Here is a 42,993-nt window from a genome sequence, read left to right as displayed (position 1 = left end):
ATTGAAGATTTAAATCAAGCTCTGCGCCTTAATCCTAACCTCGCAGAAGCCTACAAAAACCGAGGTAATGCCCGCGTGCTATTGGGAGATACCAAGGGGGCGATTGAAGATTTAAACCAATCCCTGCGCCTTAATCCTAACGATGCAAATGCCTATCATACCCGAGGTCTTGTCCGCGTGCAATCAGGAGATATCAAGGGGGCGATTGAAGATTTAAACCAAGCCCTGCGCCTTAATCCTAACCTTGCAGAAGCCTACGTCCACCGAGGTTTTGCCCACGGGCTATCAGGAGATATCAAGGGGGCAATTAAAGATTCCAACCAGGCCCTGCGCCTTAATCCTAACCTTGCAGAAGCTTACCTCTACCGAGGTAGTGCCCGCGTGCAATCAGGAGATGTGAAAGAGGGAATTGAAGATTTGCAGAAAGCATCTGATCTATTTCAACAACAAGGGAAAATAGCCGAATATCAATATACTCTCAATTTAATTAACAAGATAGACAATAGATAAATTTTCAGGAGATATATCTACTGTGCAACTTTGCAGGAGTGAACAATTCAACATCTAAAATCCAAAATGGTATTACTTAGAACTTTCTAATACCTTCAACAAACTCTTCAACATCAAATAAGCAGAAGTTCCTCCTGGATCTTGATGTCCGATACTCCGTTCTCCCAGGTAGCTAGCCCGTCCCTTTTTTGCCTGCATCGGTATGGTTTCTTGCAACCCCCTTTGGGCTGCTACTACAGCTTGTTGCATAGCTTCCAGCGTTCCCTTACTTTCTCCTACAGTTTGTCCACAAGCAGCTACAGCCGGAGATAGCACATCCACCATTGTTTTATCTCCTAGTTGCGCTTTTCCACGTTGCACCACGCCGTCTAAGCCTGCTTGGAGTATCCCTAAAACATCTTGTTCTGTTAATTCTTGCTTACCAACTACTGCTGTACTTGCTCGTAAAAACCAGGTGCCATAAAGAGGACCACTGGCACCACCAATAGAAGAAATCAAGGTCATACTCACGGCTTTGAAAATGCTGCTGATGTCTTTGTCTGTAAGAGTTGGTAACTGAGCGCTTACCTTTTTGAAGCCTCGATCCATATTGATTCCGTGGTCAGCATCTCCGATCGCAGCATCTAATTCTGTCAAATAGGCTTTATTCTGCTCTATCTCTGTTGCAAATGCCTGCAACCATTGTAATATCTGCGCTTGACTCACCATATTAAAATAATTCGTAATTTAAAGACGGTTTCAGACTGTTATTTAAGGAAAAATCACCTATCGATAAGAATCTGCTAAACTTCACGATTCTTAACCATGCTAGCTTCCTTGTGTAGCTGACAGAAGTCCCACAATCCAATAGGCTGATCTTAAAGTGGTAATTTTTTACCAAGCTCATCTGCACAAAAAAGTAGATGACTATGTGCAACATGTTGCCTATTTTCTCTCATCACTTAGTGGTTAATAACTACATATACAGAAGATGCCCCTGAAAATCGTCCAAAACTTTGATGGCAGTTTCACTCTTGAAGCACAAGCTCAAGAAATTCTATTCAATTTATTGACAAGCGTTGCTTTCTTAAACCAAATTTCTCAACAGTTGGGGTGTGAGCAAGTTAAATTTACAGAACTACTTTTCCAACCAGTTCCTTACAGCTTAACTACGACCAAAGGAATGCCAGCAGAATTTGAAAAGTATCATGAATCTGATGAATATGCCATCATCAACGTACCACCAAATTTCATGTTTAATGCTAAGATTTTTAAACCCAGTCGTCTTTGTGCAATTTACCAGAAATTGGGTAATGGTTAATTTTCAAAATAGATTTAATTCAAGAATTCAGCACCCAGAAGTCAGAAGTCAGAATTTAAAATAATGCAGCATGTACAGCACATTTATGGATCAAATTTTATCCTAATTATTTAACTATTCTGAATCCTGACTCCTGAATTCTTACAATTTAAGCAATTTTCACCTTTGAAAGCAAATAGCAAGTTTGATATTTGATCTATGGCTACTGAAACAAATCTTTCTTCTTTGGCAACCCTAGAATATATTTCTTATATTGACGCTCAGGGTCAATTGCCCGAACAATTTCAGGGTAAAATCGGGATATATGCGATTTTTGACCAAGAAAAAGTACTCCAATTTGTAGGATACTCTCGTGATGTTTACCTTAGCCTCAAGCAACATTTAGTCCGTCAGCCACAGCAATGCTATTGGGTCAAAGTTCAAACTATTGAACGCCCTAGTCGCACAATTTTAGAAAATACTGAAAATGCTTGGATTGCTGAAAATGGTAGTGTGCCTTGGGGAAATGGGGATAACAAGGAAAAATGGACTGATCCCATTGATGTCAAAGTGGTAATGACACCTGAAGAACAGGCAAATTATCAAAATCCAGCTAATGATGAATTAGCAACAAGGAAAATTATTAAAAATGTGGCGCGGAGAGTAGAAGCAGAAATTTCAAAGCAATTACTAGAAATGCGAGGTTTGCAAATGGAAATTCGCTTCAATCCTAAATTGAAAGAAGAAGGTTTACTAGATTTGAAATGAAGGTAGTTTTGGGGAAAACTATCTTATGAATATCACTTGTAATCTCCCATGACAATACAGCTGCTAAACGATCGCTATCAAGTTATCCGCACACTGGGTGCTGGTGGGTTTGGTGAAACCTATCTCGCAGAAGATACGTATATGCCTTCAAAGCGTCCTTGTGTGGTTAAACAGTTAAGACCGATTCACAACAATCCCCAAATTTATCAGTTAGTGCAAGAGAGGTTTCAACGCGAAGCAGCGATTCTTGAAGAACTTGGTGGTGCAAATGACCAAATCCCGGCATTGTATGCCTACTTCTCCTCTGGTGGACAATTTTACTTAGTTCAGGAGTGGGTTGAGGGTGATACCTTAACTGGAAAAGTCCAAAAGCAGGGGCTATTTAGTGAAGGCGCTGTCCAGGAATTATTCATGAATTTATTACCTGTTCTGGATTACGTCCACTCTCGGCATATCGTTCACCGCGATATTAAACCGGATAACATCATTGTGCGTAATCAAGATGGTAAATCGGTGCTAATTGATTTTGGTGCTGTGCGGGAATCAATGGGAACAGTAGTAAATTCTCAAGGCAATCCTACCAGTTCGATTGTGATTGGTACACCTGGCTATATGCCGAGTGAACAAGCCGCAGGTAGACCAGTTTTTTCTAGTGATTTATACAGTTTAGGAATGACGGTAATTTATTTGCTGACTGGTAAACAGGCGCAGCAACTAGAAACCGATTCCCAGACGGGTGAAATTGTTTGGCGACAGTATGCTGGTCATATTAGCCCAATTATGGCAGGAGTGATTGATAAAGCGATCGCTTATCATCCGCGCGATCGCTACCCTACAGCCAGAGCAATGCTGGATGCTTTGCAGAGCATAGCAAATCCAATTCCACCGACGCAACCCCTCTTGACTCAACCAACTGTAGTCTCTGCACCGCCACCTCAGACAGTACCAGTCAAGCAACAGCCTAGCCCTCAAAGTGGTAATAGTCAGAATAATATCCTCATGGGCAGTTTGATTGCAGGTGGGTTAATTGGTGCATCTGTGATTATTAGTCAAGTATTACCAAAATCTTCTCAACCCATAACAGACAAAACGGTATTACCTTCAGAAACACCGTCAAATGTCACCACCCCAGTGATAGAAACTCCCAAAATTACACCAACCCCCCCATCTGTTCCAATTCAATCTATACCTTCCTCAACGACATCAGTACCACCAGTAGATACTACCGCCGCCAACAATTTTTTATGGCTTTCCCAAAGACGGGTAACTGATGCAGATTTGGATGGTAAAGACGGTTTGGAACTTGATATAATGCGAAATTCGGTTTTTGCCAGTCATGGACGCCGCTTTGATACTCCGGAATTACAAGATTACTTTAATAACCAATCTTGGTATCGTCCTATATATTTACCAAAAGCATTTCCACTTAGATTACTGTCAAAACTAGAGCAACAGAATGTAGACTATATCAGCAAATATCAAGACCGTTATGGCTTGAGACATTTTAAAAAATAAGTTTTTCACAGTGGGGCAGTGGGGGATTTCAGCACTGGGAACTCAAAACTTATAACTATTTTGCCCCATGCCCTTGCGTAAGTCCTAATTTTAGTTTGGACTTATCAAAAAAATTTTTGCTACTTATTTAGATAATATCTAGGTTAGGTTATGTAGTATATCAGACAATTTTATGGAAATTAAATACCCTAAAATCGAAAGACATTAGGGGCTAATTCTAGCGAAATGTATATGGGGTGAGAAAAAAACTATATTTGTCTGCCATAAACTACATCTCCAGATACTAGGCAGTTTCAGAACCAAGAATTTATATTCGATATATAAGATAGCTATCTTTGAGATTAGCAATCCATAAGTTAAAGAAATGCCATTTTTATATTTTCTTTGTTATTTTGTATTTAACGGGACAGTTCTTGATGATTTGGTGGGTTTAAATAACAATTAGTTAAACCATTTCTCTCCAGAGATGCATGTAAAATCTTTGCATTGTGCTTGTCTTCGTTATCTTCACAATGCAAAATGACCAGACACATTACATGGCAATATTCCCAATCGGCAAATAGTTCATCTACACAAGGAAAACCTTGCCTAAAACTATGCTTAAAACAAATAATCAGCGTATTTTTCTGCCTGCTTTTATTAAACCTTTAGAAGAAAAGAATCAAATAGGTAGTAAAAAGCAATTTGCTCAACCTAAATTAGATTTACTGCAACCATTACGTCAATGGCTGGACAAAATTGAGATTCAGAATCGGAAATTCGCCAAATTTATTGCTAAACTGATCCCCGCCCAGTGTCCGTTCGAGCGTGATATTATGCTTTTTGGTCGCATAGTAGGGCACATTCCGCCAATGTGCAAACTCAATCCGCTTTATAACGAACTTGTCTACTTGCGTTTTCGCGCTTTGTGTTATCTAGTAGATCAGTGTGGAGAGGATATTCAATCCTACTGCTGAACATCACTAGAGAAAACACTATCTATATGGAAATTAAAATTGAGCGTCAACCCAGACAAGAACATCTCAATGAATTAGGTGTATTTAAATGGGAAGTTTGGAAAAAGGAAGTCTCAAAATTTCCTTGGACTTATGATTCTCAAGAAACTTGTTACTTTTTGGAAGGAGACGTAATTGTTACTCCTGATGGTGGACAGCCAGTGCAAATGGGTAAAGGCGATTTAGTGATTTTTCCCGCTGGTATGTCCTGCACATGGGAAATTACCAAGGACGTAAAGAAGCATTATTACTTTGATTAGTCAAGATTCAAAATTGATCCCCTTTGTTTTCTTGATGATCCCGAAAACCAACATCTCATCACTCAATTTTGATTTGTATTATAGGGAAGTTCGCGGCGAGTATCGTAGGATAAAGTTGCAGAGTCCGTAAATTGCTTATATCCATATCTGTCGAAACTCGTTGCGATTCCATTCCCTAAACAATATTCATAGAAATAGATAGTCTGATTTTCTCAAAATTTGGCAGTGGACAATGATCCCCGACTTCTCAAAGAAGTTGGGGATATTGGATATTGTGCGATCGCTACCACAGGGAATCTTGGGAGTTCATAATCGTATTAGTGGGAGTTTATATGCTCTTTAGCAGAAAAATGTTTGATCCCACGGCAATTTTATTGAGGAAAATCATTAACAATGTTACTACATTTAAGTACTTGGCAAGAAGTTGAAGCTTATTTACAGCAGTCCAAGGGGATTATTTTCCCTATTGGTTCCACAGAACAACATGGGCCAACGGGGTTAATTGGCACTGATGCGATTTGTGCAGAAGCGATCGCAGCTGGTGTTGGTGATGCAACTCAAGCGATCGTTGGCCCTACAATCAATGTGGGGATGGCACTGCACCATACTGCTTTTCCAGGCACAATCAGTCTGCGTCCCAGTACTTTGATTCAAGTAGTGCGAGATTATGTAACTTGTTTAGCCAAAGCTGGTTTTAGCAAGTTCTACTTTATTAACGGACACGGCGGGAACATCGCTACCCTCAAAGCGGCTTTTTCAGAAACTTACGCTCATTTAGAAGATTTGCAGATTCCCAATGCTCAACAGGTGCAATGTCAAGTTGCAAACTGGTTTATGTGCGGTTCTGTATATAAGCTAGCTAAAGAATTATATGGGGATCAAGAAGGTTCTCATGCAACGCCAAGTGAAGTAGCTCTCACCCAGTACGTTTATCCAGATGCGATTAAGCAAGCACCCCTTTCACCAGAAGTTGCAAGTGGACATAGGATTTATAGCGCAGCTGACTTTCGAGTGCATTATCCAGATGGACGCATGGGATCAAATCCGGATTTAGCAACGCCAGAACACGGTAAGCAATTTTATGATTTGGCGGTAAAAGAACTTAGCAAGGGGTATTTGGAATTTGTGAATGCAGAGTAAAAACTTATAGGCGATATGACGAAAGTTTTAGCAGTGCTGCAACAAGGTTTAAATTCCCAAGAACACACGGAGTTTGTTGAGCATTTAGCTTAGTAAAACTTAATACAAATGTATTGAAAAATACAAATTGTTAATGTAAAACGTGATATATGAGCCGGTAAAAGTTTCCTCTTTTTCACACAATCTCCCTGGGGAAGTTAGTTAATAGCATTTTTGGTGTGAGGTAATTCTAGAGAGTTCCGGCGAATAGGGAGAAAGTATTTGGCGAAAGACATTGAAAACAGTACAAGTCTCAATACTGCTTGGGTTTTGCATTTTTAACTCGGAATTGGATTTGGGGAAAAGGTTAAAGGTTAAAGGGTAAAGGTTTTTTCTTCCCCTTTTCCCCAAATCCCAACAAGTATTGATACAAGTCTCAATTTCTAAGAATTGGGAAAGTTTGTTGTCAGCGATTTATAAACAACACAGTTATGTCCACCACTCTCGGAAGAAGCGAAAGCGGCAACCTGTGGGATCGTTTCTGTCAATGGATTACTAGCACCGACAATCGGCTTTATATTGGTTGGTTCGGCGTTTTAATGATTCCTACCCTATTGACCGCTACCATCTGTTTCATTATTGCCTTTATTGCTGCACCCCCCGTCGATATTGACGGCATTCGGGAGCCAGTTTTTGGTTCTTTATTATACGGCAATAACATTATCACTGGTGCTGTTGTACCCACATCAAATGCCATTGGTTTGCACTTCTACCCAATTTGGGAAGCTGCTTCAATGGATGAATGGCTCTACAACGGCGGCCCTTATCAGCTCATTGTCTTGCATTTCCTGATTGGGATCTTCTGCTGGCTCGGTCGGCAATGGGAGTTAAGCTATCGTCTGGGGATGCGTCCTTGGATTTGCCTTGCTTACTCTGCTCCTGTAGCTGCTGCAACTTCAGTTTTCTTAATTTACCCAATTGGTCAAGGTAGCTTTTCTGACGGGATGCCTCTTGGCATTAGCGGCACTTTTAATTTCATGTTGGTATTCCAAGCCGAGCATAATATCCTGATGCATCCATTCCATGAATTCGGTGTAGCTGCGGTGTTCGGTGGTGCTTTTTTTGCAGCAATGCACGGTTCTTTGGTGTCTTCGTCTCTAGTCAGAGAGACAACTGAAGCTGAATCCATAAACTATGGGTACAAGTTTGGTCAAGAACAAGAAACCTATAGCATCGTAGCGGCTCACGGTTACTTTGGGCGGTTAATCTGGCAATATGCCAGCTTTAACAACTCGCGTTCCTTGCACTTTTTCTTAGCCGCTTGGCCTGTAGTTGGTATCTGGTTGACGGCATTAGGTATCAGCACGATGGCATTTAATCTCAACGGGTTCAACTTTAACCAATCAATTCTGGACTCCAAAGGTCATGTAATTAATACATGGGCAGATGTGCTAAACCGCGCCAATTTAGGTATAGAAGTAATGCACGAGCGCAATGCTCACAACTTCCCCTTGGATTTGGCGGCTGGTGAGGCATTGCCAGTGGCAACGATGTCTACGATGGGCTACGCCTACGCACCTGCAATACATGGTTAATTGTAATTTGAAATTCACCGCGCTCTCTGTTTAGAGGGCGCTTTTTTTATGAAGCTCTAGTTATACAAAGATTTACACAGCTAAAATATTAAAAAAATATCTGGTGTATTTGGGTACAATTACTAAATTGTTACTCATTTACATTAGTAAATGCATTGGTATAAATAAAAATAATTATCAAAACTGTGAGCAGTGAGTAAACTAACTACTGGTGGTTATTCCAAGAGTTTAAATTTATTGTGTTTCCACTGACTAACTAAAAAAACTCGAATTTTAGTTTTTGTCTCAATTCAATATAAAATCTAAAACTTAAAATCCAAAATCAACATGGCAGACCTAACTCCTAATTCTAGTTTTAGTTTGACACTGCGCTTGCAGATTCCTAATCGTGTAGGGATGCTGGCGTCAGTAACCCAGGCGATCGCAACCACTGGCGGTAATCTCGGTCAAATTGATTTAATTGAGCAAACCCGCAAAGAGTCCACCCGCGATTTGACTGTGGATGCTGCTAGTACCGAACATGCTGAAACCATTGTGCAAGCAGTGAAAGCATTGCCAGATATCAAGTTACTCAGTGTCTACGATCGCACCTTTAATTTGCATCGTGGTGGCAAAATCAGCATTACCAGCAGAATTCCTCTGAAGAGTGTTTCCGATCTAGCAATGGCTTACACACCCGGAGTTGGTCGAATTTGTACAGCGATCGCTCAAGACCCAGAGGAAGTTTACAATTTAACCATCAAACAAAACACTGTTGCTATTGTTACCGATGGTAGTGCCGTTTTGGGTTTAGGAAATCTCGGCCCAGCAGCGGCTCTCCCAGTTATGGAAGGCAAAGCAATGCTGTTCAAAGAATTTGCCGGGCTGGATGCTTTTCCCATCTGCCTTGCTACCCAAGACACAGAAGAAATTATCCAGGCAGTTAAGAATATCGCTCCGGTATTTGGGGGTGTGAATTTAGAAGATATCGCTGCACCTCGCTGCTTTGAAATTGAAAAAAGATTGCGCCAAGAGTTAGATATCCCCGTTTTTCATGATGACCAGCATGGTACAGCGATTGTTACCTTGGCAGCGTTGTTCAATTCTCTAAAGCTGGTAAATAAGGCAATGGCCGAAATCCGCATCGTGATTAACGGTGCTGGAGCGGCTGGAGTGGCGATCGCTCGGTTACTGAGGAAAGCTGGAGCAGAAAAAATCTGGATGTGCGATTCTAAAGGGATTATCTCTACTAGTCGCACCGATTTGACAGAAGAAAAACTCGAATTTGCTGTGAAAGCTCAGGGTACATTAGCAGGTGCGATGCAAGGCGCAGATGTATTTATTGGTGTCAGTGTACCGGGAGTTTTGACACCAGAAATGGTGCATTCGATGGCGAAAGACGCAATTGTGTTTGCAATGGCAAATCCCATTCCAGAAATTCAGCCAGAATTAATCAGTCAAGATGTTGCGGTCATCGCGACAGGTCGCAGTGACTACCCGAATCAAATCAATAACGTGTTAGCTTTTCCTGGAGTATTCCGTGGTGCTTTAGATTGTCGGGCACAGACAATTACCACCACAATGTACTTAGAAGCTGCAAGTGCGATCGCCTCCTTAGTCAAGCCTTCAGATTTGAATCGAGAACATATTATTCCGTCAGTCTTTGATGAGCGTGTCGTCACTGCTGTTGCTGCTGCTGTGCAACGTGCAGCGCGTGAAGAAGGTATCGCTCGGAATTAATTAAAATAACGACTCTTATGGGATGGGTATTTTAGTACTGGTGTCAAGTTAAAAAAAGTAGAATCTTGTCAACAGGGTAAAACTCAATGGTTAAATTCAACACCCTTGTATTGAGTTTAACCATGAGTAAGCTAGTAATTCAGTACATAACAAAAATTCCAGCTTTCAAGCTTTCATAGCTTAACGTCTGGTTTTTTCTTGGCAACTTGAGATGAAATCAAAGCCTTGACATTCTCTAGCTTCCAGCAATTGCCTAACCGTATCACCAGGCTGACAACTCATCAAAGTTGCCCCAATCGCAGCCAATGTCACAACAGTGGTTAGTGCCAGCACTGTAGCTCGTTTTCTAGGTTTGATTGTAGTGACTAAAGTATCTATCCCAGTGGCAGTACCAACAACCTGAATTCGCTGAAGTGTTTTTAAAGCAAAAGATGCATTGGCATAGCGACGTTTCCGGTTACGTTCTACCATTCTCATCAACCACAACCGAAAACGTGGACTGATTTGAGGAACTAATTTCTGAAAATTAAATCGATAGTTATCATCAATTAATTTCCCAATTTCAGCAGAACGAGTATTAGTAAGTAAGCAAATCAGCGTTGCTCCTAAACTATATAAATCTGATGCTTCCGTTAGAGGATGACCAAACTGTTCCTCTGGTGGCATAAAACCTGGAGTTCCGGCTACAAAGCTGCTAAGAGCTATTTTTGCACCCTGTATCCTAGCTAAACCAAAATCAACCAGATAAGCATTTAGTTGCTCATCAACCAAAATATTCTCTGGCTTAATATCCCGATGAATAATTGAGGGAACTTGCTTTTGCAAGTAAACCAAAATTTCTAAAATTGACAAAGCAATTTGCTTAATTTCTTCAGGATGAAAGCTGCGTCTTATACCCAATGATGGGGCATTTTTATATTCCTGCACCATATAAAAAACCCCTGGTATTTCAAAGGAATCTACATAGCGAGGAATGCGGGAATGATTCAGTTGTTGCAAGATTTCAATTTCGCGTTCATAGGCTTTTATGCCTGACAAATCCGCACTTGCATGAGCAAAACAAAACTCTTTAATCACCACCTGTTCATTAGAGTTGAGGACATTAGCTAAATAAGTAATGCGTCCCCCTTCTCGGTTGCGTCCTAGTTCGCTGATGACTTGATAGCCTTGTTGGGAAAAATCTGGATGATGACTTAAGGGAATTATTCCTTTATGTTCATTACGCACATCAAGCTCCATTACATTCACCAGATGAGTTTGATTTTTTCAAAGTGCAATAAAAAATAAGAGTGACTCACCCAGATTGTTAGCCGCATTTTTACCTTGCACGCGCCGAGGTGCATAGGCACAAAGTTATTCTTGATGACGGACACTTTGCTCAATATAGGAATCCGCTTTGATTTCTGAACTGATTTGCGTGGTGCGCGTTCGCGGAGCGTGTCGCAGACAAGCGCAGCGCAAGCGCGATAGGCAGGGAATAGGCAATAAGCAATAGGCAACAGTCAAGAAGGCTTCTTAGTTGTACTGAGTTTTTTCAGAAATCAAATATGAGTCCTATATCATACGCAAGTGTTAATGGACAGTTTGCCCTCGTCTTAAGTCTAGGCATGAAATTATAGCGGTTCTCGAATGGAAGCAATACACTTTGACCTCTCTCCAAACCTCTCTCTTAAAAGGAGAGAGGCTTTAAGTCTTACTCCCCTTCCCTTGCAGGGAAGGGGCTGGGGGTTAGGTCTGTATTTCATACAATTGAGAACCGCTATATTGACTAACTGAGTATCAAATTGTGAGTTAGGAGTTAGGAGTAAAACTTCTAATAATTTTTCAGTTCTAACTTTTAACTCATCACTCTTAACTTCTAATTTAGAACCCTTGATATTGTGCCAGCCAATCGACAATCTGAGCATTGACAACATCTGGAACTTCATCGTGAGGACAATGACCGGCATTGGGAATGGGAACAATTTTGATTTCTTTGCCATTCTCACGCGCCTTTTCGTAAATCTTGGCCCCGGTAATTGGTGTCCAAGGGTCATCGGCACCCCAAATCACTAATATAGGACGTTCTACTTTGGGCAATAGTTCCTCTGGGCTTGGGCCAGGAGGGGCTGTGAGAATAGATGCGAAGACTTGTTGCGCTCCTGGGTCGCAAGAGGGTGTATAAAGTAAATCGACTAATTCATCGGTGACGGCTTGGCGATCGCGGTAAACTTGGTAGAGGGTGCGGCGAATTTGAGCTTTTTGGCGGATGCGGTTATAAACAAATTTACCTGTAATTGGCGATCGCACAAACCGATTAAAAGTTGCCATTACCATCCGTAGCGGCGGGTTCAATTCGTGAGGACGATGACTCAACCCACCCGCAGAATTAATTAAAATACCACCAGCAGCAATTTCTGGATGTTCTACCAGTACAATTAAGCTCAAAAGTGCGCCGATGGAGTTGCCAATAAATACAGCAGGTTCCTGTATATGTGCTGTGCAGAAATCTTTCAGCAGTTCCACCCAAACTTCCACACTGTAATCAATAGGCGCTTTATCAGAACCACCAAAGCCTAAAAGGTCTATGGCAAATACCTGGTAGCCAGCATCAGCTAAAACTGGGATATTTTTGCGCCAATGTCCAATGGAAGCACCGAAGCCGTGAACCAGTACCAAAGGGCGTCCAGTGCCCATAACAGTGTACTGAATTTTGTAACCCTGCCAAGTCCAAAAGAATTTTTCAAAAGCGTCTTGAGTTGCAAGCTGCTGTGTCGTTACAGTCATTATTAAGATTAATAAAGTGTTTCTTTAATATAGTAATGTTCTCTGACCTCATAACTTCTCACTCAGCAATGATTAGATGTTAGTTCCATTCACTCCAAGGGATTAATAAGTCGAGGGATACCAAATACCCCTGTGACTTTTTAGACGAATGGTAGTGTGAGATGAAATACATGAATCAAAGTTACTTCGCTCAAATGAGCAAGTTTGTTCTGGCTGCAACCTCTGTGGCAATATTTTCACCAATAGCTTCTGCATCTGCAACTTTAGGGTTCTCTACCACCGTCGCCCAAATATCTAAGAATTCCACAAGTCAACAACTTTTAGCCGATAAAAAAGTAGAAACAAGGAGTCGTACTACTACTATTGAGCGGCAAACTATCACCACAGAAAGCCGCAGTAGTAGTGTTTCTACAAAAGGCAAAAAAACAGGTTTTAGCCTTGCCATTTGGGAACCATCGGGTAACTTGTCAGAGGTGATTGCTCGCATTTCTGTCAAGAGTAAAGGTAGCAAGGGCTATTTAAAAGAGCGCTTTTTGGGCGATTACAAATACAAGATTAAGCAAAAGGCAAAATTTGCTAAGGGGTTAAAAGCTAGCGATCGCATCGTCGTGCGATTGTATGATGTTCAAAACCGCTTTATTGGCTACAGTGAATTTGAGTGTTTGTCGGCAAACACCACAGTTAACCTGATTTTGTCAGCCAAACCTACAGAATACCAAGTCGTTCGCACTGTTTATGGTGTTGATGCTGACCAGAATGGCACTATTGACGCAGGTACTACCACTTACGACTACTTCACCCAAGTCAGCGACCAACGTGTTAGTTTCCTAAGCAGTTCCCAAACCTTCCAAGGTAGTCAGTTCCAAGTAGAAGGCTTATCAAAAATTGCAGGAACCAGCGTTTATCCCACCTCTTTCACTCAAGGTGAGTATGCTTTAGTGCGTCAATCGTTCGTGAGCGTCTTTAGTTCCGACTTGGCAGAGGCTTTACAAGCTACTCCAGGTAGTTTGGTGCAGGTGATTGAAATCAGCGATAACTCTAGCTACGATATCAGCCAAATGCTGATGAATTATCGCCAAGTTGGGATGTCTCGCGCTCTCCAAGTTGGGTTTTCTGATGTTTCCACAAACTACTGGGCTAAAGATTTTATTGCCGAATTGGCCTCAATGGAAATTCTCGAAGGTTTTCCTGATGGGACTTTCCGCCCTGATGCACCAGTAACTCGTGCTCAATTTGCGGCAATGTTACGGAAAGCCTTTACCAAGGGGAAAATTCGTCGAGCGATCGCATTTAAAGATGTTTCAACTCAATATTGGGCTTACAATGCCATCAGCGAAGTTTATCAAATGGGCTTTTTAAACGCTGTTATTGGCAAAGATTTCAACCCCACTCAAAGGCTTTCCCGCCTTGAAATTTTGGTAGCATTAGCGCGGGGATTAAATTATCAAACCAGTGCTTCCACGGATACAATCTTATCTGTTTATAGTGATTCAACTACTATTCGTCGTGAATATCGTAGTCTGATTGCTGCACTTACACAACGTGGTATAGTCGTCAACTATCCTAATGTAAAGATGCTAAATGCTGAACGGGTAGCAACCAGGTCCGAAGTATCTGCTTTGCTATACCAGGCATTGTCTAGTACTGGACAGGTAGCAAATATCTCCTCGCAGTACGTCGTTGGGCAACAACAACAAGTTGCAGTTGAGGAGCAGACAGAAACTTTAAGGGAAGGTGTCAAAACGCGTCGCAATTGCAACCAAGGAATTGGCAATGGTGCTGAGGGCTGTGACCCAGGCAATTCCCGCCCTCACGGTGGCAGTAATGATGAAGGTGGACGTACTCCTGGTAACAGGTAATAGCATTTTTTTAAGAGAGGCGATTAATCGCCTCTCTAGCTTGCTCGACTGTAAAACTAATTTCCTGACCATAGGAAATTTCTAGTGTATGACCATCTGGGTCTCGAATAAAAGCCCAGTAACCAACGGGAGAACCCCAGTCATTTGGCCCAGCCAGCAGTATTCCCTCAGCGCGTGCCTCATTGCACAGGCGATCAATTTCCCCGCGATTCTGATAAGCTACCCCAAGATGGGATTGTGGTAAGAGTGCGCCTTCTACTTTAGCTGCTTTAATGAGGACAATTACAAAAGGTCTAGTCAGGTCACTAATCCAAGCAACATCTGATTGAGTCGCTTGATCAATGCGATGATGCACGACTGTCATCTGGGCATACTTTGCATAAAATGAGATACTTTCATCAACATCACTGACTGCAAGTGCAATGTGAGTAAAACCAAGATCAGACATAAAAAAAACCCGTGTGTAGACTTGACCGGACGAATGTAGGTATTGGCCTCAGTGTTTATTAAGAATTAAAACATGACTAAGCTGATCGAATACGAAGAAGCCAGCGACGAAGTACGTGCAGTGTATGATGACATCCGCGTTACACGTCAAAATGACTACATCAATAATTTCTGGAAAGCCATAGCCAACCATCCCCCCACCTTACAAAGAACGTGGCAAACGCTAAAGGAAGTGATGACCAGCCCTGGTGAGATTGATCCACTAATGCGCGAACTGATTTATATCGCCGTGAGTGCAACCAATGGCTGTGAGTACTGCATTGCCTCCCACACAGCGGCTGCGCGTGCCAAGGGTATGAATGATACTATGTTTGGGGAACTAATGGCGATCGCAGCCACAGCCAATATGACCAATCGCCTCGCCAATGGCTATCAGATTCCGGTGGACGAGAAATTCAAGACGTAGGAGTTTAGCCTTGTCTATCCCTACTTCAAAATAAGGTTTAGCAGAATTATTCACTATGCCCAAGGTTCAGATTAACGGGATTGATTTGTTCTACGACATTAAGGGAACAGGTGAGCCTTTGCTATTAATAGCTGGCTTTCTTTGTGATCATGCTTATTGGTCGCTGATTATGCCATCGCTGGTTTCACAATATCAAGTCATTCGCTTGGATAACCGAGGTATGGGGAGAAGTTCTGCTCCCAAAAGTCCCTATAGTCTGAAACAGATGGCTAGTGACGTTGCAACATTGCTTGACCACATCGGAATTAATCAGGTGCATCTAGCTGGTCATTCAATGGGTAGTCAGATAGCCCAAGAACTAGTGTTAGCGCACCCTGAAAAGGTAAAAAGTCTGATGCTACTTTCATCTTTGGCAAAAGGTGATGCATTATTCAACAGCATCATCAAGACTTGGGGCGAACTTCCTAGTAATGTAGACTTAAAACTTTATGAAAAAGTCGTATTGCCCTGGATATTTACAGATGCGTTTTACTCGATTCCTGGAATGATCGAAGGTCTGATTGAATTTGCCATCAGATATCCTTTCCCGCCTGCAACTCATTCACTCTATCATCACAGCCAAGCCATCCTTGGTAGTGACACAACAAATCTTCTCCAACAAATTCATTGTCCTACCTTAGTTGTGGTTGGTAAACAAGATATTCTCACTCCCCTAAAGTTTTCTCAGCAACTTGCTCAAGGTATTCCCAATGCTGAACTTGTAGTCATTGAACGTGGTGGTCATGGCTTTTTGATTGAGTCGCCGGATGCTGTGGTTTCAGCTATGCTCAACTTTCTGGGAAGTTGAAGCCAGCTTATACCAATTCGGAATTTTAAATTTGGGATTCTAAATTCTTTAGCAAAACCCTGTTTCGAGAATCCCAAATAATACTAACTATCCTAATTTTGTGTTCAGCCCAATTTATCTATCTTAGGTAGCTAAACTTTCTAATTAAGAGATTTGACCAAATCCACCGCCGCCAGGAGTTTCTATTACAAAAACATCTCCAGTTTTCATCTCTACTGTTGCTGTGCTGTCTAAATTCTCTCCGATTCCATTCTGACGTTGTATCCAGTTGCGTCCTACTTTTCCTGCTTCCCCACCATTTAATCCAAAGGGAGGAATCAGCCTATGGCCAGAGAGAATATTAGCTGTCATCTGTTCTAGAAATCGAATGCGGCGAACAACTCCATTACCACCCGAATATTTTCCTTTACCACCGCTATCGGGACGAATACTAAAGCTTTCTAAAAGAACAGGATAACGGGTTTCTAGTACTTCTGGATCGGTCAAACGAGAGTTCGTCATGTGGGAATGGACACCATCAGTTCCATCAAAATCAATCCCCGCTCCAGAGCCGCCGCAGATAGTTTCATAATATTGATATTGCTCATTACCAAAAGTAAAATTATTCATCGTTCCTTGAGAAGCAGCCATGACACCCAAAGCACCATATAAAGCATCAACAATGGTTTGAGAAGTTTCTACATTACCTGCTACTACTGCTGCGGGATAGGTTGGGTTGAGCATACAGCCAACCGGGATAATAATTTCTAGAGGATTAAGACACCCGGCATTAAGAGGAATATTATCATCAACTAAAGTACGGAAGACATATAAGACTGCTGCTTGAGTTACAGCTTTAGGAGCATTAAAATTACTATTTAGTTGTAGAGAAGTCCCAGTAAAATCGATGGTAGCACTGCGGTTTTCTGGGTAAATCGTTACTTTAACTTGAATTTGTGAGCCATCATCCATTTTATAAGTAAATGAGCCATCCTTGAGAACTGCGATCGCACGTCTAACAGACTCCTCAGCATTAGCTTGCACAAATGTCATATAAGCCTGAACAGTATCAAGCTCATATTGTGAAACCATTTTACGAAGTTCTTGAACTCCCCTTTCATTTGCGGCAATTTGTGCTTTGAAATCAGCTAGATTTTGGTCAGGGTTACGAGCCGGATAAGTATGATTTGAGAGGTGCTGTTTTACTGAATTTTCTCGAAAATTTCCCTCTTCAACCAAAAGGAAATTATCAAAGAGAATTCCTTCTTCTTCTACTGTGGTACTGTTGGGAGGCATTGAACCAGGAGTAATTCCACCAATATCGGCTTGGTGTCCACGAGAAGCAACAAAAAAGAGGGGAGTGAAGCATGGATTATTTTCACAACTATCTAGAAAAACTGGGTTAATTGCAGTTACATCAGGTAGGTGGGTTCCGCCGTTATAGGGGTTATTAGATAGATAGACATTTCCCGGTTTTAGGGTGTCGCCTTTATCATTAATTAAACTGCGGACACTTTCACTCATTGAGCCTAAATGTACAGGAATATGGGGGGCATTTGCTACTAATAATCCAGAAGAATCAAAAATAGCACAGGAGAAATCTAGCCTTTCTTTGATATTCACTGATGTGGCCGTGTTTTGTAACACGATTCCCATTTGTTCAGCGATAAATTGATAGAGATTTTTGAATATTTCTAAACGGATGGGATCTGGTTGAGATTTTATGTACATTTTTGACTCCTTTTTCTAAAAAAACGCAAATCTGTAAGAAAGATAACTGATATTGATTCTCCTGCAAATACAGATTAAGCCTGATGAATTCATCAAGCTTTACGTTTTAAAATTAGATGATTACGTTCAGTTAATCTGGCGTTCCAGTTAGGTTCAACTACAATTGTGCCAATTTTTTCGACGACGATCGCAGGGCCATTAATACTATCTTCTGGTTGCAAATCTTCCCGTCGATAAATAGGTGTATCATGCCATTTATTATGACTAAACATTCTAACTGTCTCAACACATACGGGAGCTTCATCTAGAAAACGGGTACGGGTAATTAACGGTTCTTCGGGAGTATCCATTTTCTGAATTACTTCCACTGAAGCTGATTCGACAATTAAGCTTTTCTCTAATTGAATAAAACCATAGCGAGATTGATGTTCAATTTCAAACTCTTGTCGCATAAATACCACATTATCAGCAAAATTAACGGTCATGGTAGAGTTAGTTCCCTCATATTTTAAGTTAATTTTTCTGACTATTTCTACTTGACTCAGTGCCTCATCTATTTCACTTCTAGCTTGAGTTTCTAAATACGCCATTAACTGCTGTAATTTAGGAATTAATGCTTGGCTTAAAGGTTGTTCTACTCCCCCTTCTCTAATTGCCCGCACATCCGCTAATCCCATTCCATAAGCAGACAGAACGCCAGCATAAGGATGTAAAAATATTGTTTTCATTCCCAAGGTATCGGCAATTAAACAAGCAACTTGCCCACCTGCACCGCCAAAACAACAAAGCACATATTGGGTAACATCATAACCCCGTTGCAGACTGATTTTTTTAATTGCATTCGCCATATTTTCCACTGCGATCGCAATAAATCCAGCGGCTACTTCTTCGGGAGTAGAATGATTTAATGTAGCGGCTTGAATATCTTGGGCTAATTGTGTAAATTGCTGAATGACAGTATCTTTATCTAAAGGTAAATTTCCATCAATTCCAAAAACTGAGGGAAAATATTGTGGGTGGATTTTACCTAACATCACATTGGCATCAGTAACCGCTAATGGCCCGCCACGCCGATAACAAGCAGGACCAGGATTTGATCCAGCAGATTTAGGCCCAACACGATAACTAGAACCATCAAAAAAGAGAACTGAACCACCGCCAGCAGCAATAGTATTAATTGCTAATACAGGAACTCGCATCCGCGCCCCAGCAATTTCCGAATCCAGTTGTCGTTCATACTCTCCTTTAAAGTGGGCAACATCTGTACTGGTTCCACCCATATCAAAGGTAATAACTAACTCGAAACCTGCTCTTTTACTAGTTTGAACTGCGCCAACAATACCGCCAGCCGGGCCACTTAAAATACTATCTTTACCTTGAAATTGTTCGGCTGCAACTAAACCGCCATCAGATTTCATGAACATTAATTTTACTTTGGGTAACTGACTCGCTACTTGGTTGACGTAGCGCCGCAGAATAGGAGTTAAATAAGCATCGACTACTGTTGTATCTCCTCGACTAACCAACTTCATTAACGGACTAACTTGATGGGATACGGATATCTGCGTAAAGCCGATTTCTTGGGCAAGCTGGGCTATTTGTTGTTCATGATTGGGATAGCGATCGCTGTGCATAAAAACAATCGCACAACTCCGAATTCCTGTGTGGTAAACTGCTTGCAAGTCACTTTTGACTTGTTCAATCTTTATCGGTATTAATTCATTTCCTTTGGCATCATAGCGTTCATCTATCTCAATCACCTGCTCATAAAGCATGGTTGGTAAAACGATATGGCGAGCAAAGATATTAGGACGATTTTGGTAGCCAATTCGCAGCGCATCTTTAAACCCTTTGGTGATGAGAAGAACGACGCGATCGCCCTTCCTTTCTAATAGCGCATTTGTTGCTACCGTTGTCCCCATTTTTAGCACTTCTATCGCTTCTGTAGGAATGGGTTCGTTGTTAGCAATACCTATGATATCCCGAATACCTTGGATGGCTGCATCTTGATATTGTTCAGGATTTTCTGAAAGTAGTTTGTATACTATTATCCATTGCTGATTAGACAAAGGGACGATTAAAAAGCGTTCAGGATGTTTTGATAGTCCATCTATAATTGCTTGATTATTAGTAACAGCAACAATATCTGTGAATGTTCCACCACGGTCAGCAAAAACCTTCAACATTACTATGTTTCCTCGACACTATAGAGGTAGCATAACAATAGGCAGCAATATTGCTTGAAAGTTTGTTAAAGAAAAATACAGAGTTCAGAATTATCTTCTCAGTCTACAATCTCTAGTACAGTACGGCGTAAATAAACCACTCATTCCCAATCAACAAAACCCTTACGCTGTCTTCATTTTTAATTTTTAATTTTTAATTTTTAATTCCGCCTTGCGGTACTAGTCCCTAGTTCAAGATTGACTTAACTTATTCCACGGCTACGAAAACATCGCAAGTCTTTCCGATAAGCTCCTGCATTCTCTCGTTTTCATGAATTGTCGTGGGGAAATATAGCGCGCTTGGGTGCAGTACAGTTTTGACCTCTCTCCAAACCTCTCTCCTAAAAGGAGCTACGGTGTACACAAAGTCGAAAAAAGATCAATTTCTCATTGTTCTCTCGTTTATCTCGTTTATCTCGTTTATCTCGTTTATCTCGTTCCTATTGCTCTGCATAGGAATGCCTGATTAGAGACTCTGCCTCTAGTCAGATATTGAGTCAGAGACTCAATGAATGCATTCCCAGTCTCCGACTGGGAACGAGGAAATGCTTATCAAGCTAGGTTTTTAGGACTTGTGTGTAGACCGTAGCCTAAAAGGAGAGAGGCTTTGAATCTTACTCCCCTTTCCTTGAAGGAAAGGGGCCGGGGGTTAGGTCTGTATTTCATGCTATTGGGAACCGCTATATCATTAGTACCAATGACTAATGACCACTGACTAATGACTAAATCGGCGGGCTGCTATACCTCCTACCCCTTGAAATGATGGGATTACCGCCGATTTTTGTTGATTATTAACTCCGCAAAGAGGTCACATTCATATCATCATTTAGTCTGCGAATCAGACGGGATAATTCACGAATGATATTCACCGCAATTTCGGGAGTTTCTTCGATCGCATCATACAGCTGCTCTTGCGTCAGTTCTAAAAATTCACAAGGTTCCAGAGTCGTTGCGGTGGCGGAACGAGGTTGAGTATCAAATACTGCCATCTCACCAAAGTATTTTCCCTGTTCCACCTCTGCCAATTGTTTATTCCCAATGTGAACTTTAACTCGACCTGACACGACAATATAGAGCGATCGCCCTTCTTCTCCCTGTCGAAAGATGGTGTAATTAGCTGGAAATGACAATTCGTTCATCACTGAAGTGAGCCGCACAATAAAATCATCCCGCAATTCCTTAAAAATCGGGACTCGCCGGACAAATAATAAACGGTCAACACTGGTTAACATAATTACAAGTTAAAATCTAACATTACTGAACATCTCAAAACTGAAGTTAGAGGGCAATTAGTCATATTAACCGATGTTGAATGCTAGCTGCCAAGAATATCCCAGGCTTTAGCATCTGACAAGGGTTCTCTTCAATAGGAGCGATGCCTACGGCGGTAAACTACGCTCTTAAACTTCTCAGATACTAACTCAGTATTAGGTATGACGAACTGCTACTCTCTCCTATACGGTTTAGTTGTCATGTAGAAAGCCCAAAACATATAGTCAATTTGTTAATCACTTTTATTTATCGTTTTAAAAAACAAGAGTATTTGCTCTTATTTGGTTGAAAGCCATAATATTGACTTCATTAGCTCCCAAGGTACCTTGCTGAGAAAAAAAATCACCAATTTGATTAGAGGCATAGTTTAGCGCTATAGGCATCGCCTCCAAAAATCCGACAAATTGGAAAATTGACTGATTACTAGCGAACCTCGATTGGTTGTCGTTAAGTACAACAGTCACAAAATTTCCTGAACTGCATTCACATCGAGAAGCAGAGAAGGATGTAAGACAAACAGCATTGAATTATCGTGAGCAACAATTATGAGTTGGCTAATTAGTACATTAATTATTGGAATCTCTGTCGCTTTTGCAACCACTTTTGACGACAATTTATACTTAACGGCCTTCTTCGGAAAAGTCAATCGCAGCTTTCGTCCTAAGCATATTGTTGTCGGTGAATTTCTGGGATTCACTACCTTAGTTTGTGCTAGTCTCCCTGGTTTCTTCGGCGGTATGCTTATTCCTAGCACCTGGATTGGTTTGCTAGGTTTGCTTCCCATTGCCATCGGTATCAGTAATTTCATCAGTCGAGAAGAGGAAGGGGAGACAGTGCAAGCTGTGTCAGTTGACTTAACTCCTACCAAATCTGGACGCCAGAAGAAATCACTATTCGCAACCATCCGCGATCCTCAAACCTACCGCGTTTCGGCTGTCACCATTGCCAATGGAGGAAACAACATTGGGATCTATGTACCGTTGTTTGCTAGCAGCAATCTTCCAAGTTTGGGTGTAATTCTGTGTGTTTGCTATTTCACTGTTGGTACGTGGTGCTTACTCTCTTACAACCTGACTCGTAATCCTCTGATGACACCCGTTCTAACTCGCTACGGTCGGAAAATCTTCCCCTTTGTCTTGATTTACTTGGGACTCTCTATCTTGATTAAAAGTGAAACATATCGACTTTTGCCTAGTTTGGCAATGCTTGGGAACTAGGTATGAGGCGATGCGGCGGTAAACTATGTCTACGATAGACGCTCCATGCGATGTCTGCGACGGGCTACGCCTACGCATCTAAAATCTGAAAACTTGAAATTCTTGATGGGTATTATGTCCAATCGTTTTCCATCCAAAAAGATTTATTAATCACTTGAATTTATCAAAATGAATAACAATAATATTTGCTCTTATCAATCAAGTTATCTAAAGTGAGAATAAAGCACATTATCGATGGCTCTTATAAAAGCAAGCCCACCAATAGGAATCAGATTATGAAGGAACTAATGATGAATCAATCAAACTCTAAAAAATTAACTCAGTGGCTCGTAAAAGCATTGTTTCTGGTAGTTGTCGCGGGATTTACTCTACTTATCCAGCCCAGCGCTAGAGCGCAAACACTAACACCATCCATACCTACGGAATCTGAACTAGCTCCAGTTGAATCACCAATGGAGCCTGTAACAGCACCAGTCATATCTCCGGTTGTATCGCCAATGGAGCCTGTGACAGCACCAGTCCTATCCCCAATAGTCTCTGTAGCAGATAACGTTAGACATTTATTACAAACCAATGAATGTGTCGGCTGTAATCTGACTGGAGCAATGTTAAAGGATGCAAACCTGCAAGCGGCAAACTTAGAAGGTGCTAACTTACAAAATGCAGACTTAGAAAGAGCTAACTTACAGCAAACAAACTTACAAGGGGCTAACTTTCAAGGAGCAGATTTAGGCAAGGTAAACCTTTTGGGAGCAAACTTAGTGGGAGCGAACCTATTTGATGCAGACCTAGAGAAAGCTAACCTCCTGGGAGCTAACCTGCAAACCGCTAACCTACAAAACGCAGACTTGGAAAATACAAATCTGACAAATGCAAACATCCAGGGAGCTAATCTGATGGGCGTTGATTTGGAAGATGCTATCAGACCGGAAGGATTTGCTATTCAGTAATTAAATTGAAGTTGTCCGTACAAATTGAATAAAAGACCTCAAAAGCCTGATTCAATAATGAATACAGGCTTTATTTTAATATTTAAAGGCTCGCGGCGATCGCTCATGTAGAGACGCGATTTATCGCGTCTTGAGAGCAATACGCTTGGGTTAAGGGCTAATAGTACAAAATTGCGGGTTTTCAAGACGCGATAAATCGCCGTCTCTACAAGTGTTTTGGTCTTATCTGAACTGTATTAGTCATTTAATTCCATCAATTCTTTTGTTTTCAAATCAGTTGCTACAGGTTGAGAACATGCAATCTGAGGAGAGATAGAGCAAATCGCATCTGTGGTTGTTTCAAAACAATTTGATAACCCAATTGTTTTTAACAATCCTGTACGTTCTAGTAGTTGTTGGACTTCGGGTTGTAACCCTGTGAGAATTAAGCGGCAATTGTGCCGTTCCAAGTCATGATAAATATCCTCTAAGGCTACTAACCCAGTTGTGTCCATATTTGGCACAAACCGCAACCGGAGAATTAAATACTTTACTTCCGGTTCATCGCGAAGGAAGGTAGCAAACCGTTCAGCAGCACCAAAAAATACGGGGCCATCTACTCGATAAACGGCAATTTCCTTACCTAATTCCAGAGGAGTACCAGGAGGAAATACTTCGGTTTCAGGTATTTTAACTAAGCTTAAATCGCTCATCCGTTTGATGAATAACGCTCCAGCTGCAATCAATCCCACTTCGACAGCGAGAACTAAGTCAAACAAGATTGTCACTAGCCAGGTAAGAATCATCACAGCAAAGTCGGAGTAGGTAGCACGCATCAATAAACCAATGGCTTCCCACTCAACCATTCGCAGACTAACCACCATCAGAATCCCAGCAAGTGCTGCTAAAGGAATCTGTGCTGCTAGGGGTGCTAAAGTTAAAACGATTATCGCTAAGGCAACGCCGTGAATTACCCCAGATAGTCTGGTTTTACCGCCAGAACGGACATTGACAGCAGTCCGAGCGATCGCACCTGTGGCAGGAATGCCACCAAAAAATGGCACAATCATATTAGCTAAACCTTGACCAATTAATTCGCGATCGCTATTGTGTTTCTCGCTGACAGTCATACCATCAGCTACTACCGCCGATAGCAACGATTCAATACTTCCCAGTGCAGCTAAAGCCAAAGCCGGATTAATTAGTTCCCGAATCACACTAAAATCATTCCAGTGGGGAATACCTTGAGGCATCGGTAAAGATTGAGGAATGGTGCCAATTGTTGGTACATTCAAATGGAAAGAAGATGCGATCGCAGTTGCTAACACCAGCCCTACCAAAGAACCTGGTATTGTCGTATTGATCCTCGGCCACAAAACATTGGTTGCAATCACCACAACTGCCAAGGCAACTGCTGCCCAGTTTAAAGCTTCTACATGAGTTAGACTTTGCCACAGTCCCGGCAAAAAATGTTCGCTACGCGGTAATTTTAAACCAAAGAAATTATTTAACTGACCACAAAAAATAATGACGGCAATACCATTAGTAAAACCTGCCGTCACCGGATAAGGAATAAACTTTACTAACTGTCCAAGTTTGGCAACCCCCAAGGCAATTTGGATAATTCCAGCCATCACCCCAGCAATCCAAACTTTCTCAAGGCCGTACTTGGCGACAATTCCCACTAAAACTACAGCCATTGCACCTGTTGGCCCTGTAATCTGTACTGAGGAACCACCAAAAATTGCGGCGACAATTCCCGCCACAATCGCGGTGTAAAGTCCCGCTTTTGGTTCCACACCACTGGCCACCGCAAAGGCTAAAGCCAAAGGCAATGCCACCACTGCTGCTGTTAGTCCTCCCGTCAAATCGCCACGCAGTCCACCAAACAAGCTACCCAGCCGCAAAAGCTGTGGTTCTTTGAGGATATTAGATGTTGCCATATCGTCATTTTCAACTCTTATACACAATTTGCTGAAGCACACACAAATGTTATTCCATCTTTTCGGTAGATTTCATCAGGGTTGTTGATAATTTCCCGATTGCGTATGGGTTTTGGTTCAAGTTCGCCTATTTGCTGATTAATAAAAGCGCAGGCTTACTTGACATAATGAGTATAGTGTGTGTATAAGAGTTGGCGATCGCTACAGAGTTCTTTAGCAGGGCGACGGCTGGTGGTTTAAAACTCTGCGTGTTTTAGCAGATAAGCTCGAATATGAGGAAGTAACGCACAGCAGCTAGCGCCAGTACAGCCCAAAAATTTGATGTTTTTAAACAAACAAGCCTATTTTTAGTATTAACTTTATAATTTATATGAGTACAAATTTGGTAAATACTAATGTTGCAATCGATTGAAGGAGTGTATAGGAACGGTAATATACAACTTTCAGAATTACCATCTGATGTATCAGAAAGCCGTGTCATTGTAACTTTTTTAGAACCCAAACAAGCTCCAATCCAAAAGCAGATAATGCAGTTTGGTATGTTTTCTGGGAATAAACAATCAACAGAAAACGATTTTAAAATTACTGAATTTCATGGAGATACCGAAGACGGCTTAAACTGGTCATAGGTAATTATGAAGTACGTGATTGATACTCATGCTCTCATCTGGTTTATTGAAGGGAATTCGCGATTAGTGCGAATGCAAATGCTATTCTTTCTAATCCTGATTCCCAGTTAGTTATACCAGCTACCTGAAACTTGGAGATGTGTACGCACACTCAAGAGTCACTTAGGGGCAGTTAATGCGATCGCAATCAGTCCTGATGGTAATACTTTAATCAGTGGCAGTGATGACAGACAAGTTAATTTGTGGAACTTGAAAACCGGAAAATGGCTTTACACCTTCTCTGGACAAGCAGAAGCAGTTTTATCAGTTGCTATCAGTCCTGATGGAAAGCAGATTGCAAGTGGTAGTGTCGATTGCAAAATCAGCAGTTGGCAGATAGACACAAAAAAATTTATCCAGACATTCTTTTATTTAAACTCTCCCTATAGTCATAATGGTTTTGTTAACTCAGTAGCCTACAGTCCTGATGGGGCAATTCTTGCTAGTGGTGCTGCCGATAAAACGATTAGAATTTGGGGACGCTACACGGGAACAGTAAAACGTACCTTGAATGGACATTCAGATGCAGTTTTATCTGTCACCATCAGTCCCGATGGTAAAATTCTTGCAAGTGGTAGCGCCGATCAAACTATTAGAGTTTGGGATGTCAAAACTTGGGAACAGCGCTATATTCTCACTGAACATTTGGGTGCAGTTAATACAGTTGCCATCAGTTTTAACAGTCAAATTCTGATTAGTGGTAGCACAGACACCACAATAAAGCTGTGGAATCTCCAAACTGGAGAATTACTTTCTACTCTGACAGGACACTCAAGGGCCGTTTTGTCTGTTGCCATCAGCCCTGATGGAAAAACCCTCGCCAGTGCCAGCCGAGACGGTACAATCAAACTTTGGAACCTCCACACTGGGGAACTACTACAAAATCTTTCCGGGTGTAATCCCGTTGCTTTTAGCCCTGATGGCAAGATGCTGGTAAGTGGCGGTAATGGCGGAAGCATCAAGATTTGGAATGAATTTACTCTTGACTCTGGATTATTTGGGGAATGGTGGGAAATCTTGGGCGTAAATCAGAGCGATCGCCCCAATGTTGTTAAACTTGCATACCGCCGATTAGCAAGATTGTATCATCCTGATGTTAATAGTTCTGCGATCGCAAAAACTTCGATGCAAGCAATTAATCGAGCTTATAAAGAATTCCAGGAGCATTTAAATGTTCACAAATATATTAATTTTGATAAATAAGTTGCCTTACATCCTTCGTTACGACTAGCCGATATACCCGCATTTCTCACAAGCTCAAGGCGTTTGATGGAGCAGAAGAGAAGTAATGAGTAATGAGTAAAAACTTATTACTTATTACTTATTACTTATTACTTATTACTTCTCCCCTGCACAAGCGCAGGCTTTAGGAGGTGTGGTGAGAAATCTGGGTATAGTGGTGGGTGGTGCGAGAATTGCGATCGCGCGAGACTTAAACAAGCGCCCTCAATTGCAGTCGTTTATGTTAGCAGTTTATTGATACTAGTCAAAATATGAATAACAATATTACCATCCTTAACCGACCTTTAAAACTAGCCTGTGGGGCAGAATTGCCAAATCGGATAGCTAAAGCTGCCATGAACGAACAGTTAGCTGACGATCAAAACAGCCCTACAAAAGAAATTATCCGCTTGTATAAGCGGTGGGGATTAGGAGGAGCCGGTTTGATGATTACCGGTAATGTCATGATTGCTCGGACAGCTTTGGTTTTACCACGCGATGTTGTAATTGAAGATGAACGGGATCTGCCACTTCTCGAAGAATGGGCAGTTGCAAGCATTGCACAAGGTGGTCATATATGGATGCAGATTAATCATCCAGGACGGCAATCACCAATTTATTTATCACCACAGCCTGTAGCACCATCATCAATTCCACTACAACTTTCTGAAAAAGAATTCGCTCAACCCAGAGCATTAACTGAAGCGGAAATTAAACATCTAATCGAACGTCACATTTATACAGCAAAAATTGCAAAAAAAGCTGGTTTTACTGGTGTACAAATCCATGCTGCTCATGGATATCTAATTAACCAATTTTTATCGCCGCTTTCTAATCAACGTCATGATGACTGGGGAGGAACACCTGAAAAGCGAATGCGTTTCCTCTTAGAAGTATATCAAGGAATACGTAATTCTCTTGGTCAAGATTTTCCGATTAGTGTCAAACTCAACTCCGCTGATTTTCAACGAGGTGGTTTTACTGAAGAAGAATCTATTAATGTTGTCCAAGTTTTAGAAAAAGTTGGTGTTGACTTGATAGAAATATCTGGTGGAACTTATGAAAAGCTGGCGATGATGGGACAGACAGATATTGCTCAAAAAGAAAGTACACGCCAACGCGAAGCTTATTTTTTAGAATATGTCCGGAAAGTTCGCTCCTCAATTTCTCTACCAATTATGTTAACTGGTGGTTTTCGTTCAGCCGATGCTATGACTCAAGCAATTGAAGAAGGAAGCGTAGATGTTATCGGTTTAGCACGACCGCTTGCAATTGCACCAAACTTGCCGATTGAACTTCTGACAAATCGAACTAGCGGTATTACGCTACAACCCCAAATAGCACAGACTAATGATCTAGATCAACAAGGAATGCTTGAGATTATTTGGTATACACAACAAATTCATCAATTGGCAGCAGAAGACAAGTCAGCATAAAAGTATATACAGTCAAATAAACAACCAACAATATCAGTTTATAGATCAATGCAGTAGAGACGGCGATTTATCGCGTCTCGAAAACATGGTCAGGGAAAGGAGTGAGGGCGGTGGATGGGTCAGTCTAGCCTCGCGCTGGGGTGAAGTTTATTTTTTAGTTTAGCTTGCGTAGTTAAGCAAGTTTTACTCGCAGCTAAGAATCCTTTGAGGTAATTAAAAATTGGAGCAAAGCAACTTGACGAGCTTCACTCCCGACTAATCTCAAAGTACACGCAGTAAGCTGGGAATGCTTTCAATTGCTGACAAATCCCGAATTTCTGCCAAAGCTTGCCGAAAATTACCTTCTCGCACATCATGGGTAACAACCACAATCTCTGCAAGTTCGCCTTGAAAGCCAGTTTGGACAATTGACTCTAAGCTAACGCCATAATTGCCAAAGCAAGTTCCCAATTTACCTATAACTCCAGGCTGGTCATTGGTGAGGAAACGGGCGTAAAACCGAGTTATCAATTCTGCCATCGGCGCAATTTGGCAGTATTCCTGATGTCCACAAGTTAATAAGGGATTTGCAACTGCTGTATTGGTTTTGAGGACAGCAACTAAATTTAAGATATCTGATGTGACAGCACTGGCGGTTGCACCAGCACCAGCACCGGGACCAAAAAACATTACTTGCCCAATTGGTTCTCCTTCGACAAGAATGGCATTGTAAACGCCGTTGATGCTAGCCAAAGGATGGGCTTGGGGCACTAAGGTAGGGTGAACTCTGACGGAAAGGGGAGATGAGGGAGTATCACGTTTAGCGATCGCTAACAATTTAATCACAAATCCCAATTTTTCGGCGTAGGCAATATCTGTCTTGCTGACTTGCCGAATTCCCTCGGTATAAACATCTTGTAAATTGATCCGTCCACCAAAGCCTAATGATGCGAGAATAGCAATTTTATCGGCTGCGTCTAAGCCATCGACATCGGCTGTGGGGTCAGCCTCAGCATAACCCAAACGCTGGGCATCAGCTAAGACATCGCTGAAGTTGCTGCCTTCTGTTTGCATCCGCGTCAGGATGTAGTTCGTTGTACCGTTCACGATACCAGTTACAGTATGAATCCGGTTAACACTTAAAGACTGCTTCAAGGGTTGAATCACCGGAATCCCACCACCCACAGCCGCTTCTAGCATGACGTAGACGCCTGCTTGATTGGCAGTTGTGAAAATTTCCGCCCCAAAGCGGGCGATCGCTGCTTTATTGGCGGTGACTACATGCTTGCCATTACTTAAAGCTTTGAGAATTAGCGATCGCGCCGGCTCTAGTCCGCCCATCACCTCGACAACTATATCTACCGCTGGATCGTTGACAATAGAATCTAAATCTGTAGTTAAGACTTCCGTAGACAATTCTACTGCACGGGGTTTATCTAGCGATCGCACTCCCACCCGATAGATTTCTATCTCTTGCAACAATGGGTGACGCCCAGCGCTATCTTGCAACAACTGCACTGTTCCCGTTCCCACGGTGCCTAATCCCAGTATTCCTAGTTTCACACCCACAAATTTTGCACCCAATTTATTTTTTAGTGCTGAGTGCTGAGTGCTGAGTGCTGAGTAGTAACAAGTATTTAGTACTTTACCCTTCAGAACTGAGAACTCTTTCCTCAGCTATTTACAATATTCATAACAAAACAATTGTAGGTAGAGCGTTTGCCCTACCTACTGATTATCCTGCTTCCTTTGTCATTTGTCCTTTGTCTTTCGTCCTTTGTCTAAAACTAATACTTCGACTTCGCTCAGTACAAGTGACTAATGACCAATGACCAATGACTAATGACCAAATTAGTAAGTTTCTACATGCCAACGATGGGCTTTCTTGAGTTCCTTCTGGTAAACACTCCAGGTTACGCCTTCCTTAGCAGCAGCAGTTGTTAAGGCTGCATCAATACCTTCTTCCATACCTCGCAAACCGCAGATGTAGGTGTGGGTTTTTTCATTTTTAATCAGTTGCCACAATTCATCAGCATGTTCTGCTACGCGGTCTTGGATATACATTCTACCGCCTTGAGGATTTTTTTGTTCGCGGCTGATGGCAGGAGTGAGGCGGAAGTTCTCAGGATATTTTTGTTGAATTTCTTCCAGTTCTTCCTTATATAAAAGGTTTGGAGTTGTGGGTACACCAAATATTAGCCAAGAGAATCCTTTAAATTGGTAATCTGGGTTTGCTGCTCTTTCTGCATCTTTAAACTGACGCCAGAGGTAAGCTCGCATAGGGGCAATACCTGTTCCGGTTGCCATCATGATCACATTAGCATCAGGATCATTGGGTAACAACATTTCCTTACCCACAGGCCCGGTAATTTTTACCTCTGCCCCTGGTTCTAAGAAACACAGGTGGGTAGAGCAAACACCGTAGACTGTTTCACCAGTTTCTGGGTGCTTGTATTCCAACTGGCGGACGCACAGTGATACTGTCTTATCATCCACATCATCGCCATGACGAGTTGAAGCGATGGAATAGAGTCTAAGTTTTTCCGGCTTGCCGTTCTTGTCTAATCCTGGGGGAATAATCCCAATACTTTGACCTTCTATATACTTCAAATCACCTGCGGAAATGTCAAATTTGAGGTGTTGAACAATACCAATACCACCTTCTTTGACTAGTGGTTCATTAGATACTACCTTACCAATAAACGGAGCATTGGGCCGGTAAGTGTTAACAGGAACGTCACCGTGGTCTTTTTTGGCTTTCGCTTGAGTCATGGTGTTGCCTTTCTTGTCCTTGTTCTTGAGCTGTTCTTCAGCTGGTGTTTTAGCGAAGCCTTTGACTTCACTATCAGCTTTTACAGGTGTGGCTTTACCATTCCCTTCACTGTCAGCAGTGTCCTCAGATGTCGCTAACTCGCTGACAACGCTTGTAGCATTCTCAAATGAGGCTTTACCATTAACTGGCTCTAGAGCAGTCGCAGGCTGGATGCTAACAATTGTGCCGCCTAGACGAGTGATACGTCGCATTTCTTGATTCATGCGGTTGTAAGGCACTCTGATGAACACACTGCCACTTTTCCGAATTGGGTAGTTAGTTTGATCAGTTTCTTCGCTCTGACGCAAACCCACCACTTCATAAAGGAAGATGCGGCTACCTAATTCTGTGTTGGCAGCACCCTCAACAGCACCTTGATTGTACATTCGTTCTACCACTCCGATAATTTACTTAACCGTTTTTCAAAAAAAAACTATTCCCATCCCATGCCAGCTTTAGTTTACCGGATTTTCGTTTCACAAAACTGGCTCTCTGAGAAAAAGGCATCATTAAATTAATGCCTTGCTAAGTACACTCACCAAAGACATGCAGGCATAGCAAAAAACACACCTGTTCACCTTCTAAGGTAAAGGATAAGTTCTTGGGAGAATGTTAATAATGAGTCAATTTAATCTTTTTTTTGTTAACTACCACCTGGATCAGAGAGATAGCTTTTTACCTTACTACTCAACAAGCAAATGAACAATAGCAGATATTGATAGGAATACTAACTTGATTGGTAGAAGCTACCGCTTAGTTTACCTCCAAAAGTTGCCGTTGTGCTTGTCTACTCCAAGGACTTAAATCAGAGAATGCCAATCTCGGAAAGTTTTCTTCCGATTGGTTTTACTTCTCAAAATTTACTGCCCTCCCGAAATTTTGTTAGCTATATTTATGACCTGTCTATGGGAATTACATGACTCTGACAAATTCAGCTAGAAACATAACGACAGAGAGAACCGTGATTTAAGCAACTGTAATCAGTTTCACTTGATGTGAAAAATCTGTCAACCTCTATTCAGTGCTTTGCTATAACGCCAACGCTTCTATTTGAGCATATTCATAAATTTACAGCGAATAATTTGACCAATGCAAGTTGTTGGCTCATTCCTTGGATAGATTTTTGCTTTGAATATCTTAAGCATTGTCGAACCGGAATTACAATTTAGGAAGGTCACAAAATTCGCTACAACAACAAATTATACCTTATAGAGTTGATTATATAGAGTCACAAGTAGCAGAATCAGAGAAGCGCAACACTCATGAGCGGTGTTGATCCCCATTTTTAAATTAACAACTAAATTAACAAAAAATGATTGATGAACCACGCTAATTCTTCTTGACAGCAATCTTGTATGGGATACCCCCTTCTGTTAAAATCAAATATACCACTAGGATTAAATACTTACCGGCACCAACATTCAGCCTAGTCCGACGAGTAGCAACTTAATTACTTTGTTGCCTACCCGCTCGCTTGGTGTCTTATAGCTGTGCTAGGTAGCAAGAACGCAGGATAAACCAAAGGGGTAAACTCCTGGCTTCAGAATCTGCTGTGTGAAAAAATATTGACACAATTTTAGTATTTTAGAGGAGATTTATGACAAGTAAGCCGGAACGCGTGGTACTGATTGGAGTAGCCGGAGACTCTGGGTGCGGGAAATCTACGTTTTTGCGTCGTTTGATAGATTTGTTTGGTGAAGATTTAATGACAGTTATCTGTTTGGATGACTATCATTCCCTGGATCGCAAACAGCGTAAAGAAACTGGGATAACGGCATTAGACCCTAGGGCGAACAATTTTGATCTGATGTATGAGCAAATTAAAGCGCTCAAAAGTGGTCAAGCGATTGATAAGCCGATTTACAACCATGAAACTGGCTTGATTGACCCGCCAGAGCGGGTAGAGCCGAATCACATTATAGTTGTTGAAGGGCTGCATCCTTTATATGATGAGCGGGTGCGATCGCTAATCGACTTCAGTGTTTATTTTGACATTAGCGATGAGGTCAAAATTGCCTGGAAAATCCAGCGAGATATGGCTGAACGCGGTCATCGCTACGAAGATGTCTTAGCGCAAATCAATTCCCGCAAACCTGACTTTGAAAAGTTTATCGAACCACAAAGAGAATTTGCCGATGTGGTTCTCCAGGTATTACCCACGAACTTGATCAAAAACGATACGGAGCGTAGAGTCTTAAGGGTACGTATGCTCCAGCGGGAAGGTAAGGAAGGCTTCGATCCAACCTACCTATTTGATGAAGGGTCAACAATTAATTGGACTCCCTGTGGACGCAAATTGACCTGTTCTTATCCTGGTATGCAACTATACTACGGCTCCGATGTTTACTACGGGCGCTATGTCTCAGTACTAGAGGTGGATGGTCAATTTGACAACTTGGAAGAAGTAATTTACATCGAAACCCATCTCAGCAATACATCCACAAAATATCAGGGTGAATTGACTCACTTGTTACTCCAGCACCGCGAGTATCCAGGTTCCAACAATGGTACTGGTTTCTTCCAAGTGCTTACAGGTTTGAAGATGCGTGCTGCCTATGAGCGGTTGACAGCTACAGAAGCAAAGTTAGCGGTTCAGGTTTAAAGCAGCAGTGTTTGTGTCAAAGCTTGTGGGGGCACTTCCGGGTGTCCCCATTTTTTTTGTGTTATTAAATACATTTTCTCCACAAAATAATTAGCATACATTTATCTTATTTACAGATACTTAGCTTATAATTAGCGGTTTTTATCAATATCAATCAGATACTAACTAGTGAAGTATAAATATTGTTATCATTTCATAAATTAGCTAGTTGATCTAAATACCACATTTAGTCAGCTAAAAAACTCAAGTCAGGAGGAATTTCCTTTGTCTCGTCGATATTTATTTACCTCCGAGTCAGTCACCGAAGGTCATCCAGATAAAATCTGCGATCAGATTTCTGATACTATTCTAGATGCCCTATTGACACAAGATCCGAGCAGTCGTGTTGCCGCTGAAGTCGTAGTTAATACTGGTTTGGTGCTAATCACTGGTGAAATAACCACCAAAGCTAATGTAAATTTCGTCAATCTCGCCCGGAAAAAAATTGCCGAAATTGGTTATACCAATGCTGACAATGGCTTTTCTGCTAACAGCACCAGCGTTCTGCTAGCTATAGACGAACAATCACCCGATATTGCCCAAGGCGTTAACACCGCCCAAGAAACCCGCCAGCAAGATAGTGATGAGCTATTCGACAAAATTGGTGCGGGCGATCAAGGTATAATGTTTGGCTTTGCTAGCAACGAAACACCAGAACTGATGCCCTTACCCATCAGTCTCGCCCACCGCATTGCTCGCCGATTGGCAGCAGTCCGCAAAACAGGTGAATTGTCATACCTGCGTCCTGACGGCAAAACCCAAGTGACTGTGGCTTACGAAGACGGACGCCCCGTAGGTATTGATACTATTCTAATTTCCACTCAGCATACAGCCAGTATTGGGGAAATAACGGATGAGGCGGCTGTACAAGCCAAAATTAAACAAGACCTCTGGTCAGCAGTGGTCGAACCTGTTTTTGGCGATATTGACGTTAAACCTAACGAGGAAACACGTTTTTTAGTCAACCCCACTGGCAAATTTGTCGTTGGTGGTCCTCAAGGAGATTCTGGTTTGACAGGACGGAAAATAATCGTTGATACCTACGGTGGTTATTCACGACATGGTGGCGGCGCTTTTTCCGGCAAAGACCCCACAAAGGTAGACCGTTCTGCTGCATACGCGGCTCGTTATGTGGCGAAAAATATTGTCGCCGCTGGGTTGGCAGAAAAAGTTGAAATCCAGCTATCCTATGCTATTGGTGTAGCGCGACCAACAAGTATCCTAGTAGATACCTTTGGCACCGGCAAAGTGGATGAAGAAACCTTACTAGAATTAATCAATCAGCACTTTGAACTGCGTCCGGCGGGGATTATCCATACCTTCAACTTACGCAACTTACCAAGTGAACGAGGCGGACGTTTTTATCAGGACGTCGCGGCTTACGGTCATTTTGGGCGGGCTGATTTAGACTTGCCTTGGGAACAGACCGATAAAGCCGAATTGTTGAAGCAAGCTGCAAATGAGTCACTTTCGGCAGCAGTTGCTCAGGCACTGACTTAGCCTTATACGCTACTACAAAAACTTAGTTTATCTACGTGAGGGTATTGGTAACTTGATAAGTAACCAATATCCTCATTTTTGCTAGCCACCTGAATATCGAAAAGTATAGCAAGGGACTGGGGACTGGGGACTGGGTGAAAAGTTTTTTTGTGTCTAAGTTTTATCATCTGTTAATGTCCTGACCACCTTGGCTGTTGCTATAAAACTATCAATACGCGAGGCTCATGTGCCACTTAAAGATTTGAATTTTAAGTTGAACCGAAATTCGGGCAAAAAAATTCAATAGAATCCAAAAATATTGGTATATATAGCTATAACAAAAAACCTAAGCATGAAAAAGAATAATTCATCCGCATTGGAGCCTACAAATACAAATTTACAAATGCGTCGTTTCCGATTATCCTTTCTCTACGCTGTGCCAATTGGGGTGTTAGGAGGATTGATTGGCTTAGGGGGTGCAGAGTTTCGACTGCCAGTCCTTGTTGGCACATTGGGTTATTCAGTGCGACAGGCTGTACCTTTGAACCTGGCTGTCAGCTTGATTACGATTGCTGCTTCCCTGGCAATCCGGGGTAGTACGCTTTCTTTGGGCCAAGTGATTCCATTACTTCCTGTGATCTTCTCGCTGATTGCTGGAGCAGTTATCACTGCTTTTTTTGGGGTGGCGATGGCAGGAAGGTTCTCAAACGAACAGCTTGAGCGAATCATTTTAGTGCTATTAGTAGTGATTGGCATTGCCCTAATAGTCGAGGGTTTTCTACCTCAACAAATACCAGCCCTTTTACCGCCTGCTTTAAGTTGGCGTATTCCAGCAGGTATTTTATTTGGTCTAGCAATTGGACTGGTAAGCAGTTTACTTGGGGTTGCAGGGGGTGAAGTGATCATCCCAACACTTGTTTTCGCTTTTGGTGCAGATATTAAAACAGCAGGTACAGCCAGTCTTCTAGTTAGCCTGCCAACTGTGCTAGTAGGAGTTATCAAATATGCTAGTCGAGGTGCATTTGCAGATCGTACAGCCTTGGGTAATACCATAGCGCCTATGGGAGTTGGCTCGGTGATTGGAGCCATCATTGGAGGAATGCTTGTCGGTATTATTTCAGCAGCAGTACAGAAAGTGACGTTAGGGGTAATCTTGAATATCTCCGCGTTTCGAGTCTTTCACAAAGCCAATTCTTCTAATAAAAAAGTTGAAAGCTGATTTTAGCAGAGCTTTTCAGAATATATTGTACTTTTTTAAGTGGATATCCGCTCAATCCTAAATCCCAATAAGAAACCCCCTCCGCCTTCGTCATAAGAAAATAATTACAAGGCAGAGGGGTTTCATTTATCTTAATATTTTTGTAGAGGCAGATTTTAGGGATTAATGCTGGCAAAAAACCAGTTCCTTTGATTTAAAACCCGCAAAAACCTATGTTGTGTTTATTTTAACCTGCCAACTTAGTTGAGCCTAGTCCCAATCGGGAATTTCGGCATCTTCTCCACCAATACCGATTCCAGTGTTAAATATTTCAGCATCAGTGAGATTGAGATCATTCATTGATGCTTTATACACATTAGAATCGTGAATCGTAGCGCGAGTAAAATTTACTCCGTTAAGATTGGTTTGCTTCAAATTCACATTGGTTACATAAGCGGATGTTAGGTTAGCACCTGCCAAGTTTGCACCAGTTAAGTCAGCACCTTCGAGGTTAGCTCCTACAAGGTTGGCTCCTTGGAGCTTCGAGCCTCTCAAGTCAGCACCAATTAGATGAGCGCCACTGAGGTTAGCTCCTGATAGATCACACTGGATACATTCCCCAGTTGAAAGCAGCTTTTGTAAGTCCTGCGGATTCTCGGCTCTAACCGAGCTAGTGAAAAATAGGGGAGTTGCTAAGGCCATGGCCGCTAATAGCTGGAGTTTCATAATTTTCCCCCTTAAATAATCAAGTTGCGTCCGTTCTGTCCCTCACAATTCTATTATCTCACTAAATTTCGTAAGGTCAATCTATCTCCTGATAACTTAGTTGTGATATGAAACAAGAAGAAAAATAATGTCACAAATGCTATTGGTTCTGATTTTGGCGATTTTTAGACGATAATTCGGCAAAAATTGCCAGTATTAAATCACTATTAAATCTTTTTAAAAGCTTGTACAATTCGTCATAATGCTGATTTTATAAGTATTTATACTTGATAAATTATCTAATTTAGCTTAAGTCTTCAGAAAGAAATTCTCGCATATACTGATTAACCAATTCCGGCTGTTCTTGCTGTACCCAATGGCCACAATTGGGAATATACTTAATTTGAAAATCCCTGACATAGGCTGCGGTGTCGTAGGTTAGTTCCTTGCCAAGTGCAGTGTCATTTTCTCCCCAAATCATCAGTGTTGGCACTTCCAAAATACCCCAGTTTGAATTTAGTATTCTTTGTTGAAAAACATTGCGGTAGTAGTTCAACATTGCTGTCAGGGCACCGCGTTTTGCAGCAGCATCTTTATATGCGTCAATATCCGCTTTAGTAAAAGCACTCTTGTTAACTGCTGTACCTTTAAAAATTGTTTCAATTGCTTGGTAGTCTGAAGATTGTAAGAATACTTCTGGTATCCACGGTAGTTGGAAGAGGAAGATGTAGTAACTACGCTGCAACTGTTGGAGAGTGCGTAAGCCTTGACTAAATTTGGCAGGATGAGGCAGGTTAAGAATAATTAATCGCTCTACCATTTCGGGGTGAGTGTATGCAAAATTCCAAGCGATCGCACCACCCCAATCATGTCCAACTAAAACACATTTTTGGTATCCTAATCCTTTAATTACTCCCTCAACATCTTTGATAAATTCATCCATGACATAAGCTGATTGCTCATTTGGTTTATCACTATCGTTGTAGCCACGCAAATCAATGGCGACGACTTTAAAATTTTGGGCAAATTCTGGTATTTGATGCCGCCAAGAGTACCAAAACTCAGGAAATCCGTGCAGCATCAACATTAAAGGGCCTTCACCTTGGGTAACATAGTGTAGTTTTACCCCATTGCTAGTTATATATTCGTGTTTCCAAGAACTTTCTATTAGAGACATAATTAATCCAAATTCAGCATTAAAAAACACTAAATAATAATACTGTACTTAATAAGTGTAATATGATTTTAAGCAGACTCACATCTATTAAAAGACAGTATTACGATAGTGATTTTTTGCAAAAAGTTAGACAATTTGCCTTGAGGTAGATGTGAATCGTGAGTAAATTTTGGTAAAAGGTAGATATTATAATTCTCCCCAACTACCATGACACAACAGTTGACAAACCATGCTTCATTGTGGGTTGAGCGGCTGGGACGATTTGGCTATGTTTCCAAGGGAGTAGTTTACGGTATAGTTGGACTACTGGCGGCACAGGTGGCTTTTGGCACGGGTGGTAAAACAACTGATACTCAAGGCGCTCTCCAAACAATTGTCAACCAGCCATTTGGTAAATTTTTGCTGGCTTTAGTTGCAATCGGCTTGATTGGATACGTAATCTGGCGTTTTGTACAGGCAATTAAAGACCCAGAAAATAAAGGTAATGATGCCAAAGGTTTGGCAGTACGAATTGGTTACGCAGTTAATGGCTTGATTTATGCAAGTTTAGCCTTAAGTGCTGTGCAAATCGTTATGGGTACAGGCAGCGCTAAGAATAGTAGTGATTCTACTGAAGATTGGACAGCACGTTTGCTTTCTCAACCCTTTGGTCAATGGTTAGTTGGAACTGTGGGGGTATTGATAATTGCTCTAGGTTTTTATCAGTTTTATCAAGCTTTTAGTGCCAAATTTCGTAAAGAACTCAATTTAACTGAGTTAAGCAACAAGGAAGCCCAATGGGTAATGAGGATTGCCAGATTTGGTTTAGCGGCACGGGGTATAGTCTTTTGTATTATCGGCTGGTTTTTAATCGAAGCTGCAAGACAGTCGAACGCCGCTACCGCGCAAGGTTTGGATGAAGTATTACAGACTCTAGCACAACAGCCTTATGGAGTATGGCTTTTGGGTATTGTGGCATTAGGTTTGGTTGCCTATGGAATTTACACAATAATACAGGCGCGGTATCGTCGGCTAGTCAATGTTTAGATGGTGCAGTGCCGAAAATTTTAATTTATAGCAATGGCAATAATAGAAACCCGTGGTATCTGGCTGACCACTACTGATAGTAAAGTTCTCAGATCAAAAGAACGCATTGCCGAGGCGATGGATTTCCTCGCCGAGATGGGATTTAATGTGGTGTTTCCCGTTGTTTGGAACAAGGCAGTAACTTTGTATCCTAGTCAAACAATGCGGCAGACTTTTGGAGTCGAAACTGACCCGCTATCTGTAGGTCGTGACCCCCTAGAAGAGGTGGTAGTTGAGGCGCGGCGAGTTGGGTTGAAAGTTATTCCTTGGTTTGAATACGGCTTTGCCAGTTCTTACAATTTGAATGGTGGTTTACTTTTACAGAAAAAACCGGAATGGTCTGCGCGTGATTGTAATGGTAACTTACTGAAGAAAAATGGCTTTGAGTGGTTGAATGCACTCGACTCACAGGTGCAGGAATTTTTGTTGAACTTGGTGCTGGAAGTTGTAAAGAATTACGATGTCGATGGTGTCCAAGGTGACGATCGCTTCCCAGCATTCCCCTCTGAAGGTGGCTATGATGAGGGAACTGTCACCCGCTATCGCCAACAATTTAATTGCAATCCGCCACAAAATTCCAAGGATAGGCAATGGTTACAGTGGCGTGCAGATATTCTGACTAACTTCTTGGCGCGTCTCTACCAGGGGGTGAAAGCGGTGAATCCTAACTTGCTAGTAGCGATCGCACCTAATATCTATGATTGGGCATTCCAGGAATATCTGCAAGACTCGCCCGCATGGCTGAAGCGGGGAATAGTTGATATGATTCAGCCGCAGATTTATCGTCGTGACTTTGGGAGTTATTCTGCGATCGCTGATAAACTAGTAAACCAGCAGTTCACAGATGGGACACTGCCGAAGTTAGCGCCGGGAATACTGATGAAACTTGGCTCTTACTGCATTAGTCCAGAATATCTGGTGCAGGCAATTGAATACAATCGCCAACTGGGCATTCAAGGAGAAGTATTCTTTTTTTACGAGGGTTTGCGCGAAAATAATAATACCCTAGCTAAAGTTTTGCGAAATGGGCCTTATGCTAAATCTGCATCATTTCCCACTCTGTCAGATTTGAGTGCGGGTGGTGTGAGTCACAAGAGGACATCTTCTATTTGGCCAAGGGTGAAAAGGGTGTTAAAAAAGATTTTTTAAGGGAAAAGGCGCGTGGAATCTCAATTGCCAGTGGAGCGGATAATTAAGACTTTAAAAGAGGATTTACCGACACTTTTTGAAAAAGATATTTCATATCAAATTTATACACAGGATATCTATTTTAAAGATCCGGTGAATACATTCAAATACAAATTTAACTATCGGATTATATTTTGGACTTTGCGATTTCACGCTCGGCTATTTTTTACCCAAATTTACTTTGATGTCCATGAGGTTTATCAGTCAGCCGAAGACACGATTTTAGCAAAGTGGACAGTGCGGGGAGTGTTGCGGGTTCCCTGGAAAGCTGGTTTGCTTTTTAATGGGTACTCAACGTATAAATTCAACCAAGACAATTTGATATACGAGCATATAGACACTTGGGATAGAAAACCAGGGGAGATTTTACGGCAGTTTTGGCAAAGGGGATAAAACCTATAGGATAGCCATTTATGGTATAGAAATGTATAGAAACTTGTAAAAATATAAAATATAGTTGTTAAATGCACACATTTCTAGCTTCTTCCTCAATGCAGCTGTCCGCACCACCAAATCACTTGCAGCCTATGAAGATTGTCGCACTGGGGGACAGCTTAATTTATGGATTCGGTGATCCGGAAAAAGGAGGCTGGATTGAGCAACTAAGGCGGTGGTGGATGTTGCCGGATAGTGATGGTCATATTCTTTATAATTTAGGGGTAAGAGGCGATCGCACGCAACAAGTAGCACAAAGGCTAGAAGTTGAATTTCGCCACCGAGGTGAACTGCGAAATCGTGTTCCCGACTTGATTATTTTATCAGTAGGCGTGAATGACTCAGCGCGGTTGGCGCGTCCCGATGGTCGAAGTTACACAGATTTTACATTGTTTGAAAAGGAAATTGCTTCTCTGCTAGATTTAGCACAGCAACTCTGTCCTGTGTTATTTGTGGGCATGGTGCCAGTGAATGAAGCCAAGATGCCATTTTTAGATTGTTTTTACTATAATCATGCCGACCAGTACCGCTACAAAGAAGCAACTCGAATTGCTTGTACAAAACGGCAGATTCCCTATTTAGATATTTTTGAGCAATGGATGGAACGCGGTGAAACTTGGCGGCTCAAACGCTTGAGTGAAGATGGACTTCATCCCAATACAATAGGTTATCAAGCTTTGTTAGAGGATGTAATCAATTGGGATGCCATACCTTCTCTACGAGACGCTACGCGAAAAGTGGGTTTTGCCAACGCAGTTCACCATTCTCAATTTGATTATCGCCTTAAACCATCCTAATAATTAATATAGATGTGTTGGTGCTTTGAGGCTAGTCAAGATTCTCATATTTGCCATCATGGCAAAAAGCACCACAATCTTCCTAAATTTTTAATGAAAGCGAATTTAACATCCATTTATTACTCCCAACTCCCAACTCCTAACTCAGCACTCAGCACTCAGCACTCCTATGACACCAACTTTATTTGGTCGCTGGCAAACTCGATTATTATTACTTGCAACTGTAGGTGTACTCGTATCTTTGCCTTTTGTAATGGGTTGGATTGGTCCTGGTGCTAACTCGGTTTATTTTTGGATACTTGCTTATGTCGCCATCTTTGGAATAGGTTGGGATGTGCTTTATGACTATCTGCAAAAATCACGCTGGGATAGAGATTGGCCCGCAGTTTATCAACTCTTAGCTGGTATATTGGAATTGGTATTTGTATTTTGTGGAGTCAAGCTGTTTGGCTTTTTACCAATACCTTTACCAAAAGAGGAACTGTCGCCAGGAGCTTTTTTACTGCACTATAGCATTGTGTGGTTAGCAGTGTTTATTACTTCCCAAAGCCTAATGCGAATTATCTTCCCCCGTTGGCGTTTCCGGGGTGGAGAATGGTTGTAATACATTAGATACTCAAACTAATTTAATCATAAGTTACAGCAATTTCAGGTAATTAAACCATAGTGTAGAGACGCACATATAGCAATCCTATTTGAGTTGTGAAAATGCGCGATGTCCAGATCCCCGACTTCTCGAAGAAGTCGGGGA

At 41.7% G+C, this 42,993-nt stretch carries 38 protein-coding genes and 1 pseudogene; 26 read left to right on the top strand and 13 right to left on the bottom strand.

Annotated elements, in window-relative coordinates:
- Window positions 1–510: tetratricopeptide repeat protein (locus tag ABF638_RS17865; RefSeq protein WP_435024270.1), on the top strand; the 510-nt coding region annotated here is incomplete at its 5' end.
- Between the two features lie 72 nt (window positions 511–582).
- Here the strand turns inward: ABF638_RS17865 and dhaL are convergent.
- On the bottom strand, window positions 583–1,218 hold the full coding sequence (gene dhaL, locus ABF638_RS17860) for a dihydroxyacetone kinase subunit DhaL (RefSeq protein WP_435024268.1): 636 nt from the start codon (window positions 1,216–1,218) through the stop codon (window positions 583–585).
- A 262-nt stretch (window positions 1,219–1,480) separates the two neighbouring features.
- Between dhaL and ABF638_RS17855 the strand changes: the two genes are divergently transcribed.
- From ABF638_RS17855 to ABF638_RS17820, 8 genes are all read left to right on the top strand, one after another.
- Complete coding sequence (locus ABF638_RS17855; protein ID WP_435024267.1) at window positions 1,481–1,810, top strand: hypothetical protein; 330 nt, start codon at window positions 1,481–1,483, stop codon at window positions 1,808–1,810.
- A gap of 198 nt (window positions 1,811–2,008) precedes the next feature.
- The gene (locus ABF638_RS17850) at window positions 2,009–2,557 is read left to right on the top strand and encodes a GIY-YIG nuclease family protein (RefSeq protein ID WP_435024265.1); all 549 of its coding nucleotides are present in this window, start codon (window positions 2,009–2,011) and stop codon (window positions 2,555–2,557) included.
- A gap of 48 nt (window positions 2,558–2,605) precedes the next feature.
- Window positions 2,606–4,072 carry a protein kinase domain-containing protein gene (locus tag ABF638_RS17845; protein ID WP_435024263.1) on the top strand — a complete coding sequence of 489 codons (1,467 nt, stop codon included), beginning with the start codon at window positions 2,606–2,608 and terminating at the stop codon, window positions 4,070–4,072.
- 596 nt (window positions 4,073–4,668) lie between these two features.
- A complete protein-coding gene (locus ABF638_RS17840) occupies window positions 4,669–5,028 on the top strand; it encodes a Mo-dependent nitrogenase C-terminal domain-containing protein (RefSeq protein ID WP_435024262.1) in 360 nt (119 codons plus the stop codon).
- A gap of 26 nt (window positions 5,029–5,054) precedes the next feature.
- Window positions 5,055–5,327: a cupin domain-containing protein gene (locus ABF638_RS17835; RefSeq protein WP_435024260.1), complete on the top strand. Its 273-nt coding sequence runs from the start codon at window positions 5,055–5,057 to the stop codon at window positions 5,325–5,327.
- Window positions 5,328–5,720: 393 nt separating this feature from the next.
- Complete coding sequence (locus ABF638_RS17830; protein ID WP_435024258.1) at window positions 5,721–6,467, top strand: creatininase family protein; 747 nt, start codon at window positions 5,721–5,723, stop codon at window positions 6,465–6,467.
- Window positions 6,468–6,937: 470 nt separating this feature from the next.
- Entirely contained in the window at window positions 6,938–8,041 is a 1,104-nt protein-coding gene (gene psbA / locus ABF638_RS17825; protein ID WP_435024257.1) for a photosystem II q(b) protein, read from the top strand.
- A gap of 327 nt (window positions 8,042–8,368) precedes the next feature.
- On the top strand, window positions 8,369–9,760 hold the full coding sequence (locus tag ABF638_RS17820) for a malic enzyme-like NAD(P)-binding protein (protein WP_435024256.1): 1,392 nt from the start codon (window positions 8,369–8,371) through the stop codon (window positions 9,758–9,760).
- A 180-nt stretch (window positions 9,761–9,940) separates the two neighbouring features.
- On the opposite strand, the gene ABF638_RS17815 is transcribed toward ABF638_RS17820, so the two are convergent.
- Both ABF638_RS17815 and ABF638_RS17810 read right to left on the bottom strand, forming a co-directional pair.
- Entirely contained in the window at window positions 9,941–10,999 is a 1,059-nt protein-coding gene (locus ABF638_RS17815; RefSeq protein WP_435024255.1) for a serine/threonine protein kinase, read from the bottom strand.
- Between the two features lie 624 nt (window positions 11,000–11,623).
- Window positions 11,624–12,526, bottom strand: a complete 903-nt coding sequence (locus tag ABF638_RS17810) for an alpha/beta fold hydrolase (RefSeq protein ID WP_435024253.1) — start codon at window positions 12,524–12,526, stop codon at window positions 11,624–11,626.
- Window positions 12,527–12,696: 170 nt separating this feature from the next.
- Here ABF638_RS17810 and ABF638_RS17805 point away from each other — a divergent pair, with 170 nt between their 5' ends.
- A complete protein-coding gene (locus tag ABF638_RS17805; RefSeq protein ID WP_435024251.1) occupies window positions 12,697–14,385 on the top strand; it encodes an S-layer homology domain-containing protein in 1,689 nt (562 codons plus the stop codon).
- A 10-nt stretch (window positions 14,386–14,395) separates the two neighbouring features.
- Here the strand turns inward: ABF638_RS17805 and ABF638_RS17800 are convergent, their stop codons facing one another.
- Complete coding sequence (locus ABF638_RS17800) at window positions 14,396–14,833, bottom strand: VOC family protein (protein ID WP_435024250.1); 438 nt, start codon at window positions 14,831–14,833, stop codon at window positions 14,396–14,398.
- Window positions 14,834–14,905: 72 nt separating this feature from the next.
- On the opposite strand from ABF638_RS17800, the gene ABF638_RS17795 reads away from it, so the two are divergent.
- Together ABF638_RS17795 and ABF638_RS17790 are read left to right on the top strand one after the other, a co-directional pair.
- Window positions 14,906–15,298: a carboxymuconolactone decarboxylase family protein gene (locus ABF638_RS17795; protein WP_435024248.1), complete on the top strand. Its 393-nt coding sequence runs from the start codon at window positions 14,906–14,908 to the stop codon at window positions 15,296–15,298.
- Window positions 15,299–15,353: 55 nt separating this feature from the next.
- The gene (locus tag ABF638_RS17790) at window positions 15,354–16,145 is read left to right on the top strand and encodes an alpha/beta fold hydrolase (protein WP_435024247.1); all 792 of its coding nucleotides are present in this window, start codon (window positions 15,354–15,356) and stop codon (window positions 16,143–16,145) included.
- 144 nt (window positions 16,146–16,289) lie between these two features.
- On the opposite strand, the gene ABF638_RS17785 is transcribed toward ABF638_RS17790, so the two are convergent.
- The 4 genes from ABF638_RS17785 to ABF638_RS17770 form a co-directional block, all read right to left on the bottom strand.
- Window positions 16,290–17,855, bottom strand: a complete 1,566-nt coding sequence (locus ABF638_RS17785; protein WP_435024245.1) for a hydantoinase B/oxoprolinase family protein — start codon at window positions 17,853–17,855, stop codon at window positions 16,290–16,292.
- 92 nt (window positions 17,856–17,947) lie between these two features.
- On the bottom strand, window positions 17,948–20,041 hold the full coding sequence (locus tag ABF638_RS17780; protein ID WP_435024243.1) for a hydantoinase/oxoprolinase family protein: 2,094 nt from the start codon (window positions 20,039–20,041) through the stop codon (window positions 17,948–17,950).
- An 830-nt stretch (window positions 20,042–20,871) separates the two neighbouring features.
- On the bottom strand, window positions 20,872–21,312 hold the full coding sequence (locus ABF638_RS17775; protein ID WP_069074674.1) for a Crp/Fnr family transcriptional regulator: 441 nt from the start codon (window positions 21,310–21,312) through the stop codon (window positions 20,872–20,874).
- A 294-nt stretch (window positions 21,313–21,606) separates the two neighbouring features.
- Entirely contained in the window at window positions 21,607–21,816 is a 210-nt protein-coding gene (locus tag ABF638_RS17770) for a hypothetical protein (protein ID WP_435024241.1), read from the bottom strand.
- Window positions 21,817–21,897: 81 nt separating this feature from the next.
- On the opposite strand from ABF638_RS17770, the gene ABF638_RS17765 reads away from it, so the two are divergent.
- The gene (locus tag ABF638_RS17765) at window positions 21,898–22,569 is read left to right on the top strand and encodes a cadmium resistance transporter (protein WP_435024240.1); all 672 of its coding nucleotides are present in this window, start codon (window positions 21,898–21,900) and stop codon (window positions 22,567–22,569) included.
- Between the two features lie 290 nt (window positions 22,570–22,859).
- Complete coding sequence (locus tag ABF638_RS17760) at window positions 22,860–23,519, top strand: pentapeptide repeat-containing protein (protein WP_435024273.1); 660 nt, start codon at window positions 22,860–22,862, stop codon at window positions 23,517–23,519.
- Window positions 23,520–23,755: 236 nt separating this feature from the next.
- Here ABF638_RS17760 and ABF638_RS17755 read toward each other — a convergent pair whose 3' ends face one another.
- A complete protein-coding gene (locus ABF638_RS17755; protein WP_435024239.1) occupies window positions 23,756–25,441 on the bottom strand; it encodes a SulP family inorganic anion transporter in 1,686 nt (561 codons plus the stop codon).
- A gap of 395 nt (window positions 25,442–25,836) precedes the next feature.
- Between ABF638_RS17755 and ABF638_RS17750 the strand changes: the two genes are divergently transcribed.
- The 4 genes and pseudogenes from ABF638_RS17750 (at window position 25,837) to ABF638_RS17735 (ending at window position 28,766) form a co-directional block, all read left to right on the top strand.
- Window positions 25,837–26,070 carry a hypothetical protein gene (locus ABF638_RS17750; RefSeq protein ID WP_334898655.1) on the top strand — a complete coding sequence of 78 codons (234 nt, stop codon included), beginning with the start codon at window positions 25,837–25,839 and terminating at the stop codon, window positions 26,068–26,070.
- A gap of 144 nt (window positions 26,071–26,214) precedes the next feature.
- Window positions 26,215–26,307 (top strand): annotated as a pseudogene (locus ABF638_RS17745) (WD40 repeat domain-containing protein); the annotation flags it as partial.
- Window positions 26,308–26,310: 3 nt separating this feature from the next.
- Entirely contained in the window at window positions 26,311–27,312 is a 1,002-nt protein-coding gene (locus tag ABF638_RS17740) for a DnaJ domain-containing protein (RefSeq protein ID WP_435024238.1), read from the top strand.
- A 290-nt stretch (window positions 27,313–27,602) separates the two neighbouring features.
- On the top strand, window positions 27,603–28,766 hold the full coding sequence (locus tag ABF638_RS17735) for an NADH:flavin oxidoreductase/NADH oxidase family protein (RefSeq protein ID WP_435024237.1): 1,164 nt from the start codon (window positions 27,603–27,605) through the stop codon (window positions 28,764–28,766).
- 261 nt (window positions 28,767–29,027) lie between these two features.
- Here the strand turns inward: ABF638_RS17735 and ABF638_RS17730 are convergent, their stop codons facing one another.
- Both ABF638_RS17730 and petH read right to left on the bottom strand, forming a co-directional pair.
- Window positions 29,028–30,314 carry a homoserine dehydrogenase gene (locus tag ABF638_RS17730; protein WP_435024272.1) on the bottom strand — a complete coding sequence of 429 codons (1,287 nt, stop codon included), beginning with the start codon at window positions 30,312–30,314 and terminating at the stop codon, window positions 29,028–29,030.
- 282 nt (window positions 30,315–30,596) lie between these two features.
- The gene (petH, locus tag ABF638_RS17725) at window positions 30,597–31,943 is read right to left on the bottom strand and encodes a ferredoxin--NADP reductase (protein WP_435024236.1); all 1,347 of its coding nucleotides are present in this window, start codon (window positions 31,941–31,943) and stop codon (window positions 30,597–30,599) included.
- A 1,211-nt stretch (window positions 31,944–33,154) separates the two neighbouring features.
- On the opposite strand from petH, the gene ABF638_RS17720 reads away from it, so the two are divergent.
- From ABF638_RS17720 to ABF638_RS17710, 3 genes are all read left to right on the top strand, one after another.
- Window positions 33,155–34,159 (top strand): phosphoribulokinase, encoded by a 1,005-nt coding sequence (locus ABF638_RS17720; protein ID WP_181932234.1) that lies wholly within the window; start codon window positions 33,155–33,157, stop codon window positions 34,157–34,159.
- Between the two features lie 264 nt (window positions 34,160–34,423).
- Entirely contained in the window at window positions 34,424–35,698 is a 1,275-nt protein-coding gene (gene metK / locus ABF638_RS17715) for a methionine adenosyltransferase (protein WP_435024234.1), read from the top strand.
- 331 nt (window positions 35,699–36,029) lie between these two features.
- Window positions 36,030–36,896, top strand: a complete 867-nt coding sequence (locus tag ABF638_RS17710) for a sulfite exporter TauE/SafE family protein (RefSeq protein ID WP_435024233.1) — start codon at window positions 36,030–36,032, stop codon at window positions 36,894–36,896.
- Window positions 36,897–37,145: 249 nt separating this feature from the next.
- Here ABF638_RS17710 and ABF638_RS17705 read toward each other — a convergent pair whose 3' ends face one another.
- On the bottom strand, window positions 37,146–37,601 hold the full coding sequence (locus ABF638_RS17705; protein WP_069071538.1) for a pentapeptide repeat-containing protein: 456 nt from the start codon (window positions 37,599–37,601) through the stop codon (window positions 37,146–37,148).
- 283 nt (window positions 37,602–37,884) lie between these two features.
- The gene (locus tag ABF638_RS17700; RefSeq protein WP_435024230.1) at window positions 37,885–38,757 is read right to left on the bottom strand and encodes an alpha/beta fold hydrolase; all 873 of its coding nucleotides are present in this window, start codon (window positions 38,755–38,757) and stop codon (window positions 37,885–37,887) included.
- A gap of 207 nt (window positions 38,758–38,964) precedes the next feature.
- On the opposite strand from ABF638_RS17700, the gene ABF638_RS17695 reads away from it, so the two are divergent.
- The 5 genes from ABF638_RS17695 (at window position 38,965) to ABF638_RS17675 (ending at window position 42,846) form a co-directional block, all read left to right on the top strand.
- A complete protein-coding gene (locus ABF638_RS17695) occupies window positions 38,965–39,783 on the top strand; it encodes a DUF1206 domain-containing protein (protein WP_435024228.1) in 819 nt (272 codons plus the stop codon).
- A 33-nt stretch (window positions 39,784–39,816) separates the two neighbouring features.
- Window positions 39,817–40,971, top strand: coding sequence for a glycoside hydrolase family 10 protein (locus ABF638_RS17690; RefSeq protein ID WP_435024227.1), 1,155 nt, complete (start codon window positions 39,817–39,819; stop codon window positions 40,969–40,971).
- A 12-nt stretch (window positions 40,972–40,983) separates the two neighbouring features.
- The gene (locus tag ABF638_RS17685; protein WP_181932239.1) at window positions 40,984–41,403 is read left to right on the top strand and encodes a DUF2358 domain-containing protein; all 420 of its coding nucleotides are present in this window, start codon (window positions 40,984–40,986) and stop codon (window positions 41,401–41,403) included.
- A 71-nt stretch (window positions 41,404–41,474) separates the two neighbouring features.
- The gene (locus ABF638_RS17680) at window positions 41,475–42,242 is read left to right on the top strand and encodes a GDSL-type esterase/lipase family protein (protein ID WP_435024225.1); all 768 of its coding nucleotides are present in this window, start codon (window positions 41,475–41,477) and stop codon (window positions 42,240–42,242) included.
- Between the two features lie 169 nt (window positions 42,243–42,411).
- Window positions 42,412–42,846: a hypothetical protein gene (locus ABF638_RS17675; protein ID WP_435024224.1), complete on the top strand. Its 435-nt coding sequence runs from the start codon at window positions 42,412–42,414 to the stop codon at window positions 42,844–42,846.
- Window positions 42,847–42,993: the final 147 nt, after the last annotated feature.

It is taken from the genome of Nostoc sp. CALU 1950 (genome assembly GCF_051172895.1).
GTDB lineage: Bacteria > Cyanobacteriota > Cyanobacteriia > Cyanobacteriales > Nostocaceae > Nostoc > Nostoc edaphicum_A.
This window is presented reverse-complemented; position numbering and strand designations above follow the sequence as displayed.

Excerpts from the sequence above, each read along its gene's own strand:
- ABF638_RS17800 (WP_435024250.1), bottom strand. The coding sequence starts at position 14,833 with ATGTCTGATCTTGGTTTTACTCACATTGCACTTGCAGTCAGTGATGTT.
- ABF638_RS17840 (WP_435024262.1), top strand. The coding sequence starts at position 4,669 with ATGCTTAAAACAAATAATCAGCGTATTTTTCTGCCTGCTTTTATTAAA.
- ABF638_RS17750 (WP_334898655.1), top strand. The coding sequence starts at position 25,837 with ATGTTGCAATCGATTGAAGGAGTGTATAGGAACGGTAATATACAACTT.
- ABF638_RS17675 (WP_435024224.1), top strand. The coding sequence starts at position 42,412 with ATGACACCAACTTTATTTGGTCGCTGGCAAACTCGATTATTATTACTT.
- ABF638_RS17695 (WP_435024228.1), top strand. The coding sequence starts at position 38,965 with ATGACACAACAGTTGACAAACCATGCTTCATTGTGGGTTGAGCGGCTG.
- ABF638_RS17795 (WP_435024248.1), top strand. The coding sequence starts at position 14,906 with ATGACTAAGCTGATCGAATACGAAGAAGCCAGCGACGAAGTACGTGCA.
- ABF638_RS17765 (WP_435024240.1), top strand. The coding sequence starts at position 21,898 with ATGAGTTGGCTAATTAGTACATTAATTATTGGAATCTCTGTCGCTTTT.
- ABF638_RS17830 (WP_435024258.1), top strand. The coding sequence starts at position 5,721 with ATGTTACTACATTTAAGTACTTGGCAAGAAGTTGAAGCTTATTTACAG.
- ABF638_RS17680 (WP_435024225.1), top strand. The coding sequence starts at position 41,475 with ATGCACACATTTCTAGCTTCTTCCTCAATGCAGCTGTCCGCACCACCA.
- ABF638_RS17720 (WP_181932234.1), top strand. The coding sequence starts at position 33,155 with ATGACAAGTAAGCCGGAACGCGTGGTACTGATTGGAGTAGCCGGAGAC.
- ABF638_RS17815 (WP_435024255.1), bottom strand. The coding sequence starts at position 10,999 with ATGGAGCTTGATGTGCGTAATGAACATAAAGGAATAATTCCCTTAAGT.
- ABF638_RS17710 (WP_435024233.1), top strand. The coding sequence starts at position 36,030 with ATGAAAAAGAATAATTCATCCGCATTGGAGCCTACAAATACAAATTTA.
- ABF638_RS17780 (WP_435024243.1), bottom strand. The coding sequence starts at position 20,041 with ATGTTGAAGGTTTTTGCTGACCGTGGTGGAACATTCACAGATATTGTT.
- ABF638_RS17810 (WP_435024253.1), bottom strand. The coding sequence starts at position 12,526 with ATGACTGTAACGACACAGCAGCTTGCAACTCAAGACGCTTTTGAAAAA.
- ABF638_RS17790 (WP_435024247.1), top strand. The coding sequence starts at position 15,354 with ATGCCCAAGGTTCAGATTAACGGGATTGATTTGTTCTACGACATTAAG.
- ABF638_RS17850 (WP_435024265.1), top strand. The coding sequence starts at position 2,009 with ATGGCTACTGAAACAAATCTTTCTTCTTTGGCAACCCTAGAATATATT.
- ABF638_RS17855 (WP_435024267.1), top strand. The coding sequence starts at position 1,481 with ATGCCCCTGAAAATCGTCCAAAACTTTGATGGCAGTTTCACTCTTGAA.
- psbA (WP_435024257.1), top strand. The coding sequence starts at position 6,938 with ATGTCCACCACTCTCGGAAGAAGCGAAAGCGGCAACCTGTGGGATCGT.
- dhaL (WP_435024268.1), bottom strand. The coding sequence starts at position 1,218 with ATGGTGAGTCAAGCGCAGATATTACAATGGTTGCAGGCATTTGCAACA.
- ABF638_RS17705 (WP_069071538.1), bottom strand. The coding sequence starts at position 37,601 with ATGAAACTCCAGCTATTAGCGGCCATGGCCTTAGCAACTCCCCTATTT.
- ABF638_RS17755 (WP_435024239.1), bottom strand. The coding sequence starts at position 25,441 with ATGGCAACATCTAATATCCTCAAAGAACCACAGCTTTTGCGGCTGGGT.
- ABF638_RS17845 (WP_435024263.1), top strand. The coding sequence starts at position 2,606 with ATGACAATACAGCTGCTAAACGATCGCTATCAAGTTATCCGCACACTG.
- ABF638_RS17690 (WP_435024227.1), top strand. The coding sequence starts at position 39,817 with ATGGCAATAATAGAAACCCGTGGTATCTGGCTGACCACTACTGATAGT.
- ABF638_RS17820 (WP_435024256.1), top strand. The coding sequence starts at position 8,369 with ATGGCAGACCTAACTCCTAATTCTAGTTTTAGTTTGACACTGCGCTTG.
- ABF638_RS17775 (WP_069074674.1), bottom strand. The coding sequence starts at position 21,312 with ATGTTAACCAGTGTTGACCGTTTATTATTTGTCCGGCGAGTCCCGATT.
- ABF638_RS17785 (WP_435024245.1), bottom strand. The coding sequence starts at position 17,855 with ATGTACATAAAATCTCAACCAGATCCCATCCGTTTAGAAATATTCAAA.
- petH (WP_435024236.1), bottom strand. The coding sequence starts at position 31,943 with ATGTACAATCAAGGTGCTGTTGAGGGTGCTGCCAACACAGAATTAGGT.
- ABF638_RS17735 (WP_435024237.1), top strand. The coding sequence starts at position 27,603 with ATGAATAACAATATTACCATCCTTAACCGACCTTTAAAACTAGCCTGT.
- ABF638_RS17805 (WP_435024251.1), top strand. The coding sequence starts at position 12,697 with ATGAATCAAAGTTACTTCGCTCAAATGAGCAAGTTTGTTCTGGCTGCA.
- ABF638_RS17835 (WP_435024260.1), top strand. The coding sequence starts at position 5,055 with ATGGAAATTAAAATTGAGCGTCAACCCAGACAAGAACATCTCAATGAA.
- ABF638_RS17700 (WP_435024230.1), bottom strand. The coding sequence starts at position 38,757 with ATGTCTCTAATAGAAAGTTCTTGGAAACACGAATATATAACTAGCAAT.
- ABF638_RS17760 (WP_435024273.1), top strand. The coding sequence starts at position 22,860 with ATGAATCAATCAAACTCTAAAAAATTAACTCAGTGGCTCGTAAAAGCA.